The 57,671-nt window shown below is 57.9% G+C and carries 46 protein-coding genes and 1 other RNA gene (1 of these 47 running past the window's edge); 13 read left to right on the top strand and 34 right to left on the bottom strand.

What is annotated here, in order from left to right; translation table 11 throughout:
• The 6 genes from IG627_RS17750 to IG627_RS17725 all read right to left on the bottom strand — a co-directional run.
• Positions 1–185 carry the beginning of a WecB/TagA/CpsF family glycosyltransferase gene (locus tag IG627_RS17750; protein WP_193194118.1) on the bottom strand. 574 nt of this gene lie to the left of the window's left edge, so the window shows 185 of its 759 coding nt (coding positions 1–185); it begins with the start codon at positions 183–185; its stop codon lies beyond the left edge, outside the window.
• Positions 179–1,357: a glycosyltransferase family 4 protein gene (locus tag IG627_RS17745; RefSeq protein ID WP_193194116.1), complete on the bottom strand. Its 1,179-nt coding sequence runs from the start codon at positions 1,355–1,357 to the stop codon at positions 179–181. The genes IG627_RS17750 and IG627_RS17745 overlap by 7 nt, the downstream gene beginning before the upstream one ends.
• 104 nt (positions 1,358–1,461) lie before the next feature.
• Positions 1,462–2,238, bottom strand: a complete 777-nt coding sequence (locus IG627_RS17740; protein WP_226865388.1) for a glycosyltransferase family 2 protein — start codon at positions 2,236–2,238, stop codon at positions 1,462–1,464.
• Positions 2,239–2,448: 210 nt separating this feature from the next.
• Entirely contained in the window at positions 2,449–3,690 is a 1,242-nt protein-coding gene (locus IG627_RS17735) for a glycosyltransferase family 4 protein (protein WP_193194114.1), read from the bottom strand.
• A complete protein-coding gene (locus IG627_RS17730; protein WP_193194112.1) occupies positions 3,687–5,201 on the bottom strand; it encodes a hypothetical protein in 1,515 nt (504 codons plus the stop codon). Before IG627_RS17730 ends, IG627_RS17735 begins: the two co-directional genes overlap by 4 nt.
• Positions 5,198–6,556 (bottom strand): flippase, encoded by a 1,359-nt coding sequence (locus IG627_RS17725; protein ID WP_193194110.1) that lies wholly within the window; start codon positions 6,554–6,556, stop codon positions 5,198–5,200. The genes IG627_RS17730 and IG627_RS17725 overlap by 4 nt, the downstream gene beginning before the upstream one ends.
• Before the next feature lie 827 nt (positions 6,557–7,383).
• Here IG627_RS17725 and IG627_RS17720 point away from each other — a divergent pair.
• A complete protein-coding gene (locus IG627_RS17720) occupies positions 7,384–8,805 on the top strand; it encodes an undecaprenyl-phosphate glucose phosphotransferase (RefSeq protein WP_193194108.1) in 1,422 nt (473 codons plus the stop codon).
• Between the two features lie 102 nt (positions 8,806–8,907).
• Here IG627_RS17720 and IG627_RS17715 read toward each other — a convergent pair whose 3' ends face one another.
• Both IG627_RS17715 and IG627_RS17710 read right to left on the bottom strand, forming a co-directional pair.
• Positions 8,908–10,302 carry an O-antigen ligase family protein gene (locus IG627_RS17715; RefSeq protein ID WP_193194105.1) on the bottom strand — a complete coding sequence of 465 codons (1,395 nt, stop codon included), beginning with the start codon at positions 10,300–10,302 and terminating at the stop codon, positions 8,908–8,910.
• Between the two features lie 97 nt (positions 10,303–10,399).
• A complete protein-coding gene (locus tag IG627_RS17710) occupies positions 10,400–10,858 on the bottom strand; it encodes a pilin (protein WP_319024601.1) in 459 nt (152 codons plus the stop codon).
• 426 nt (positions 10,859–11,284) lie between these two features.
• Here IG627_RS17710 and pilB point away from each other — a divergent pair, with 426 nt between their 5' ends.
• The 5 genes from pilB to yacG all read left to right on the top strand — a co-directional run bounded on the left by pilB (position 11,285) and on the right by yacG (position 16,494).
• Positions 11,285–12,997, top strand: coding sequence for a type IV-A pilus assembly ATPase PilB (gene pilB, locus IG627_RS17705; RefSeq protein ID WP_193194101.1), 1,713 nt, complete (start codon positions 11,285–11,287; stop codon positions 12,995–12,997).
• 162 nt (positions 12,998–13,159) lie between these two features.
• Positions 13,160–14,371 (top strand): type II secretion system F family protein, encoded by a 1,212-nt coding sequence (locus IG627_RS17700; RefSeq protein ID WP_193194099.1) that lies wholly within the window; start codon positions 13,160–13,162, stop codon positions 14,369–14,371.
• A gap of 3 nt (positions 14,372–14,374) precedes the next feature.
• On the top strand, positions 14,375–15,259 hold the full coding sequence (locus IG627_RS17695; RefSeq protein ID WP_193194098.1) for a prepilin peptidase: 885 nt from the start codon (positions 14,375–14,377) through the stop codon (positions 15,257–15,259).
• A 336-nt stretch (positions 15,260–15,595) separates the two neighbouring features.
• Positions 15,596–16,195: a dephospho-CoA kinase gene (gene coaE / locus IG627_RS17690; RefSeq protein ID WP_319024600.1), complete on the top strand. Its 600-nt coding sequence runs from the start codon at positions 15,596–15,598 to the stop codon at positions 16,193–16,195.
• Positions 16,196–16,272: 77 nt separating this feature from the next.
• Positions 16,273–16,494 carry a DNA gyrase inhibitor YacG gene (gene yacG, locus IG627_RS17685; protein WP_455429757.1) on the top strand — a complete coding sequence of 74 codons (222 nt, stop codon included), beginning with the start codon at positions 16,273–16,275 and terminating at the stop codon, positions 16,492–16,494.
• A gap of 265 nt (positions 16,495–16,759) precedes the next feature.
• On the opposite strand, the gene mutT is transcribed toward yacG, so the two are convergent.
• The 20 genes from mutT to rnpB all read right to left on the bottom strand — a co-directional run bounded on the left by mutT (position 16,760) and on the right by rnpB (position 41,047).
• Positions 16,760–17,194, bottom strand: coding sequence for an 8-oxo-dGTP diphosphatase MutT (gene mutT, locus IG627_RS17680; RefSeq protein WP_226865387.1), 435 nt, complete (start codon positions 17,192–17,194; stop codon positions 16,760–16,762).
• Complete coding sequence (gene argJ / locus IG627_RS17675) at positions 17,175–18,377, bottom strand: bifunctional glutamate N-acetyltransferase/amino-acid acetyltransferase ArgJ (protein ID WP_193194085.1); 1,203 nt, start codon at positions 18,375–18,377, stop codon at positions 17,175–17,177. Before argJ ends, mutT begins: the two co-directional genes overlap by 20 nt.
• A gap of 165 nt (positions 18,378–18,542) precedes the next feature.
• Entirely contained in the window at positions 18,543–21,296 is a 2,754-nt protein-coding gene (gene secA / locus IG627_RS17670) for a preprotein translocase subunit SecA (protein ID WP_193194083.1), read from the bottom strand.
• A 182-nt stretch (positions 21,297–21,478) separates the two neighbouring features.
• A complete protein-coding gene (locus IG627_RS17665; protein ID WP_193194081.1) occupies positions 21,479–22,414 on the bottom strand; it encodes a M23 family metallopeptidase in 936 nt (311 codons plus the stop codon).
• A gap of 257 nt (positions 22,415–22,671) precedes the next feature.
• Positions 22,672–23,583, bottom strand: a complete 912-nt coding sequence (lpxC, locus tag IG627_RS17660) for a UDP-3-O-acyl-N-acetylglucosamine deacetylase (protein ID WP_193194078.1) — start codon at positions 23,581–23,583, stop codon at positions 22,672–22,674.
• A gap of 380 nt (positions 23,584–23,963) precedes the next feature.
• Positions 23,964–25,181 (bottom strand): cell division protein FtsZ, encoded by a 1,218-nt coding sequence (ftsZ, locus tag IG627_RS17655; RefSeq protein ID WP_193194076.1) that lies wholly within the window; start codon positions 25,179–25,181, stop codon positions 23,964–23,966.
• 149 nt (positions 25,182–25,330) lie between these two features.
• Positions 25,331–26,566 (bottom strand): cell division protein FtsA, encoded by a 1,236-nt coding sequence (gene ftsA, locus IG627_RS17650; RefSeq protein WP_193194074.1) that lies wholly within the window; start codon positions 26,564–26,566, stop codon positions 25,331–25,333.
• 109 nt (positions 26,567–26,675) lie between these two features.
• Positions 26,676–27,482, bottom strand: a complete 807-nt coding sequence (locus IG627_RS17645; RefSeq protein ID WP_193194072.1) for a cell division protein FtsQ/DivIB — start codon at positions 27,480–27,482, stop codon at positions 26,676–26,678.
• 33 nt (positions 27,483–27,515) lie between these two features.
• Positions 27,516–28,961, bottom strand: coding sequence for a UDP-N-acetylmuramate--L-alanine ligase (murC, locus tag IG627_RS17640; protein ID WP_193194070.1), 1,446 nt, complete (start codon positions 28,959–28,961; stop codon positions 27,516–27,518).
• Between the two features lie 24 nt (positions 28,962–28,985).
• Positions 28,986–30,083, bottom strand: coding sequence for an undecaprenyldiphospho-muramoylpentapeptide beta-N-acetylglucosaminyltransferase (gene murG, locus IG627_RS17635; protein ID WP_193194069.1), 1,098 nt, complete (start codon positions 30,081–30,083; stop codon positions 28,986–28,988).
• Positions 30,083–31,300: a putative lipid II flippase FtsW gene (gene ftsW, locus IG627_RS17630; protein WP_193194068.1), complete on the bottom strand. Its 1,218-nt coding sequence runs from the start codon at positions 31,298–31,300 to the stop codon at positions 30,083–30,085. The genes murG and ftsW overlap by 1 nt, the downstream gene beginning before the upstream one ends.
• Entirely contained in the window at positions 31,297–32,679 is a 1,383-nt protein-coding gene (gene murD, locus IG627_RS17625; RefSeq protein ID WP_193194067.1) for a UDP-N-acetylmuramoyl-L-alanine--D-glutamate ligase, read from the bottom strand. The genes ftsW and murD overlap by 4 nt, the downstream gene beginning before the upstream one ends.
• Before the next feature lie 7 nt (positions 32,680–32,686).
• Positions 32,687–33,772: a phospho-N-acetylmuramoyl-pentapeptide-transferase gene (mraY, locus tag IG627_RS17620; RefSeq protein WP_193194066.1), complete on the bottom strand. Its 1,086-nt coding sequence runs from the start codon at positions 33,770–33,772 to the stop codon at positions 32,687–32,689.
• The gene (locus IG627_RS17615) at positions 33,772–35,169 is read right to left on the bottom strand and encodes a UDP-N-acetylmuramoyl-tripeptide--D-alanyl-D-alanine ligase (protein ID WP_193194065.1); all 1,398 of its coding nucleotides are present in this window, start codon (positions 35,167–35,169) and stop codon (positions 33,772–33,774) included. The genes mraY and IG627_RS17615 overlap by 1 nt, the downstream gene beginning before the upstream one ends.
• Complete coding sequence (locus IG627_RS17610) at positions 35,166–36,689, bottom strand: UDP-N-acetylmuramoyl-L-alanyl-D-glutamate--2,6-diaminopimelate ligase (protein ID WP_193194063.1); 1,524 nt, start codon at positions 36,687–36,689, stop codon at positions 35,166–35,168. The genes IG627_RS17615 and IG627_RS17610 overlap by 4 nt, the downstream gene beginning before the upstream one ends.
• Complete coding sequence (locus IG627_RS17605) at positions 36,686–38,443, bottom strand: peptidoglycan D,D-transpeptidase FtsI family protein (protein ID WP_193194061.1); 1,758 nt, start codon at positions 38,441–38,443, stop codon at positions 36,686–36,688. The genes IG627_RS17610 and IG627_RS17605 overlap by 4 nt, the downstream gene beginning before the upstream one ends.
• A gap of 36 nt (positions 38,444–38,479) precedes the next feature.
• A complete protein-coding gene (gene ftsL, locus IG627_RS17600; protein ID WP_319024599.1) occupies positions 38,480–38,755 on the bottom strand; it encodes a cell division protein FtsL in 276 nt (91 codons plus the stop codon).
• Entirely contained in the window at positions 38,752–39,678 is a 927-nt protein-coding gene (gene rsmH, locus IG627_RS17595) for a 16S rRNA (cytosine(1402)-N(4))-methyltransferase RsmH (protein WP_193194059.1), read from the bottom strand. The genes ftsL and rsmH overlap by 4 nt, the downstream gene beginning before the upstream one ends.
• 12 nt (positions 39,679–39,690) lie before the next feature.
• A complete protein-coding gene (mraZ, locus tag IG627_RS17590; protein WP_193194058.1) occupies positions 39,691–40,134 on the bottom strand; it encodes a division/cell wall cluster transcriptional repressor MraZ in 444 nt (147 codons plus the stop codon).
• A gap of 556 nt (positions 40,135–40,690) precedes the next feature.
• Positions 40,691–41,047, bottom strand: an RNA gene (gene rnpB / locus IG627_RS17585) — RNase P RNA component class A.
• A gap of 641 nt (positions 41,048–41,688) precedes the next feature.
• Here rnpB and IG627_RS17580 point away from each other — a divergent pair.
• A complete protein-coding gene (locus IG627_RS17580; protein WP_193194056.1) occupies positions 41,689–42,528 on the top strand; it encodes a helix-turn-helix transcriptional regulator in 840 nt (279 codons plus the stop codon).
• 122 nt (positions 42,529–42,650) lie between these two features.
• Here IG627_RS17580 and IG627_RS17575 read toward each other — a convergent pair whose 3' ends face one another.
• The 5 genes from IG627_RS17575 to IG627_RS17555 all read right to left on the bottom strand — a co-directional run bounded on the left by IG627_RS17575 (position 42,651) and on the right by IG627_RS17555 (position 50,641).
• A complete protein-coding gene (locus IG627_RS17575) occupies positions 42,651–44,066 on the bottom strand; it encodes an NAD(P)/FAD-dependent oxidoreductase (protein WP_193194054.1) in 1,416 nt (471 codons plus the stop codon).
• A 38-nt stretch (positions 44,067–44,104) separates the two neighbouring features.
• The gene (locus IG627_RS17570; protein ID WP_193194051.1) at positions 44,105–46,414 is read right to left on the bottom strand and encodes a TonB-dependent receptor; all 2,310 of its coding nucleotides are present in this window, start codon (positions 46,412–46,414) and stop codon (positions 44,105–44,107) included.
• Between the two features lie 222 nt (positions 46,415–46,636).
• Positions 46,637–48,028: an APC family permease gene (locus tag IG627_RS17565; protein WP_319024598.1), complete on the bottom strand. Its 1,392-nt coding sequence runs from the start codon at positions 48,026–48,028 to the stop codon at positions 46,637–46,639.
• Positions 48,029–48,093: 65 nt separating this feature from the next.
• Positions 48,094–49,521 (bottom strand): aldehyde dehydrogenase family protein, encoded by a 1,428-nt coding sequence (locus IG627_RS17560; RefSeq protein ID WP_193194047.1) that lies wholly within the window; start codon positions 49,519–49,521, stop codon positions 48,094–48,096.
• A 151-nt stretch (positions 49,522–49,672) separates the two neighbouring features.
• Positions 49,673–50,641 (bottom strand): LysR substrate-binding domain-containing protein, encoded by a 969-nt coding sequence (locus IG627_RS17555; RefSeq protein ID WP_193194045.1) that lies wholly within the window; start codon positions 50,639–50,641, stop codon positions 49,673–49,675.
• A 118-nt stretch (positions 50,642–50,759) separates the two neighbouring features.
• Between IG627_RS17555 and IG627_RS17550 the strand changes: the two genes are divergently transcribed.
• Both IG627_RS17550 and IG627_RS17545 read left to right on the top strand, forming a co-directional pair.
• Entirely contained in the window at positions 50,760–52,004 is a 1,245-nt protein-coding gene (locus IG627_RS17550) for a Zn-dependent hydrolase (RefSeq protein WP_193194043.1), read from the top strand.
• A 217-nt stretch (positions 52,005–52,221) separates the two neighbouring features.
• Positions 52,222–53,133 carry a dimethylarginine dimethylaminohydrolase family protein gene (locus IG627_RS17545; protein ID WP_193194041.1) on the top strand — a complete coding sequence of 304 codons (912 nt, stop codon included), beginning with the start codon at positions 52,222–52,224 and terminating at the stop codon, positions 53,131–53,133.
• A 34-nt stretch (positions 53,134–53,167) separates the two neighbouring features.
• On the opposite strand, the gene rsmI is transcribed toward IG627_RS17545, so the two are convergent.
• Positions 53,168–54,010, bottom strand: a complete 843-nt coding sequence (gene rsmI, locus IG627_RS17540) for a 16S rRNA (cytidine(1402)-2'-O)-methyltransferase (RefSeq protein WP_193194039.1) — start codon at positions 54,008–54,010, stop codon at positions 53,168–53,170.
• Positions 54,011–54,044: 34 nt separating this feature from the next.
• On the opposite strand from rsmI, the gene IG627_RS17535 reads away from it, so the two are divergent.
• Genes IG627_RS17535 through IG627_RS17520 form a run of 4 tightly spaced genes read left to right on the top strand, consistent with a single transcriptional unit; the run spans position 54,045 to position 57,579 of the window.
• Complete coding sequence (locus IG627_RS17535; protein ID WP_193194037.1) at positions 54,045–55,967, top strand: penicillin-binding protein activator; 1,923 nt, start codon at positions 54,045–54,047, stop codon at positions 55,965–55,967.
• Positions 55,954–56,328, top strand: coding sequence for a YraN family protein (locus tag IG627_RS17530; protein ID WP_319024597.1), 375 nt, complete (start codon positions 55,954–55,956; stop codon positions 56,326–56,328). Before IG627_RS17535 ends, IG627_RS17530 begins: the two co-directional genes overlap by 14 nt.
• A 55-nt stretch (positions 56,329–56,383) precedes the next feature.
• Positions 56,384–56,974 (top strand): SIS domain-containing protein, encoded by a 591-nt coding sequence (locus IG627_RS17525; RefSeq protein ID WP_193194035.1) that lies wholly within the window; start codon positions 56,384–56,386, stop codon positions 56,972–56,974.
• A gap of 17 nt (positions 56,975–56,991) precedes the next feature.
• The gene (locus IG627_RS17520) at positions 56,992–57,579 is read left to right on the top strand and encodes a BON domain-containing protein (RefSeq protein WP_193194033.1); all 588 of its coding nucleotides are present in this window, start codon (positions 56,992–56,994) and stop codon (positions 57,577–57,579) included.
• Positions 57,580–57,671: the final 92 nt, after the last annotated feature.

Genomic DNA, 57,671 nt, shown 5'->3' with positions numbered 1-57,671 from the left:
ATATCGGCTCCATTAACCATCGAGCGAAAATTCAACGAATCCAATACTTCCATGCACATATGGACGTTGGAGAGACAAATGTAGCTGCCCTGTCTAGATACCGCCAAACTTTGCACTATACTGACTGTTGCATCTAAATCCGTGACATCAGTATTCATAGCAATAATTCGGCTATAATTTACCATTGTCTACCTTTAGCCTCTTCAATTGCCTGCTCATATACCCCCATTGTAATTTTATAGTTATTTTCTGGTGTATACTTCTCTAGGTATTCATGGCGAGCTCTCAATCCCATTTCAAATACAAGATTTCTGTTATGCATCATCCACTGGACTTTCTCGATTAAACTTTCGGAACTTCCTGGCTCAAAAAGGAGGCCGGTTACACCGTCCTCTATCATCGTCTCAAAGCTGCCTAATCTCGAAGCAATCACAGGCGTTCCACAAGCAAACGACTCTATTATGACAACTCCAAATGTTTCGTAGCAGAGCGAAGGAACAATTATGAAATCAGCATTTCGCATAAAATCCAAAGTACTCCGCCTATCTTGTCTTCCCAAAAATTCAAGGCTGTCAGCGCTCTTATTAGACACTATGCTTTCAAGGGGACCCTCACCGATAATTTTCAGTGGGAAATTAATATTTTTCCATGCATCAATCAATACATTGACACCCTTCTCTTCACTCAAACGTCCAACAAAAACTCCATAAGCATCGGTCTTCCTGAATACTTTTCTATCTGTAAATGGATCCTCAATAAAGTTTGGTTTTATCGAAATCTTACTCTCCGGCCACCCAGCATCAATATACTTCTTTCGAGAAAAGTCAGTCAACGCTATAAAACGATCTACTTTATTCTGCCAAGTCCCAAGATATTTATGAGCCTCAACCATAGTAGCAACAATAAAACTACCAATATAAGACTCTCTATATACTTTTTTTGAAGCTGTCCACCATGACGATTCTTTCAAAGATCGCTCTTCTATCCGACCTTTATGAAAAAATGTAGCAGTAGGACAAATCGCCCTATAATTATGAAGGGTATGAACTACCGGAACTCCAAGATATTTACACACATAAAAAACGGCTGGAGAAATTAATGGAAAATAGTTATGCACATGCACCAAATCTGGAGAAAACCTTCTAATTTCAGATTCTATAGCTTGGCTTGACTTTCTAGAATATACAACCCCTACAGCTGCTTTGATTTTATTTACAATTCCATCTATCTCTTGATTATAAAAGCATAGAATCTGTACTTCATGCCCCCCCCTTTGCAACATTTCGGCTTCTGATTCCATTACAGAATCTTCACCTCCACGGTTTTGGTAACTATTGTGGACAATTAATATTTTCATAAAATTTGCCTTTTTAAAACTTGCAGTTGTCACCAAAACTCGCAAAGTCAATGGCACATTGAGCTGCTGCTGACAAACAGAGCACCCGAAGAAATAAACTCTTCCTATGAATTACTTAATAACCCTTTAGACCGTGAATATAAAGCTCCCAAAGCCCTTACAAATAATGACATTATCGATTCCGGACGCCCGAGGCCTGCCGTTCTTCTTGCTATATAACCTTCTTTCATAGAGTCAAAAAAGGAGAGTTTAGAACTGATGCCACCCAGCCTAAAGTTAACAATAGCCTTATGAACATAATGAATTTTTTTCTTATCGCTTAAATAAGACTCAAGAATAAATTTATAGTCAGAAAAGACCTTCAAATTGACATCATACACATGCTTTGAATATTCATGTTTAGAAACAAACATCGACGGATGTATATACGTCATGGAGTAGTATTTTAACTTTAATTCAGATGGATGAAAATTTCGCAACTTTCTTACTCCATCACAAGAAACATCGTAGCAGTCTGCGTGGAAAATTGTTTTATCTAAATTATTCTCGTACGCATCGACCATTAATTCAACTGCATTTGGCTCATACCAATCATCACTGTTGATCATTCCGATCAAATCGCCACTCGCAATTCTAATACCTTTATTCATTGCATCGTACAAACCATTATCCGGCTCACTAATAAAATAGGATATATAATCCAAATATCGACTAACTATATCAAGCGTATTGTCCGTGGATCCGCCATCAATAATGATGTACTCAATATTTTCATACGTTTGATTGATTACGCTTTGTATCGTTTGCTCCAAGTACCTTTCGCCGTTGTAAACAACGGTGATAACACTTACTTTTTTACTACTAAATCTCATGCCTAGCATTAAAGCCCATATTATAAACTACCCTTTGTGTTTAGAACCAATAACCTAGGCAATATGCAACCAAGTATTTATCAATCAAAATTCGCCCAAGATATACATAAAGGATGCATTTTAATTTTAAACGTAAAGGAAAACGACGATGAAATTCACTCTACTATAAAAGACTTCACAAACTCAACTATTACACAACCGGCAGTCTTTAAACATTAATTATTTGTTCTTCAAAACACTTTCATACAACTGCATATACTTTCTAATCACTATTCTTGAATCAAAATAACTTTCTACTTTTATCCTAGAATTAATAGATAACTTACTGTTTTCATTATTTTCAAGAACCCACTCAATTCCTCGTGCCAAATCTTTAGCTTCTTCTCTCTTCGCCAAATAGCCATTTGTTTTATGGTCTATTAAATCTGAATTACCCCCAATGTCAAACGCGACAACCGGCAAAGAGCAGCTCATTGCCTCCATAATCACATTAGATAAGTTTTCCTCGAGGCTCGGCACAACCAAGACATCCGCAGCGCTATAAAGCGTGGCTAAATCACCATCATTGTAGATTTCTCCTAGATAATGGCTTTTAAGGTTTTCCCATTTTTCACGCAAAGGCGCCTTGCCACCAAATATTACTAACTCAATTTTAGAGCTGGTAATACATCGCAACGATTCTTTAAGTTGCTTGTAGCCTTTGCGCGGATCTCCAGTCGCATTCATAGCTCCAAATAAAACTAGCCGCTTATTAACTGGCAAATTCCATAAATACCGAGCTGTATTTTTTTCAACTGACTGAAAGCGATTGACATCAATAGGGTTAGGAAGATTAACAATATTGCGTCCATCAAATAATGGGCTTCTACTTGCTCTTCCCTGGAGCCACTTACTCAATCCGATTATGGTTAGCTCTTTAATCTCATTGTAAGTATTAAGCTTCCTCTTAAACACTCTATAACTTACATCTCTCTCTTTTTCGCTATTCAGTATTGGGCATTTCCCACAAGTCGCAGTATATTGCGAGCAGCCTTGAGTATAATGACAACCTCCCGTAAATGGCCACTCATCATGCAAACTCCAAACAATTGGTGCTTTAATTCTTTTTAAATCTTCGATACGAATCATGGCACCGCAAATCCAGTGTAAATGGACAATATCTGGATTAATCTCATTTATTGCATCAGAAATTCCATTAAAGGGTAAGCTTGCTAAACTAAAAGGGTCAACTCCTCTCCTTCGATAAACTCTCAGTGGTAGAGATTCTATTCTTGGTCTGACGCGGCTTAAAAATCTTCTAAATGAAGTTCCTGGAACAATTACACGAGTACCGACATCACGCTTAATGTTAACAAGCATTGTACTATCAAGGCCTTCAGCTAGTAAGCCTTCATGCAGCCGAAATGCAGCTCTCGCAGCACCACCTATAGAATCTGTCGAATTTACGATAAGAATTTTCATTTCAGTAAAAACATTACATGGTGGTAAGCTTTTCTTACAGCTGAATAAAGCTTTAACTTTTTTAGTATTTCAACTATAAATATGACTATAAAATTATGTAGCTTTAGCCTTTTGTAGAGAATTTTTTGATTAACTTTCGCCAGCAATTTCATATATTTTTTATTTTCGCAAAGAGATTCCATCAGCTTGCAATCGTTTTCATCTTTCTTTTCATTTCTATACTTTTTCATTCTATATAGCTGATCAAATGAAATAAATTTAAATCCAAAATAAATGAAATGATTTTCAGGGGAATAAATCAATTCAAGTTTATTTCTTTTATGAAATATAATCTGATCATCATGAGGTTCGAAACCCGCCTCCCTGAATTCTGCCGGCACCTTCCCATCTAGTAGAAAGTCAATATCAGAATTCTTTCTAATACCATAAACTGATAATGCAGCCCCTCCATCAATTATCAGCTTCGATCTCTTAATTCCTGCCTCATTTACAAGAATGTCAAATCTCTTCAAGTCATCATCCAAGCTGACATACTGATGTGGTGTAGAATTATTCAAGAAGTGAAGCCCATTGTCATTAAACAGAAGGTTAGATATTTTTAATGCCTCTCTTATATTGTCAGTGATGTGTACTGAGCTATATCCAATATTATTAATCAAGCGTATATTTTTCTTAATCTCTCTGACTTTACCTATATTTTCCGCCTGAAACGCAATGACTTTAACAGGGTCAAATGTAGGAAAGCATTCTATAAGCTTGTTATTTATCCCTGGATAGCCATCGTTTTTGCTACCAACCCAATCCATATCTTCGTACAAACAGGCTAAAAGATTAAAAGCACCCTTTTTACTCAATCCAACTTCTTTTTTGTACAAAATGTTTGAAAACAAAATTTCCGACTCTGAAATTCTTTTCTTGCCTGATGGCCAAAGAAAGGCAATGTAGACATCAGAGGAGTACTCAATAAATTTATTCACTGCCATTTCAATAAAGTTAACGGGTACATTTCTGTCATAAAAATACTTGTAATCACAAATCATTGGAGGAAGATCAATCTGGATAGCCGTCACTCTTCGGTTTAAATAAATGGAACAAGCAATTCTATGTGCACCATTATAAATAGTGCCATTCCGGCCCAGTGGAACTATCGATTTATCACCTAAAAACCCATCATTTTCTATACTTGTAAATATTTTTTCGAAGCACTCTACGTATGCTTCAAATGAATTCTTGTCAGCATTTCCAAACTCTGAAAACTGCCCTAAAGTTTGAGCCTTGATATCCTCCAAATAAATAGATTTGGCTAGCTCAGGAAGAGTTTTTCTAAGTTCCAAATAAACTAATTTGAAAGCCAAGTCTAGTCTATTCCAAGTCAATAATCTTCTGGATGATAATGTAAGTATTTCTCCTCCATCTTCGGGAATTTTTTCATATATGAACGATTCAATGCAGTTTTTCAGTTCTAATTTACTTCTATGCTGTACCATTTTCCTTTGGTTTAATTTCTTCATCTTGCTTTCTGCCAAGAAGGAATATTGAAAAGTAAAATTGATTTTGTTTTCATAATAAACTGACAACGTAAATCAGTATCCAAGATGTCATATAGATAGTTACTCACCATAAAGCTCAGACATGTGGAAATTGCCGCACCTTCACAGCCGAATCTAGGTATTAAAAGTAGATTTAAGGGTACGTTCACGGCAACTCCTACAGCGGCCCTGTAAAAATTTTTTCTTTGCAGCCCTTCATTTATCAAATAAGCGCCTGAGGCAACCCCCAAATAAACAAATACAGAAGACCAGACGTGTATTCTTAAAATATCTGCGGCCTCCGAATACGCATCACCAAACAAGTAGAAAACGATAGAGTTAGCAAGAAGTGATAAAGTCAAAGCAAGCACCAAAGCCAGTGCAGCCATAAATCTGTACAACTTTTGCAACTTCTTGAGATACATTTTTTCATCTAAGTTCTTCCACTTCACAATAGCAGGCCACAGTGATGACATTATTATCATTGGTAAAAAATAACTTGCTTCACTTATTTTGACTGCTGCTGCATAGAGACCAACATCGCTAACTCCTAATATCAGCCTAAGCATTACTTGGTCTATTTTCATTTGAAAGATGACAAAGGAGCTTGTCAGAATGAGTGGCCAACCTTGTTGAAGTAAGCGCATCATTATCCGGGCATTAAACTTCCACTTTATAATTGATCCAACTTTAGCTTCGTAGATCAATACCAATAAAAATCCCAGAGCAATCGAATTAAACAGCAGAAGATAAACAAAATATTCCAATGGCTGATTTGTGACTATCATTGTTATGGTTATGGATATAGAGGCGAACAAACACACCAAATTTGAAATCACTACATAACGACTTGCAACCAAGCTCTGAAACAGAAAGTCTATGACATTTAGCGCCCCTGCCAATTGGCAAGCGCCTACAATTAGTATCAAATACCTATCGCGAGTTGTGTTTTCTATAATGCCAACTAAAACACATAATAAAATCACTGTTATTATAGCTGCGCATAGCTTCATCAAGAACGCGGTTCCCAGAACTTCATTGCGATCTAAATTTTTATCCAAAAGCTCTTTTACTACTATCCTGTCAAGACCCAATGTCGCCAGAATACCAACCATTCCGGCAAAATTCTGAACATAATTGTATGTGCCGAACTGGTTTGGTCCCAGATATCTAGCCAGCCAAACTCCAAGAAAAATGCCAGACGCCATTCTGGCAATTCTGTCAATAAAAAGCCACGATATATTTTGATAGTATTTACCCATCGCTTCAAAACCAAGTATTCCACCCAGTTTATTTCTGATGGAAATCACCCTGTTCATACTTTTCAAATTAATCAAATGTTTTTCTTGGCCTCTATGTCATCGCAATATTAGGTGCGATGAAAGACCACCTCTAATTCTATCTTAATAAAATGTAGGTGAAGTAGACTTCAGAATTGGTAGAACTTCTATCACAATGCTGCTTATAGTAATTTTTTAACAAAAACGCCACTTTGAATTATCGGCTCTAGGAATTTGATGCCCGGCCCATACACGTCGCTTTTGTCCACCTGTCCTTTCATGAAATCAGTATCTCTTTACTAAAATTCTTAGAATTACTACCCAGTGTGCTTTTACCTGTTGCTCTTAGTCATTGTTAGACACTCATCAGGGGGACCTGTTCATCCAGGTACAGCAGGTAGCAGGAGGTAGTGATTCTCTCTATACTCCCATGATGGAAAAATAATATGACCAAGTGAGATTTCGCAGGCAGATGACGAACCTGGAAGCACAGGAGTCTCGGCCGCAGGGCAAGTAGCCACTTTAGGTTGGACGGCTGTGATTGTCATGACGCTTTACCTTTGATCAAAATAGGTTATTGCTGTGGAGCAAATATGTAGGAAAGTGCGCTTAATACCGTTACTTCAAGCACAAAGTTGAAAGCAACCAAAACCGATCAATATTTAACCAACTTTTCCAGCTTTCGCTGACACATGAAATGATCAAATACTGACACACATCGATGGAGTCAGGCCACCCCACTAGTGTTCATTCTCGCCCTGGTTTCCACGTCACAAAATGAGCGAAAAGCCTTATCATTACACTGGGGCTAGGGCCAAACTTGTGGGTACCAAACTCCTCGTGGCGTTCGGGCTCGGGATTACCTATTGCAGAGAGGTCGGGTGATGAACAAATATACAAAAGCAGGTTGGGGGCACCGCCATCAGAGTGGTCTAGCAGCAATTTACCGGCTTATTGACGGAGGTGTTATTTTCACATCTCTACTCTTCTGGTGTCGTTTTTTTGACCACCAATTGACAAATGTCTGGTTAATTATTGGTCTGCTCGCCACTACTCTGTTTGTCTTTTGTGCAGAATCGGTAGAGCTCTACCGCTCATGGCGTATTGATTCCTATGCCCATATGCTGGGCTTAACCCTGTTTGCCTGGGTATCTGTCTGCGCCACGCTGCTACTGATTGCCTACTTCAGCAAAACCGGACAAATCTATTCCCGGCTAATAGTCGGCAATTGGTTCCTGTCCACGCTGGTGCTCTTGGCACTTTGGCGGTATGGGTTTCGTCAAGCCCTGTTCTACGTCCGATCCCGCGATCATAACACCCGCTCCGCAGCTATCATCGGCATTACCCCCTCAGGGCTGCAACTGGCCGAGGACTTTGCGGCCGAACCGCACTTAGGTATACGCATCCATGGCTTCTACCGGGTCCCGGAGTCGGCTAGCTGCCAGCAACAGCTGCCGAACTCCGCGCCCTATCAGATGTTGGGGGAAGTGGCAGAGGCGCTAGCGGCCGCCAAAGCCGGCTCGCTGGAGCAAGTCTATATTACCCTACCCATGCGTGAAGAACTGCAAATTGAGTCAGTCTTGGGCGCCTTTGCCGACACCACGGCTACCGTACATATACTGCCGGACCTGTTTTTTCACAACCTCCTGCATTCCCGTTGGTACCAAGTGGGGAGCAGTAGCGTACTAAGCGTTTACGATACGCCCATTGAGGGTATTAACAGCTGGATGAAGCGTCTTGAAGATCTGCTGCTGGGCACTCTGCTACTAGTGTTGACTGCACCTCTGCTATCGCTGATTGCCATTAGCATCAAGCTCACGACACCGGGTCCAGCGATATTCAAGCAGCTCCGCTACGGGCTGGATGGGCGCCCTATCGAGGTGTGGAAATTTCGAACCATGACAACGCTGGAAAACGGTGAAACCATAGTGCAGGCATGTCGAAATGACCCCCGCATCACCCGACTCGGCCGCCTCCTGCGGCGTACCTCATTGGATGAACTGCCGCAATTGGTCAACGTACTGCGGGGCCAGATGTCCATCGTGGGCCCGCGCCCCCACGCGATTGCACACAACGAGGAGTACCGCAAACTGGTCAGTGGCTATATGTTGCGGCACAAGGTAAAGCCGGGCATTACGGGCTGGGCTCAGGTGAACGGCTGGCGGGGTGAAACCGATACATTGGAAAAAATGTGCAGACGCGTGGAGTTCGACCTGCACTATATCCGTCACTGGTCAATATGGCTGGACTTGCGGATTCTCTTCATTACTATATTCAAAGGACTCGCAGGGAGGAATGCTTATTAGCAACTGCCATATTTAAGCAGTTAGAAAACTATAATTGCAAATTTAATATACTTATAGGGGAGGCATATGTTTCCGCCTCTATCCTCTCCTTTAACACAAGCGCTATTCATACTCTAAGAATTGAGCCCCCTCTACCCAAAATCTAGGCCCCCGAATTTCCTTGGGAAACTCTGCTTGCTGCATAAAATATTTTCCGCAAAAATCAGCGTAAGTGATGAGAGCAGTGAAAATTAATGCGCCCCCAGCCAACTTCAAAATTGAACGTTTTTTCAAATAACCACTTGATACGAGACGACACCCATCCCCCTTTACAACACCTCCCCAAAGCAACCCCAACCCTAAAAACAGTAATGTTTGTGGAACAGGCATTACAACAATTCCACTAAACAAAGAGTAGACACAAGCAGAAACAACTGCCAAAAGCAATCCAGCCTGTATACTACTGTTTTTCGGTGCAACCGAACTTTGAACAAGCTCCACCCAAGCACGACGCATTATCCAGACAACGGAAGCAATACCTGCAAACGTTGCAACCCCCCCCCATTCATAAAGAAACTGCAAGATACTATTATGCGGATGACCCTCAATTCGATGAAAGTCATGAAACGAGTAAGCACCCACCCCCTCGCCGAGAAAAATATGGGAATAATTCAGCGAAAATATAACTTCTTGCCAGATCGTGAAGCGCCCGGACGAATGAAAGCGGAGCACGTCCGAGTTTGTAGCGACACTATCCAAAAACAGGTGCTGGAACTCATAACACAAATAGGCAGCTAGAAACACACATGCGCCACGACGCAAATCATATCGCCAAGACGAAAGCAACCAGTACGCCAAAATACCAGTCGCCAGGATAGAGACGAGCAATCCGCGGGCACCACCGGAAAAGGCCAACAAAAAATTACCAAACAAAAGCAGATACGAAATTTTCTTATAACTTGTATTTGCCGCAAAAATTACCAGCAGTGGGATAATGAACACTTGCACTTGATTAAAAAAACGTATCTGGCTGACTGAGGGATATACCAAATCCGGCCGCAGCGAAGAACTCAAAAAGACTTCAAACCCTAAATAAATGAGCGCCTTGAATACCAAAAATGCATGGCATACCAAAAAAAAGGCAACTAAATACGCAGACAACCCAAGGCGCGCAATATAAAATCCCGCGACAAATACACCCAGCAACAACAACCAGTGTAAACTTTCCAGTAAAGCATGGCCAATATTGTCGGATAAGACGGCACCAATCCCAATAAAAAATAGAGATCCCCCCCACAACAGCACCGGCCGCCCATCACATAAACAATCCCCGCATACCCTCCTATATTCCCCGCTATATAAAAGCAAGGGAAGCAAGCTCAGGAGCACTATTTGTACGATGCGTTTGTGATTGTAGTAGCCCAAAGGCAAAGAAATATCAAGCGGATCTATGCTTAGAAAGAACCATGTAGACAAGAGACCAACACAGACCCAGCCTAGCAACTCTCGCCCAGACATCTCACCCCTCTACACTGAAATAGAAAAAGGACCACAAATGTGGCCCTTTTTATGGGAAGGCAGAACACCTTCAAAACGTAACAATTACAACAAAAAATTAGGACGCTTTGCGACAGGCGTTCGGCAATTTATTGTAGTAATCAGAAGTCACATCAGTAGAGCAGCTCAGATCCAAACCATTATTGGAAGGAGTCAGTTTAAAAGTCAGCTTCTTGGCATCAACCTGGCCGTCCCCAGTGTTGGCCAGGGTCAGCTCAACAGTGGAAGCAGAGGCAGTATCGCCACCTGCTGTATAGTCGGCAGCACTCACGACATTAGACATAGTCTGAATCTTGTCCACGATAGCTTCACCATCGGCGTCACTCGGCCATGCGCCATCGGAAACCATGCGCTCGTAGAGGTCCAGTTTGGCAGCGGACATCAGGCTGACCGGCTCGGACAGCTTGGCGCGCACTGTGTAGTCCTGGTAAGCCGGCAGCGCTACCGCGGCCAAAATACCGATGATCGCAACTACGATCATCAATTCAATAAGAGTAAAACCCTGTTGCTTTTTCATTGTAACCGTCTCCATACAGACTTTTGGTTTTGGTGAATCCCGTGAGGGAGAACATCCCGTGAGGAAGTCGCCGAACAAGATACAAGGTTTGTGCCAATTCCTGCAAGCGCCAAATCCATCCAAGCAGATACAATTGGGAGGTTAGTCACATGCATCTATCTGCGAGTATCGCTAGCCAAAAATCAGTACTGACAAACAGATTCAATAGATGACACAAATTGTCAGATACTTACGTGGCTATAGACCACCCAAGGCTAAGTGTCCCAAACTGGACAATTGGCTCAAGCAGGTTATTTCGCTATATTTGAGTGCTTGGAGGCCAGAGGTCGGTCGTCAACGTAGCGGGCCACCCCAGTTAGGGGCTTCTCAAGTGCGAATAACACCGTACAAATAACAAGCAGTAACAATGATGAAGCGGTTCCATCCATGAGCACTACCTCATTGAGCGGCCTGGCCAAACGGCTGGTCGCTGACCAGATTATCGACGAGCACACAGCCGTTTCGGCGTCCAAGGCAGCCCAACGGGAAAACCAGACATTTGCTCAGCACGCCGTCGAGGCCAAGCTAGTAAAGAGCCGCGAGCTGGCAGGCATAGCTTCCCAGGCTTTCGGTTCACCGCTTTTTGATCTCGGCAGCTACAACTTCGACCTGATACCCAAGGGTATCATTGATGAAAAGTTGATCAGCAAGCATTTCACCCTCCCCCTATACAAACGCGGCAACCGACTGTTCGTGGCAGTGGCAGACCCTACCAATCTCGCGGGTCTGGATGAAATCAACTTCAATACTGGGCTGAATACCGATGCAGTGCTGGTGGAAGCTGACAAACTGGCCAAGGCTATCGAAAGCTATCTATCCGATAGCGGCGATATGGGCGCAGGCCTAGAAAGTATGGACGACGAGGAGCTGGACAGCCTCGATGTCGAAGGTGGTGAAGCGGAGCACAATAACGACAATGATCCGGGTGGCGATGAAGCCCCTGTTGTCCGTTTTGTCAACAAAGTACTACTGGATGCAATCCGTACCGGAGCCTCGGATATCCATTTTGAGCCCTACGAAAAGAGCTACCGCGTTCGCCTGCGTACCGATGGGGTATTGCACGAAGTCGCCAAGCCACCTATTCAGCTGGCAGCCCGTATCTCCGCACGCCTGAAAGTCATGTCCAAAATGGATATCTCCGAACGGCGTGTCCCCCAGGACGGCCGCATCAAGATGAAGCTGTCCAAAACCAAGGCCATCGACTTCCGGGTCAACAGCCTGCCAACTCTCTGGGGTGAAAAGATAGTTTTGCGGATACTCGACCCCTCTTCCGCGAAGCTGGGTATCGACGCACTGGGCTACGAAGACGAGCAAAAAAAGATCTATATGGATGCCCTAGCCCAACCGCAAGGCATGATCCTGGTTACCGGCCCCACCGGTTCCGGCAAGACTGTTTCCCTGTATACAGGCCTGAATATTCTCAACACCCCCGAACGCAATATCTCTACCGCGGAGGACCCAGTGGAGATAAACCTCGAGGGCATAAACCAAGTCAACGTATCGCCCAAGGTGGGACTGAATTTTGCCGAGGCCCTGCGGTCCTTCCTGCGCCAGGACCCCGATATCGTAATGGTGGGTGAGATCCGGGACCTGGAAACGGCGGAGATCGCCATCAAGGCCGCACAGACCGGCCACTTGGTGCTCTCTACCCTGCATACCAACTCGGCTCCTGAAACCCTGACCCGCTTGATGAACATGGGGGTTCCCACATTTAATATCGCCACCTCTGTAAGCGTGATCATTGCCCAGCGCCTGGCCCGACGCCTGTGCAATGAATGCAAGAAGCCGGCACCCCTCCCGGAAGAAGTGCTCAAGGAGGAGGGCTTCGACACAGTGACTATTGACCGCAAGGAATGGAAAATCTACCAGCCGGTGGGTTGTGAACACTGCTCCAAGGGCTACAAGGGCCGAGTAGGCGTCTATGAAGTGGTTCGCATCACCGATGGAATTTCTAGGATTATAATGGAGGGCGGCAATTCGATTCAGATAGCCGACCAGGCACGTAAGGAGGGCTTCAACAATTTGCGTATTTCGGCGCTGCGAAAGGTGGTGATGGGTATTACCAGCCTGGAAGAGGCTAACCGGGTTACCAAAGACTAGGCCCCTGATATCGCGCCCTCCTCGAAGAGACAGAACCTGGGGGGCTGGATTCCGGCCTGCGCCGGAATGACGGATTACTGGATTCCGGCCCGAGCTGGAATGACAATAGATAGACAAGCATGGCTTGGTCCATGCCAATAACAAGAAACAGGAAAAACAACCATGGCCAATGCCGCAGCAGTTGCTTACGTCTACAAGGGTGTGGACAGTAAAGGCGCCAAGGTCGAAGGGGAACTAAGCGGCTCCAGTCCAGCGCTGATCAAAGCCCAGTTGCGCCGGCAGGGTATTATCGCCAACAAAGTACAAAAAAAACCAAAGCCCCTGTTCAGTGCCAAGAAAAAAGTTACACCTGCAGACATCGCCCTCTTCACCCGCCAGATGGCCACTATGATGAAAGCGGGTGTACCTCTGGTACAGAGTTTCGAGATCGTTGCCGACGGCCTTGATAACGCCGGAGTAAAGGAGCTGATTTTTAAAATTCGCGATGACGTGGCTTCTGGTACCGCCTTTGCTGACGCGCTTCGCAAACACCCGTTACAGTTCGATGACCTGTTCTGCAACCTTGTGGCCTCTGGCGAGCAATCCGGCGCACTGGAAACCATGCTTGACCGCATTGCCACCTATAAGGAAAAGACCGAGTCGCTGAAAGCCAAAATCAAGAAAGCCATGACTTACCCCATAGCGGTGGTTGTGGTGGCAATTGTTGTTACTGCGGTACTATTGATTAAAGTAGTTCCGCAATTTGCCGAAACATTTTCCAGCTTCGGGGCAGACTTACCTGCATTTACTCTTTTTGTAGTCAGCATATCGGAATGGATGCAAGCCAACTGGTTGATTGCACTTATATCAATAGTGTTGGTTGTTGGTGGTACACTGGAAATCAAGAAACGCAACAAGAATGTGGCCGCCTTTTTTGATCGCTTGGTATTGCGCCTGCCTATTCTGGGCCTGATTACCTACAACTCCATCGCCGCTCGTTACGCACGCACCTTGTCTACTACTTTTGCTGCAGGCGTCCCCTTAATCGATGCATTGAAATCGGTGTCGGGGGCCACGGGTAACAGTGTTTATACAGCGGCAACTCTGAAGATTCGCGACTCGGTTGCCACCGGCATTCCATTGAATGTGGCAATGCGCCAGTCCGGCCTCTACCCAACTATGCTTGTTCAGATGGCCGCCATCGGTGAGGAGTCCGGGGCCTTGGACGAGATGCTTGCAAAAGCTGCCGATTTCTATGAGGAGGCAGTAGACAATCTCGTAGACAACCTTACTACCTTGATGGAGCCCATGATTATGGCGGTATTGGGCGTTCTGGTCGGCGGTCTGATGATTGCCATGTACCTACCAATATTCCAGCTGGGCAATGTAGTATAAAAGATGTTAGACATTTTAATTTCACAGCAAGCGCTGCTCTTAGGCAGCGCTTTGGTTTTAGGGTTGCTGATCGGCAGCTTCCTCAACGTCGTCATCTACCGCCTGCCCATCATGATGGAGCGGGAATACAAGCGCGATTTCTACAGCTATTTCGACACCAAGCCAGATCCTGCTGAGCAGAAAGAGCTGGACGAAACTTTCAACCTGGTCCTGCCCCATTCCCACTGCCCCAACTGCGATGCCGAGGTCAAACCCCGGCACAATGTGCCACTGCTCAGCTATCTGTTGCTGGGCGGCAAGTGCGGTTACTGCGGCACGACCATTTCCAAGCGCTACCCACTGGTGGAGCTGGTGACCGGGCTGCTGACCGCCATCGTTGTCTGGCAACTGGGCTTTACCTGGCAGGCGCTTGCGGGCTGCGTGTTTACCTGGGCGCTGGTGGCGCTGACCGGTATCGACTTCGACAAGCAGTTACTGCCGGACAACATTACCCTACCGCTGTTGTGGGGCGGGCTGTTTATCAATCTGTGGGGCGTTTTCGTTCCAGTGCAGGATGCAGTGATCGGGGCCATCGCCGGTTACCTGGCGCTCTGGTCCGTGTTCCATATCTTCAGGCTGGTGACCGGCAAGGAGGGTATGGGGGCCGGGGACTTCAAGATTCTCGCGGCCATCGGCGCCTGGTTTGGGTGGCAGATGTTGCCGCTGGTGATTCTGCTGTCCGCGGCCGTGGGGGCCGTGGCCGGGTTGAGCTGGAGTGTGATTGCCGGGCGGGACAGGAATCTGCCGATTGCGTTTGGGCCCTATCTGGCCGGAGCCGGCTGGATTGCGATGCTCTGGGGGGATCGGATTGTGGGGTGGTATCTTAACTATTCTGGTCTGGGGTCCTAGGCGGCTGTTCAACGGTAATCATTGCGGACCGGATTCCGGTAGCGGATCGAGTCCGGCACGGGCTCTGCGCCGGAATGACGAAAGATATATTGGAGGGCGGACCTTGGTTCCGCCCTTTTCGTTTCTGGCTCGCCCCGATTAGGGCGAACACAGGGTTCGCTCAGGCTGCTCCATGTATTCCTACAGTTAAAGTGAATCACAAGCTGCAAGCATGGGGGGGTCAGTCGGGATTGATCGCGGCCAACGGCTGCTCCTACAAGGTTCCCATCCAAATTCCGGGTGGGTATTTTGCACTGATCGCGGCCGTGGGCCGCTCCTACAGGAGGGTTGGGGACTGTGTTTACTGTTGGGTTGACGGGCGGCATTGGTAGCGGCAAGTCGGCGGCGGCGGACTGTTTTCGGGCATTCGGGATCCATGTCGTGGATGCGGACTGGGCCGCGCGAGTGGTGGTGCAGCCGGGGCAGCCGGCGTTGGCGAAAATTGCGGAGCACTTCGGTGCCGGGGTGCTGCTGGAGAATGGCGGGCTGGACAGGGCCAGGCTGCGCGGGCTGGTATTTGACCATGCCGGTGAGCGGCAGTGGCTGGAAGCATTGTTGCACCCGCTGATTCGCGAGGAGATAGTGCGGGCGCTGGAGGCCAGTCGCAGCCCCTACACGATTCTGGAGTCGCCGCTGTTGATCGAGTCGGGGCAATATCAACTGGTGAACAGGATCTGCGTGGTGGATCTGCCCGAAGTGCTGCAGGCCGAACGCGCCAGTGAGCGGGACCGCAGTACTCCGGAGCAAATCCGCAAGATTATGGCGGCGCAGCTGTCCCAGTCCGGGCGGCTGGCCAAGGCGGACGATGTGTTGGACAATGCCGGCGACCTGGCGAGCCTGGAGGCACAGGTGGAATCGCTGCACCGGAAGTACCTGCAACTGGCAGAAGAGAGATAAGCTCTCGGCCTACCGGCCCCCTCCCCCAACCCCTCCCCCGCAAGCGGGAGAGGAGAGAGTAGTTACGAAGAAAGTAATTGAAGCGTTTTATGGCTAAAGAGACACCTACCCTGAACTGCCCCACCTGTAAGAAGCCCATCGAGTGGAATGACAAGTTTCCGTTTCGGCCGTTTTGCAGTGAGCGCTGCAAGCTGATTGATCTGGGGGAGTGGGCCTCTGAAGGGCACAAGATTCCGGGGGAGCCGGCTTTTGATGATGTTTTGAGTGGGGAGCTGGATGATTCCAAGACTCGGCATTGAGGTTTTCGCTTCCCCCAAAAGAGTTGCCAGTAGGGTGCGCGGCCCGTTGCTGAGCTGAAGCCCTCAGCGCTCGAAAAAGTTCGGCGTTCCCGGGGGATCGCAGCCGTGGGTGGGCGGACGACCGCCCCGCCGCTCCTACAGCTCGCCCTCGTCATTCCGGCGACGGCCGGAATCCAGGTGCCACCAAACTGGATACCGGTATCGGATCGAGTCCGGCACAGGCTCTGCGCCGGCATGACGAACAAATAGACGTTTGATAGGAAAATTAAAGGTGGGAACCGGTAGCCAGGATGGCCTCAATGATCTCCTGGTTGGCGTCGGGGAACTGATAGTCGAAAAGCTCTGCCACTGCCACCCAGGCGGATTGCTGGCCTTCCTGGCCGCTGGCCTCGCCTTTGAATTTTGTCACCCACCAGGTATCCAGCAGTACGGTTTTTTCCGGGTAGTCGTGGCGGATTTCTGTCAGGGGTTTTAAATCCTTTACTTCTATCGCCACTTCTTCGCGCAGCTCTCTTGTCAGCGCCTGCTGGACTGTCTCGCCCTCTTCCACCTTGCCGCCGGGGAATTCCCAGCGACCGCCCATATGCAGGTGATCGGGGCGGCGGGCTATCAGGATTCTGCCGTCGCCCCGCTGCACCACGCCCACGGCGACATGGATCACTTTGCCCACCAGCTGCACCTCAGGTTCTGTATTCGGCATTGATGGTCACGTACTCGTGGGAGAAATCGCAGGTCCAGATATATTCGTCGATGTCACCGCGGCCCAGGTCGACGGTGATGGTGAATTCCGGCCTGGAGAACACCTGCTCGCCGGCCTCTTCGGTGTAGGCCGATGCGCGGCCGCCGGCTTCGACGACCTGCACATCGTCCAGGTAGATATTCACTTTTTCCGTTTCCAGCTGCTCCACGCCGGCATTGCCGATAGCCATGACCAGGCGACCCCAGTTGGGATCCGACGCGTAGAGGGCGGTTTTTACCAGTGGGGATTCGCCCACTTCGAAGGCCACTTTCATTGCCTCCTCGCTGTGGCGGGCACCCCGTACCTGCACAGTGACAAACTTGGTCGCGCCCTCACCGTCCCGCACAATGGCCTGGGCCAGTTCTATATGCACCTCGATAATGGCGTCCCTCAGGCGCAGGTATTCCACACTGTTTACATCGCCTAACTGCGGACCCGTTGCGCCACTGGCGATCAGCACGCAGGCGTCATTGGTGGAGGTGTCGCCATCGACGCTGATGCGGTTGAAGGATGCGTTGACCGCCTCCTTTACCAGCTGGTCCAACAGCGGCTGGGCTATGGCCGCGTCCGTCGCCACATAGGCGAGCATGGTGGCCATATTGGGCTGAATCATGCCGGCGCCCTTGGCGATGCCGGCAATACGGATCTGCTCACCGGCGATTTCGACGGTGCGGCTGGCACTCTTGGGCCTGGTATCCGTGGTCATGATGGCGCGGGCGGCCCTATCCCATCCGTCACCGGCCAGTTCCGTGGCGGCGGCGGGGATGGCGTCGAGCAGTTTCTGCAGCGGCAGGTGCTCGCCGATAACGCCAGTGCTGAACGGCAGCACCTGGCTTGCATTGATATTCAGCGCTTCGGCCACTGCCGCGCAGCAGGCGCGGGCGTCGCTCAGGCCACGCTCGCCCGTGGCGGCGTTGGCGTTGCCGGCGTTGATCAGCAGGGCGCGGATATTGCCGTTGCGGATATGTTCCCTGGCCACTGTCACCGGGGCCGCGCAGAAGGCGTTCCGGGTGAAGGTGGCGGAGACGGATGCGCCTGCATGGATTTCGATCAGCAGCAGGTCGTCGCGCTGCCAGTTTTTGATATTGGCGGGGACGCTGGCGAGGCGGATGCCGGGTACTTGGGGGAGTGTGTTTTGGGGCATTTTTTTCGCGGCCAACGGCCGCTCCTACAATGTTTCCTTGCCATCGTCATTCCGGCGCAGAGCCTGCGCCGGAATGACGAGTTTCAAAAAATACCGGGCGGGCCTGCGGCCCCAACCCTCTCCCCCGGCCCCTCTCCCGCGAGCGGGAGAGAGGGGAAGAGGCTATCAGGTTGAGGAGGTGGAAGAGGCCAGTTTGCCGTGGCACTGCTTGTATTTCTTGCCGGAGCCACAGGGACAGGGGTCGTTGCGACCCACCTTGGGGCCGCGGCGCTCCGGCATCGGTGCCGCCGGCTCGGCCGCTTCGGCTTCGGGCATGGCAGAGGCCTGGGCGTGTTGCAGTTCCAGCTGCTGTTTGCGCTGCTGTTCCAGGCGGCGGCGTTCCATCTCTTCCATCTGCTCGCGGGTCATCGGCTCGACGTGGGCGAGGATGCGCACCACCTCGTGCTTGAGATTGTCGAGCATGCTCTGGAACAGGTGGAAGGACTCGCGCTTGAATTCCTGCTTGGGGTTTTTGTTGGCGTAGGCGCGCAGGCCGATACCGGCGCGCAGGTGGTCCATGCTGGAAAGGTGTTCCTTCCACAGCTGGTCCAGTACCTGCAGCATGATCTGGCGCTCTACGGTCGGCATCAGGGTGGCGTCCCCTGAGGATTCGCCGATGCGCTCGACCTTGGTCTTGTAGGCCTCCTGGGCGGCAGTGGCGATTTTCTCGCGCAGGCTCTCCTCGTGCAGGGTGCGGTCCTCGTCCAGCCACTGCTGTACCGGCAGCTCCAGGCCCAGTTCGCCTGCCAGCTGTTTTTCCAGGCCGGGGATATCCCACTGCTCCTCCACGCTCTGCGGCGGCACGAAACCGGAGATCAGTTCGTTGACCACATCCTCTCGGATGGCGCCAATGGTGTCGCTGATGGTTTCCGCTTCCAGCAGCTCGTTGCGCTGGCCGTAGATCACCTGGCGCTGGTCGTTGGCGACGTCGTCGTATTCCAGCAGCTGTTTGCGGATATCGAAGTTGCGGCCCTCGACGCGGCGCTGCGCCTTTTCGATGGCGTTGGACACCATGCGGTGCTCGATGGCTTCGCCGCGCTCCATGCCCAGCATCTGCATGAAGTTCTTCACCCGGTCTGACGCGAAGATGCGCATCAGGTTGTCTTCCAGGGACAGGTAGAAGCGGGTCACGCCCGGATCCCCCTGGCGGCCGGCGCGACCACGCAGCTGGTTGTCGATACGGCGGGATTCGTGGCGCTCGGTACCGATAATGTGCAGGCCACCGGCCTCGATCACGGTGTCGTGGCGCTTCTGCCACTCTTCCCTGATCCCGGCCCTTTCGTCTTCGCTGGCCTCGCGGCCCTCCTGCTGCTCCAGTTCGGCGACTTCCGCCTCCCAGTTGCCGCCGAGCACGATATCGGTACCGCGGCCGGCCATATTGGTGGCGATGGTGACCGTGCCGGGGCGGCCGGCCTGGGCAATGATCTGCGCCTCGCGCTCGTGGTACTTGGCGTTCAGTACCTGGTGTTCGATACCCGCCTGCTGCAGGCCGCGCGACATCTCTTCCGAGGTCTCAATGGAGGCGGTACCGACGAGGATCGGCGCCTGCTTGTCGCGGCAGTACTTGATGTCTTCGATGATGGCTTCCAGCTTCTCCTCTTTGCTCAGGTAGACCAGGTCGTTCAGGTCGTCCCGCTGGGTCGGCTTGTTGGTGGGGATCACTACCACGTCCAGGCCGTAGATCTGCTGGAATTCGAACGCCTCGGTATCGGCGGTGCCGGTCATACCGGAAAGCTTGGGATAGAAGCGGAACAGGTTCTGGAAAGTGGTGGAGGCCAGGGTCTGGCTCTCGCTCTGGATCTGTACCTTCTCTTTCGCCTCCAGCGCCTGGTGCAGGCCCTCGGACAGGCGGCGGCCGGGCATGGTGCGGCCGGTGTGCTCGTCGATCAGCACCACCTGGCCGTTCTGCACTATGTAGTCCACGTCTTTGTGGAAGAGCACATGGGCGCGCAGGGCGGCGTGCACATGGTGCAGCAGGCCCAGGTTGCCGGGGGCATAGAGGGATTCGTCTTCCTTCATCAGGCCGCTGCGGGACAGCAGCTCCTCGATCAGCTGGTGGCCGTCCTCGGTCAGCTCCACCTGGCGGGTCTTCTCGTCGACACTGTAGTGTCCGCCTTCACCGCCCTCTTCTTCCGAGCGCTGCAACTGCGGTACCAGCTGGTTCATGGCCAGGTAGAGGTGCGAGGAGTCCTCGGCAGCACCGGAGATGATCAGCGGTGTGCGCGCCTCGTCGATCAGGATGGAATCCACCTCGTCGACGATGGCGAAATTCTGCGGGCGCTGGGTGCGGTCTTCCTTGCGCAGCACCATATTGTCGCGCAGGTAGTCGAAGCCGAATTCGTTGTTGGTGCCGTAGGTGATATCCGCCTCATAGGCCGCCTTCTTGTCCTCCGGGTGCTGCTGGGACACGATGACGCCGACCGTCAGGCCGAGGAACTCGTACACCGGGCGCATCCAGTTGGCATCGCGTGATGCCAGGTAGTCGTTCACGGTAACGATATGCACGCCCTTGCCTTCGAGCGCGTTCAGGTAGGCGGGCAGAGTGGCCACCAGGGTCTTGCCCTCACCGGTACGCATCTCGGCGATGCGGCCCTCGTGCAGGGTCATACCGCCGATCAGCTGTACGTCGAAATGGCGCAGGCCCAGGCTGCGTCGGCCGGCCTCGCGCACCGCGGCGAAGGCCTCGGGCAGCAGCTGGTCGAGGGTCTCACCGTCGGCCAGGCGCTGCCTGAACTCATCGGTCTTGGCTTTGAGGGCGGCGTCGTCGAGCTGCCGGTACTCCTCCTCCAGGGCGTTGACCTTCGCCACCACGCGGCGCATGCGTTTGAGCTCGCGGTCATTTTTTGAACCGAAGACCGATCTAATCAGTTTGCCAATCATTATCTAGGAACCACTTATCTTATTTGTGCCGGCGGGGCCGGTAGAGAATCTGGGGGCACCAGCGCTCATTTAAAGAGGGGTGCAAGTAAACAGGAAGGCGCCACGACTGGCAACCGCCACCTTGAGCCGCAGGCGCTCTCGGTAAGTTGCCGGCGGTGGCGCCGATAGGAAGAGGATAGGTGTTATCTGCCGGTGCGGCGGATATAGCTGGCCGGGTCGACCGGGCGGTTGTTCTTGTACACCTCGAAGTGCACGTGGGGGCCGGTGGAGCGGCCGCTGGAGCCCATCAGCGCGATCACCTGGCCCTTCTTGACCACGTCACCCAACTTGACCTTGATCTCACTGTTGTGGCCGTAACGCGTGGAGTAGCCATTGCCGTGGTTGATTTCCACCAACTGGCCGTAGCCGTAGCGATCCTCGGCCCAGGTCACCACGCCGGCGGCGACGGAGACCACATCGGAACCCTTCTTGCCGGCGAAATCCACGCCCTTGTGCCAGGTGCGGCGGCCGGTGAAGGGATCGGTGCGGTAGCCGTAACGGGAGGACATCCAGCCGCGGCTGATCGGGCGCCCGGCGATAAACTGCTCATCCTGCAGCTGGCGCCTGGCCAGCAGCGACTCGAGGGTATTGAGCTGCATCTGGCGGTCGTCGATCTGCTCGGACAGCTCGCCGATCACCTCGAGGAACTCCGGTGGCTGGTAGGGCAACTCGGAGGCGCCGGCGATACCCGGGTCTTCCGGACCGCCGAGGGCGGGGGCGCTGCCGAACTGGAACTCGCCCTCATCGAGTTTGGCCGCGGTGGTGAGTCGTTCGCCGAGGGCATCGAGGCGGGTCAGGCGCGCCTGCATTTCCGCCAGCTTCACCGTCAATGCGGTCAGCTGTTCGCGGGCCTCGCGATCCGCCTCGTCGATCTGTTCCTGCTGCTTGCGCAGGGCCTTGTTCCAGGCCTTGGCGGTGCGGGAGTCGAATACATCGGTTTCGGCGACCGGCAGGTTGGCGCCTATCAGGAAGGCGCCCACGGGCAGGCCGAGCAGGCACAGCCCCAACAGCGCCTTGCTCAAGCCGCCGAAGCTGAGATTGCGCGTACCGCCGCGTTCATTGACCAGGATAATTTTCATAACAGGCGTGTGGCTTTTGACAGATAGCGACAGTTTGTTGTTTTCGTTAGCTCTGTTGCGAAGCGCGGAATACCGCTTCCATGCTTCACCTTCACGCCTTTCCAATGGCAATTCAGCCGACCAACCTGTCCAATGTAACACCGGTCGACTGACAAAAATTGTTACTGGTCCGCAAATTCACCACGCGGAGCCATTACCTGCCGGGCAGGTCACAACGAAAAAGCCGGCAATTTTCATGCCGGCTTCCGGGATCTGGCTCAGACCGCCAGTATTGGCTTGACGTAGGAGATGGGGGCCTCCTGCTCGCCCTCGAAGGTCACCATTTCCCAGGCGTCTTCCTGCGCCATCAGGTTGCGCAGGGACTTGTTGTTCAGTGCGTGACCGGATTTGTGCGCCTTGAACTCACCGATCAGGCTGGTACCCAGCAGATACAGGTCGCCGATGGCGTCCAGGATCTTGTGTTTCACAAATTCGTCTTCGTAGCGCAGCCCGCCCTCGTTCAGGATGCGGTACTGGTCGATCACAATGGCGTTGTCGACGCTGCCGCCCTGCACCAGGCCCTTGGAGCGCAGGTACTCGATCTCGTGCATAAAGCCGAAGGTGCGCGCGCGACTCACTTCCTTGACGAAGGAGGTGCTGGAAAAGTCCACCGAGGAAGTCAGGTTGCGGCCCTGAAACACCGGGTGATCGAAGTCGATGGTGAAAGACACCTTGAAGCCGTTGAACGGCAGGAAGCTGGCCACCTTGTCACCCTCTTCCACGGTTACCGGCTTCTTGATACGCAGGAATTTCTTCGGCGCCGACTGCTCCTGGATACCCGCGGACTGGATCAGGAATACGAAGGGACCGGCACTGCCGTCCATGATCGGCACTTCCTGCGCGGACAGCTCGACAACCGCATTGTCGATACCCAGGCCCGCCATGGCGGACAGCAGGTGCTCGACGGTGGCGATGCGCACGTCGTCTTTGACCAGGGTGGTGGACAGCAGGGTATCGCCCACATTTTCCGCCCGGGCCTCTATCTCGACCACCGGATCCAGATCGGTGCGGCGGAACACGATGCCAGTGTCCACAGGTGCCGGCTTCAGGGTCAGGACGACCTTCTTGCCGGTGTGCAGGCCCACGCCAGTGGCGCGGATAGCATTCTTGAGTGTGCGCTGTTTGATCATGTAGGTATCTTTTCCCAGTCGGTAAACGGCACAGAGGCCGCAGCGAGCCGGCGATCATAGCAGAAATATTACGCCAAAACCACATCTAGCCAGGCAGTCATTTCTGTCTATCGCCCCATTCCTTCAGAGTAGCGCAGCGCGAAGACTGCTGCGCCACAACGACTACTTTGACCGTATTTTAGGGCGGCGTTCGCCTTAATCGCTGTTAAAAATTGTTAACCCGGGACTGGCCCGGGTTAACAACAGATATCGACTGTCAGGTCATGCGACCTGGAGACCGCCGTCGAGGCAGCTCCGGCCCTCTCCGCCAGGAGAGCGCCGGGGTGACATGAGCGGGGTTGCTGCCCCGATACGGCGCTTCCAGCCTGTCGCCGAACGCCTTAATCCGCCTGGCGGCGCAGGAACGCGGGGATATCCAGGTACTCCATATCGGTATCCGCCGGGTTCAGCGCCGGAGCCGGGCGTTTGGGACGCTCGCTCTCGACGCGCGCGCGGTTGTCGCCGCTTTCACGACCCGCCAGTCCGGCCGAACTGCCCTGGCTCTCGCGCGCTTCGCGGCCCTCGTGCATCTGCGGGCGACGGGTGTTGTCCACCACCTTGGTCGGGCGGGCGGTCTGTTGCGCGCCTTCGCCCAGGCCGGCGGCGACCACGGTCACGCGCATCTCGTCGCCGAGCTTGTCGTCCACGGCGGTGCCGATCACGACGGTGGCGTCGTCGGAGGCAATCTCCTGAACGATTTCACCCACTTCGGAGTACTCGCCCAGGGTCAGCTCCTGGCAACCGCCCTCCTCGCTGCCGGTGATGATATTCACCAGTATGCCGCGGGCGCCCTGCAGGTTGACGTTGTCCAGCAGCGGGCTACGCACCGCCTTCTCCGCCGCCTCGCGGGCGCGGTTCTCACCCACGGCGGAGCCGGAGCCCATCATCGCCATGCCCATCTCGGACATGACGGTGCGCACGTCGGCGAAGTCCACATTCATGATGCCCGGGCGGATCATCAGGTCGGCGATACCCTGCACGGCACCCAGCAGCACATTGTCCGCTTCCTTGTAGGCGGCCTTCATGGTGATCTTGTTGCCCAGTACTTCCAGCAGGCGATCGTTGGGAATGGTGATCAGCGAGTCGACCTTGTCGCGCAACTCGAGAATGCCCTCCTCGGCCACCACCGAGCGTTTGCGACCCTCGATCTTGAACGGGCGGGTGACCACTGCGACCGTCAGGATACCGAGATCCTTGGCGATTTCCGCCACGATGGGCGCACCGCCGGTTCCGGTACCGCCGCCCATGCCGGCGGTGATGAACACCATATCCGCACCCTGCAGCACCTCGGAGATGCGCTCGCGATCCTCCATCGCGGACTGGCGGCCCACTTCCGGGTTGGCGCCGGCGCCGAGGCCGCGGGTGATGCTGTTACCCAACTGCAGAATGGTGCGCGCCTCTATGTCTTTCAGCGCCTGGGCATCCGTGTTGGCGCAGATGAAATCCACACCCTCCACTTCGCTGACGATCATATGCTTCACCGCATTGCCGCCACCGCCGCCGACACCGATCACTTTGATGACAGGTTTATCCTGTACGCTATCGACTAATTCGAACATTGCTGTTCCCCTTTTTTGCTCATGTCAAAATTTTTAATTCGGTCCCTAAAAACTTTTGTGCCGGCCAAGGATTCCCCTTTCCGGTCACTGGTGCGCGAGGCGCACCCTACACAATCAATTCTTCATTCCGTTTTCATCACCCTGCATCCTTACAGATTTCCCCTGAACCAGTGCTTTACCTTGTCCCACCACTGGTTCTCATTGCGCACCGGGCGCTGGCGGCTCTCGCCGGTCTCCTCCCGCTGCATGGCATACATCAGCAAACCCACGCCGGTGGAATAAATCGGGTTGCTGACAATATCGGTCAGTCCGGCCACACCCTGGGGTACGGCGAGGCGCACCGGCATATGGAAAATCTCCTCGGCCAGTTCCACCGCGCCCTCCATTTTCGAGGAGCCGCCGGTCAGCACCACGCCGGCCGCGCACAGGTCCTCGAAACCGCTGCGGCGCAGTTCCGCCTGCACCAGGGTAAACAGCTCGTCGTAGCGCGGCTCCACCACTTCCGCCAGTGCCTGCCGGGACAGGTCCCGCGGCGCGCGGTCGCCGACGCTCGGCACCTTGATGGTCTCGCCCTCGCGCGCCAGCTTGGCCAGGGCGCAGGCATATTTGATTTTCAACTCCTCCGCGTGCGGCGTCGGTGTGCGCAAGGCCATGGCGATATCGTTGGTCACCTGGTCGCCGGCAATCGGGATGACACCGGTGTGGCGGATGGAACCGCCGGTAAACACCGCGATATCGGTGGTACCGCCGCCGATATCCACCATGCACACGCCGAGTTCCTTTTCGTCTTCGGTCAGTACCGCGTAGCTGGAGGCCAGCTGCTCGAGGATGATGTCTTCCACTTCCAGGCCGCAGCGGCGGATGCACTTCTCGATATTCTGCGCCGCATTGACCGCGCCGCTGACCAGGTGCACCTTGGCTTCCAGGCGCACTCCGGACATACCCAGGGGTTCCTTGACGCCCTCCTGGTTGTCGATCAGGAATTCCTGCGGCAGCGTGTGCAGGATTTTCTGGTCCGCCGGAATCGCCACGGCGCGCGCCGCATCGATAACCCGGTCGAGATCCTGCTGGGTCACCTCGCGATCCTTGATCGCAACAATGCCGTGGCTGTTCAAACTGCGGATATGGCTGCCGGCAATGCCGGCGTAGACCGAGTGAATTTCACAACCGGCCATCAGTTCCGCTTCCTCCACCGCGCGCTGAATCGACTGCACGGTGGACTCGATATTCACCACTACACCCTTTTTCATACCGGTGGATCTGTGTGAACCGATACCGACAATATTCAGCTCGCCATCGCGGTCGACCTCGCCGACGATCGCGACCACTTTGGAAGTGCCGATATCCAGGCCCACGATCATGCGGTGATCGGATGCTTGTGTCATTTTTGTACCAACCTCGCTGAACTGTGCTCCGAGCCGCATTCCCAATAACGGGTCAGGGCACAGCGTTCGCTTTTAAATTTTGTTTTTCAGCGCAACCTTCTGGCTGCGCTCAGTTTTGCTGTTTGTCTTCTTTCCACTGCACCGCCACTGCGTTGCCGTAGCGGGTATCCACCCTGGACACCTTTTCCAGGTGTGGTGCCAGTACACCGCGACTCAGCTGCAGGAATCGATTGACCCGCTCCAGCAGTTCGTCGTGCCCCAGATGCAGTTGCACACCGGAAACCAGTTCCAGCTGCCACCCTGCCAGGTCGTCGAAAGACAACCGCTTTACTTCCATATCCCGCGTGGTCAGCAACCCCGCGAGGGCCTGGTACTGCGCCACTATGCGCTCCACCAGCTCCTCGTCACCCGCCAGCTCCGGCAGGCGACCGCTATTCATCTGCGCCGGCCGCGGCAGCAACTCGCCGCTCGCCACCAGCAGTTTGTCCTCGCCCCAGGCCGCCAGTGGCTGCGCCTCCTGCACTTCCACCTCGACCCCGCGGGGCCAGCGCCGGCTCACCGAGGCCCCGCTAATCCAGGGATTCTGCAACAGCGCCTCGCGCATACCGCGGATATCCGCGGAGAAAAATCCCTCTCTCAAATAGGGCAGCAGCGTCTCCTCTACCTGCCGCTGGGTCACCGCGTTGAACGGTCCCTTGACCCGCACCTGCTCCAGTGCATCCACCCGGCTCAATTGCTGCACCGGGGTGCGCTGCCAGAGCCACAGACCGCCGTAGCTGAGGCCGGCTAAAGTACCCATCGCCAGCGCGATTATCAGCAGCGGCCGCCAGTTCCGGCTCGCGCGCTCACCACGGTCCGAAATCGGGCGGGCGCCGCGCACTTTCTTTTTTTGATGGGCACGCTGTGCTTTGCCCATCCTACGCAGACTCCATTCCGCATTCCGAATTCATCATTCCGCATTTCCCTCACCCAGGCGCCACTGGGCCAGCTGCTGGGACAGGGCACCGACATTTCCCGCGCCCTGGGTCAGCACTATATCGCCGGGTTCGAGCAGATCCGCCAATACCGGCGGCACCTGTTCGATGGTCTCGACAAAAATCGGGTCCACCTGGCCGCGATTGCGCAGGCTGCGCGCAAGTGTGCGGCCGTCCGCGCCGGGGATAGGCGCCTCACCGGCACTGTACACGTCCAGCAATATCAATTTGTCCACCTGGGACAGTACCTGCACAAAATCCTCGAACAGGTCGCGGGTGCGCGTGTAGCGATGCGGCTGGTAGATCATTACCAGGCGCCGCTCCGGCCAGCCGTCGCGCACCGTCTTGATGGTTGCGGCCACTTCCCGCGGGTGGTGGCCGTAGTCGTCCACCAGCATCACTTTCTCCGCACTGCCGTCGTCGCTGACAGCGTAGTGCCCGTAAATCTGGAAACGCCGGCCGACGCCCTGGAAGCCCTTCAGGCCCGCGCAGATAGCCTCATCCCCAATCCCCTCATCGGTGGCCACGGCAATGGCGGCAGTCGCATTCAGCACATTGTGAATGCCCGGCGTATTGACGCAGACATCCAGCTGCTTGCCATCCGGGCGCTGCACGCTGAAGTGGCTGCGCAGCGGCTCCTGCTGCACGTCAACGATGCGGAAGTCGTTGCCCTCATCGAAACCGTAGGTGATCACCGGGCGCGAGAACTTGGGTATCACTTCGCGGATATGCTCGTCGTCGCCACAGACCACTGCCAGACCGTAGAAAGGCAGGTTGTGCACGAAATCGATAAAGATCTGTTTGACCTTCTCGAAGTCACCGCCGTAGGTCTCCATATGGTCCGCATCGATATTGGTGATGACGGTCACCATCGGTTGCAGATGGATAAAGGACGCATCGCTCTCGTCCGCCTCGGCAATCAGGTAGCGGCTCTCGCCCAGCGCGGCGTTGGCGCCGGCCGCATTGACCAGGCCGCCGATCACGAAGGTCGGATCCTTTTTGTCCGCGGCGAAAATCGACGCGATCAGGCTGGTGGTGGTGGTCTTGCCGTGCGTACCGGCGACAGCGATACCGTAGCGGTAGCGCATCAGTTCGCCGAGCATCTCCGCGCGGCGCACTACCGGGGTGCGCTTCTCGTGTGCCGCCACCAGCTCCGGGTTGTCGCTGTGCACGGCAGTGGAGTTCACCACCACATCCACATCGCGGATATTTTCCGCACTGTGACCGATTTGCACTTTTACACCCAGCTTGCGCAGCCGCTCGGTGACCGAGGACTCGCGCAGGTCGGAACCGGACACTTCGTAGCCCTGGTTCTGCAGCACTTCGGCAATGCCACTCATACCCGCGCCACCGACACCGATAAAGTGAATACGGCTGACGCGGCGCATCCTGGGTACGCCGTAACTTTTCTCTGCTGTCATCGGTTGCTCGGACATATACCTACCTCATTGCCCCAGGGCCAGTTCTTCGCCACAGGCCGCCAGCACCTGCGCCGTCGCATCGGTTTTTGCCACGCGTCGCGCGGCCTCGGCCATCGCCAGCAGCTCTTGCGGGTCGGCAAACATTTCTTTCAGCAGCTCCGCCAGTTTGGCCGCGTCCAGCGCATCCTGCTGTATCACTATGGCGCCGCCGGCCTGTGCCAGCCACTCGCCGTTCTTGGTCTGGTGGTCGTCGATCGCAAACGGAAAAGGCACCATGATGGCACCCACCCCCGCCGCGGCGATTTCCGATACCGTCAGCGCACCGGAGCGGCAGATGATCAGGTCCGCCGCACTGTAAGCCGCCGCCATATCGGCGATAAACGGCACTACGTCCGCTTCCACGTTCGCCTGCCGGTAGGCCTCGCGCGCCACATCCAGGTGGCGCTTGCCGGCCTGGTGCACTATGCGCGGGCGCAGTGCCCCGTCCAGCATGGAGATCGCCTGGGGCACCAGTTCGTTGATGGCCACGGCGCCGAGGCTGCCACCGAGTACCAGCAGGCGCAGCGGTTTCTCGCTGCCAATACGCGCCTGCGGTTCCGGCAGCTGCGCTATCTCGCTGCGCACCGGGTTGCCCACCTGCTGCCCGCCCGGCAGTCCACTGGGGAAGGCCTCCAGAACCCGACTGGCGATACGGGCCAGCAGGCGATTGGTGGTGCCGGCCACCGCATTCTGTTCGTGAATGATCAGCGGTATGCGGCCCAGGCGCGCGGCGACGCCGCCGGGCCCCGTGGCAAAGCCGCCGAACCCCAGCACGGCGTCCGGCTGCACCTTCTTCACCACCGAGCGCGCCTGGGAAATGGCACGCAGTATCTGCAGCGGCGCCTTCAACAGCGCCAGCTTGCCCTTGCCGCGCACGCCCTCGACAGTAATAAAGTGCAGCGGTATATCCGCATCCGGAATCAGCTGCGCCTCTATGCCGCGCTCGGTGCCCAGCCATTCGACCACCGCGCCCTGATCCTGCAGCGCGCGGGCCACAGCCAGTGCCGGGAATACATGACCACCGGTACCGCCGGCCATCACCAGGAATTTTTTACTAGAAAACGGCGCACTACTTTTAACCATCAGGCCGCCTCCCCTTTCAGCGAGCGATCTCCCAATTGCAGCGGATTGAAGATCGGCAGTTGTCTGATTGTGCCCAGGCCGGGCTTTTCGCTGTCACTCTTCTCCTTCAGCTCTGTCTGCAGTCGCAGCGCCAGCGCAAACAACGTGCAGCAGATCACCAGGCTGCTGCCGCCGGAACTGACAAACGGCAGTGTCAGCCCCTTGGTCGGCAGCAGGCCCGAGGCCACGCCCATATTCACAAACGCCTGCCCCGCCAGCAGCACCGCTATGCCGAATGCGAGCAGCGCGGCGAAAAATTTCTGCTGCGCCAGGGCGCCGCGCACCAGGCGCAGCAGCGACCAGGTCAGGGCGACGAAAAGCGCTATCACCACCAGGCCACCGACCATGCCCCACTCCTCGGAGAGGATGGCGAAAATAAAGTCCGTGTGCGCCTCCGGCAGGTAGAACAGCTTTTGCACGCTGTTGCCGAGACCGACACCGAACCACTCACCGCGGCCGAAGGCAATCAGCGATTGGGTCAGCTGGTAACCGCTGGCGAACTGGTCTCCCCAGGGATCCAGGAAGGTCATCAGCCGCTGCAGCCGGTAGGGACTCACCAGCGCCATCAGCGCCAGGCCGGAGGCCGCCGCCGCCACCAGCAGGAAGGTGTGCGGCAGGCGCGCACCGGCGAGGAATACCATCGCCAGAACCGTGCCGGAAATCACCACCACCGAGCCGAAGTCCGGTTGTAACAACAGCAACATCGCCACCAGTCCCAGGATCACCACCGGCACCATAAAACTGCTCCAGTGGCGCAGCTGCTGGTTGCGGCGCGTCAGGAAGCTGGCAAAAAATACCAACAGGCAGAACTTGGCCACTTCCGCCGGCTGCACGGTAATCGAGCCCAGCGCCAGCCAGCGTCGACTGCCGTTCACCTCACGACCTATGCCCGGAACCAGCACCGCCATCAGCAGCAGGCAGGAAAAGAGCAACAGCGGCCAGGACAGGCTCGACCAGATCGACAGCGGCACCTGACTCACCACCAGCGCCGCCAGTGCACCCACACCCAGATACATCAGGTGGCGTTTGAGGAAAAACCAGGGGTCGCCGTACACGTCTGCCGCATAGGCGATGGAGGCGGAGGCCACCATCACAACGCCGATGCTGACCAGTGCCAGTACACAGAATGGCAACAGCCAGTCGAGATTCTTTTCCTGCGCTACCTGTATGTCTGTCACTGGGCGCCTCCCACCGGCAGGCTGCCGAGCGCCGCAACGGCGCGACGGAAATCGTCGCCGCGCGCCTCAAAGTTGCGGTACATATCAAAACTGGCACAGGCCGGCGACAGCAGCACATAGTCGCCGCGGCTGGCCAGTGCACGCGCCTGCGCCACCGCGTCGTCCATGGAAAGGGCGCGGTGAATCTCTGCCTTGCCCTCGAACACCTTTGCAATCTTGTCGCCGTCGACGCCGATGGTGACCAGCGCGCGCAGGGCGCCGGCGGACTCCGCCAGCGGCGAGAAATCCGCGCCCTTCCCGTCGCCGCCGGCGATCAGCACAATTTTTCTGTTCCCGGTAGAGAGGCCGTCCAGCGCCGCGCGGGTGGCACCGACATTGGTGCCCTTGGAATCGTTCACAAAAGTGACGCCGTCCAGGTCCGCAACCCGCTCGCAGCGGTGCGACAGGCCGTTAAAGCTCCGCAGTGCCGATAGCATCGCCGCCATCGGCAGCTCCACCGCATTGCCCAGCGCCAGCGCCGCCAGCGCATTGGCGACATTGTGTCTGCCCACCATCGCCATATCGCCGACCGGCAGCAGCTTTTCCAGGCCCTGCACCAGCCACTCTTTTCCATCGGCTTTCTTCAGGCCGAACTGCTGCAGGTCCGGCTGGTCCAGGCCGAAGCTCCACTCGCGGCTGTCGCGGGACAGCGGGCCGCGGGTCAGCGGATCCGCGCGATTGACCACCAGCTGTTTCGCGTTGCGATAGATACGCTGTTTGGCCCTGTGGTAATCCGCCAGCGTGTCGTAGCGGTCCATATGGTCCGCGCTAAGGTTCAGAATCGTGGCCGCCGCCGGCGCCAGGGAACTGGTGGTCTCCAACTGGAAGCTGGACAGCTCCAGCACGAACAGTTGCGGCAGCGGCTGCTGTAGCAGGTCCAGCACCGGCACACCGATATTGCCGCCCACGCGCGCGTCCACACCGGCCTTTTCGGCCATCATTCCCACCAGGGTGGTCACGGTGCTCTTGCCGTTGGAGCCGGTAATGGCGACCACCCTGGGCGGCATATCCAGTTTCGCCAGCTCGCGCGCGAAGAGTTCGATATCGCCGATCACCGGGATGCCCGCCTTCAGCGCCTGCTGCAGCGCCGGCTCGGCCAGCGCTACGCCCGGGCTGGCGATAATCTCACTGGCGGCGAGCATGGTTTCCGCATTCAGCGGGCCGGTTTCCACCGGCACCTGGGGGAATTCCTCACGGAAGGCATCCAGGCCCGGCGGTTGGCTGCGGCTGTCCACAACTACGGGAGTGATTCCGGCACGCAGCAAAAAGCGCGCTGCCGAAACACCGGTAGCGCCCATGCCGATTACCACTTTTTTCTCCGAAGTCGCGATCAATGTCATTTTTTACTTATCGCAATTTAAGTGTTGCCAAACCTGCCAGCACCAGCACAACGGTGATGATCCAGAAGCGCACGATCACGCGCGGCTCCGGCCAGCCCTTCAGCTCAAAATGGTGATGCAGCGGCGCCATGCGGAAAATGCGCTTGCCGGTCAGTTTGAAAGACGCCACCTGCAGGATGACCGATACCGTCTCCATCACGAAGACGCCGCCCATGATGAACAATACGATTTCGTGGCGGGTGATCACGGCAATAATGCCCAGCGCCGCCCCCAGGGCCAGGGCACCCACATCGCCCATAAATACCTGCGCCGGATAGGTGTTGAACCACAAAAAGCCGAGCCCGGCACCGCCCAGGGCCGCACAGAATACCGCCAGTTCGCCGGCGCCGGGGATCGACGGGATATGCAGGTAGTTGGCGAACTCCATATGGCCCGCCAGGTAGGCGATAAGGCCAAGGGCGCCGCCGACCATCACCGTCGGCATGATCGCCAGGCCGTCGAGACCGTCGGTCAGGTTCACCGCATTGCTCGAGCCCACCACAACGAAATAGGTCAGCAGGATAAAGAACACCGGCCCCATGTTGATGGCCACATCCTTGAAGAAGGGCACAAAAAACTGGGTTTCCGCCGGGCTGGTCGCGCTCATATACAGGTAGATGGCCGCGCCCAGACCGGCGATCGACTGCCAGAAATATTTCCAGCGCGCGATCAGGCCACGCGGATTCTTGTGCACCACTTTTTTGTAGTCGTCGACAAAACCCACGGCACCGAATACAAAAGTCACCAGCAGGGTGACCCACACATAGCGGTTGGAGAGATCCGACCACAGTAGCGCGGAGGAAAAAATCGAGGCCAGGATCAGGGTGCCACCCATGGTGGGCGTGCCGGACTTGCTCAAATGGGTCTGCGGGCCGTCGTCGCGCACCGCCTGCCCCACCTGCAGCTGGTTCAGCCAGGTGATCATGCGCGGGCCCACGATCAGGGAAATACCCAGCGCAGTCAGCGCGCCGAGGATGGCGCGCACCGTCAGGTAATTGAACACCGCGAAAGTGCTCACATGTTGTTGCAGTAATTCTGCCAGCCAGAGCAGCATTATTTATCCTCTTTATCGTTCCCGGTCAGCGCCTGCACCACCAGTTCCATACGGGCACTGCGGGAACCTTTCACCAGCACAGTGGTGTTTTCGTTCAATTCATGCGTGAGCGCCGCCAGCAGCGGCGCCCTTTCGCGGTAGTTGTGCAGGGGCTGATGGCGCCCGGCACTGAAAGCGACGCTGGCGGCAGCACCCAGCGGGCCCAGGGTAAACAGTGTGTCCAGGCCGCGCTCCCGCGCCAGCCGGCCTATCTCCCGGTGCATGGCATCGGCGTCCGGGCCCAGTTCGGCCATATCGCCGAGCACCAGGATTTTCCTGCCGTGGCGCTGCGCCAGCAGTTCTATCGCCGCCGCCACAGAGCCGGGGTTGGCGTTGTAGCTGTCGTCGATAATCGCCGCGCCACTGAGCCCCTTCAACTCCTGCATGCGACCGGCGACGCCACCGAGCCCGCCCAATCCGCTGGCGATTTCCGCCGCCGGCACACCGGCAGCAAAGGCACAGCCGGCGGCGACCAGTGCGTTGTGCACATTGTGCTCGCCGAGCAGCTGTAGCTGCACCAGGTGCGCCAGCCCCTCGACCACCAGATCGAAAGAGGGACAGCCGCTTTCGGTCAATTCAATATTGTCCGCGCTGATTGCGCACTGGTGCCCCAGCCCCACTTCCAGGGTGTGCACACCCTCGGGCATCTGGTCGAGCCAGTAGTTTGCGTAGCCGTCATCGACATTGACCACCGCGGTACCGCCCACTTCGAGGCCGGTATAGATCTGTCCCTTGGCCCTGGCGATAGCGTCAACGGAACCGAAACCCTCGACGTGGGCGGGCATGACATTGTTGACGGCACTCACCTGTGGCTTGCCGATTCCGCACAGGTAGCCGATCTCATCCGGCCCGCTGGCGCCCATCTCCAGGATCAGCACGTCGTGATCCGCGCACAGGCCGAACAGGGTCATCGGCAGGCCGAACTGGTTGTTCAGGTTGCCGCGGGTCACACAGGGGTTGTGGCGCTGGGCGAAAATCGCCGCGAGCATTTCCTTCACCGTGGTCTTACCGCAGGAACCGGTAATCGCGATCACCCGCCCCTTGAACTGGTCGCGGCACAGGCGGCCAATCTGGCCCAGAGCTACAGTGGTGTTCGCCACCCGCCATTGCGGCAGCCTGCAGCCGGGAATTTCCCGATCCACTACCAGGCCCAGAACCTGGCCATCCAGTTCACCGGCGCTTTCCAACTCGAGTACAAAATCGTGGGCGTCGAAGTTCTCTCCCTTAAGGGCGACAAACAGGGCCTGCGAATCGATCTTGCGGGTGTCGGTGCACACGCGCTCGAACTGCACCGAGCCGTTGACCAGCTCGCCGCCGAAGCGCCCCTGTAGTTGTTGCAGAGAGAGTGGGCTGATCACTCGGACTCCCCCTTTATTTCGCCCGCGCGTGCGGCCGCGCGCCTTTTCAGTGCCGCAGCCGCCTGTTCGCGATCGCAGAAGTGAATCTTCTCGCGGCCGATAATCTGGTAGTCCTCGTGGCCCTTGCCGGCAATCAGCACGATGTCGCCGGGCTCGGCCGAAGTTACCGCGCGCGCAATTGCCGCGGCACGGTCTATTTCCACCTCGATATTGCTGGCCGCGCCCTCGAGAATATCGTCGATGATTTTCTGCGGGTCCTCGCTACGCGGATTGTCGCTGGTGACAATCGCATGATCCGCCATCTCCGAAGCTATGCGGCCCATGGGCGCGCGCTTGCCGGTATCGCGATCACCGCCGCAGCCGAAAAGGCACCAGAGTTTGCCGCGGCAGTAGGGGCGCGCCGCGGCCAGGGCCGCGCGCAGTGCATCCGGCGTGTGGGCATAATCCACCAGCACGCTGATTTCATCTTCGCCCCCGACTTTGACCGGTTCCATACGCCCCGGCACCGGCACAATGGTCGGGAAGGCCGCCAGTATCTCCTCGAACGGCATACCCGCCGAGGCCGCCGCGGCCACCACTGCCAGTGCATTGTGAATATTGAAGTCGCCGATCAGCGGCGCCCGCAGCTCGCCGCTGCCCCAGGGAGTTGTCAATTGCACCGAGAAACCGCCCTCGTGGCGGCGCAAATCCGTCGCGTGCAGGTCGCCCGCCTGCAAACCGTAAGTGATGACTTTCAGGTTGCGCAGCTTGCAGCGTTCCGCCAGCTGGGCGCCGAAGGGGTCGTCCAGGTTGATGATGCCGCGCTTCAGTTTCGGCAGACCGAACAGCTTTTCCTTGGCGGCGCCATAAGCGGCCATATTACCGTGGTAATCCAGGTGGTCCCGCGACAGGTTGGTAAAGATGGCGGTATCGAAAATCAGCCCATGCACCCTGCCCTGGGACAGGGAGTGGGAGGAGACCTCCATAGCCGCGGCGCGCACATCCCGATCGCGGAAAGCCGCATAGTCCGCCTGCAAGCGCACCGGATCCGGGGTCGTCAGACCGGTTTCCTGCAGTTCGATAGTGCCGTCAGCCCAGATGCCGTTGCCAATGGTGCCCATCAGCGCGGCGCTGCCAAAATGGCGTGCCAGCAGCTGTGAGGTCAGGTAGGCGCAGGTGGTCTTGCCGTTGGTACCGGTCACTCCCACCAGGTGCATCTGCTCGGTGGGATTGCCGTGGAAGCGCGCGGCTATCTCACCGACGCGCTTGGCCAGACCCGGCACGCTCACAACCTGAATACCTTCGCGTTCCCTTGACTCCAGCTGGTCGCCGTCGGCCAGTACCGCTGCCGCGCCAGAGGCTATGGCTGCATCTATATATTCGCGCCCATCGACGACGGTGCCGCGCAGGGCCATAAACACATCGCCCGGTTGCACCAAGCGGCTATCCAGGGCCACACCGGTTACCGGCACGTCGGGAATACCGGCATATCCCGGTACCAGGTCCTTTAATGAAACTGTTCTCTGTTCACGCTGACTCACGATTTGGTACCTCTCTCGTTCAACTGCGCGGCCAGCTGCCGCTCCGCCGGGGTCAGCTCCGCCGGCGGTACCTGCAGCAGGCGCATGGCACCGGCCATGACCGAGCCGAACACCGGCGCGGCCACTTCGCCACCGTAGTATTTGGCCCGGCTGGGGTCGTCGATCACGACAACCGCAGCCAGGCGCGGTTTGTCGGCGGGAATAAAGCCCGCGAAGACCGAGCGGTAGCGATTGTCGATATAACCTTCACTGCCCACCTTGTGGGCCGTTCCCGTTTTGCCGGCCACCCGATAGCCCTCGACGGCGGCCCGCTTGCCGGTACCTCGGCCAATCACGGTTTCCAGCATCCCTGTAACCTGTTCGGCCAGGGGCCCCTCGACCACCCGCTCCGGTTCCGCCTCTGTTTTGTCGCCGGATAAAACCAGGGAAACCGGGCGCTTGATCCCGGCATTGGCTAGTACGCTGTAGGCCTGGGCCAGCTGCACCGCATTCACCGTTAAACCGTAGCCGAAGGCGAAGTTGGCCCGCTCGATTGGGTGCCAACGACTGCGGCTGGGCAATATCCCCGCCGCCTCACCGGGGAAGCCGCTGCCAACCGCCTCCCCCAGACCCAGTCGGTAAAAGAGTTCCCGCAACGAGTTTGGTTCCAGGTCCAGGGCAATTTTTGTGATACCCACCTGGCTCGACTTAGTAATGATCTTGGTCAGGTCCATCAGGCCGTAATTGCGGTGATCCACCAGTGTCTTGCCCGGCAGGCGGATATAGCCGGGGCTGGTGTCTATCTGGGTGTGCGGCTGGTAGCGACCGCTCTCCAGTGCCGCCAGTACGGTCAGCGGCTTGACCGTGGAGCCCGGCTCAAACTGGTCGATCAGTGCGCGGTTGCGCATCGCCGCCGCTTTGACGCCGTGGCGGTTGTTCGGGTTGAAGGACGGCTGGTTGGCCATCGCCAGCACGTCGCCGCTCTGGGTATCCAGGATCACCATAAAACCGGAGGCGGCGCCATTCTCAGACACCGCCTTCTTCAGTTCACGATAGGCCAGATACTGCAGGCGCATATCGATGGACAGGCGCAGGTCGCGACCGGGTCTCGCCTCGCGCTGGGTCGCCAGGTCCTGCACCCTGCGGCCCTTCAGGTCCTTGACCACCTGCTGCGCACCCGGCTGGCCGGTGAGCCAGTCGTCATAGGCCAGCTCCAGCCCCTCCTGGCCGCGGTCATCAATATTGGTAAAGCCGAGCAGTTGCGCCACCACCTCTCCGGCGGGGTAAAAGCGGCGGTACTCCTTCCGGCTGTAGACACCGGCCAGTTCCAGGCCCAGTGCCTCGCCGGCCCGCTCCGGGGACAGGTGGCGGCGCAGGTACATAAATTCTTTGTTGCGATATTTATCCAGGCGCTTTGCCAGGGATGCCGGCTTCATTTCCAGGGCCGCGGCCAGTTTGCGCAGCTCGTCAGCGCTGGCCTCGCGCAGCAGTTGCGGATTGGCCCAGAGGCTGTGTACCGGCGTACTGACCGCCAGCAGTTCGCCGTTGCGATCGACGATGGAACCGCGATAGGCGGCGATTTCCTCGGTGCGGATGGTGCGCGCGCGGCCCTGGTCTTGCAGGAAGCGGTAACCGCGCTCGGCCTCCGGCAGCACCTGCAGGCGCGCCAGATGCAGCACCAGGGCCAGGGCGAGCAGGCACAGCAGTACCGCCACCAGCGCGAAGCGCCAGCGGGCGATACCCGGCTGAACCTGCTGTCTCTTGACTGCGCCCATGGCGCTCCCATCCCTATCGTTTTATGGTTTCGATTGTTATTTTGCCGGCACCAGCACCCGCTCATCCGGTGCCGGCACGTGCATGTCCAATTCTTCCCGCGCCACCTTTTCGATGCGGCTGTAGGCGGACCAGGCGCCTTTTTCCAGCAGCAGTCGCTCCTGTTCATAACGCAGCTCATCGCGCGCTTTCTGCGCCTGCCCCAGCTGTGCGGTCAGTTCACGACTGCGCTGGGTGCTGTGCACCACCGCCAAGGCCGTGGCGATAGTCGCCAGCCACAGCAGCGCCATTGCCAGTTTCTTCCTGCCGCTCACCCCAATTTCTCCGCAACTCTCATCACCGCACTGCGCGAGCGGACGTTTTCACCCACCTCGCCGGTATCGGCCTTGATCGCCTTGCCGACGGATTTCAGTGTCTTGGCGATCTGGCTGTCCATGACCGGCAACCCCCTGGGCAGCTTCGGACCGCGTTCCTTGTCGCGGATAAAGCGCTTCACCATGCGATCTTCCAGCGAGTGGAAACTGATCACCACCAGGCGTCCGCCGGGGGCGAGCAGCTGCAGGGACTTGTCCAGCGTCTGCTGCAGGTCTTCCAGCTCGCCATTGATATGGATACGGATCGCCTGGAACACGCGCGTGGCCGGGTGCTTGCCCTTCTCCCAGGCCGGATTGGCCTCCTTGACCACTTCCGCCAGGTCCAGGGTGCGCTCGAACGGCTTCTCTACCCGGCGCCGGACTATGGCTCCAGCCATACGGCGGGCGAAACGCTCCTCGCCGTACTCTTTGAATACCCTTGAGAGCTCCGCTTCCGATTCGCTGTTGACCCAGTCCGCCGCACTCATGCCGCGGCTGGTGTCCATACGCATATCCAGCGGGCCGTCCTGCATAAAGCTGAAGCCGCGCTCGGCCTGGTCCAGCTGTGGCGAAGAGACGCCCAGGTCCAGCAGTATTCCGGTCACCTTGCCGGCCCGCTCCGCGGCGGCTCTATCCATATCGGCGAAGGAGCCGTGCCAGATGGCGAAGCGCTCGTCGCCGCCAAAGCGTTCCCCCGCGTAGGCAACTGCCTGTGGATCCTTGTCGATGCCCAGCAGGCGGCCATCTCGATTCAGCCTTTCCAGAATCGCCGCACTGTGGCCGCCGCGACCGAAGGTGCCGTCTATATAAAAGCCGCCCGGGTCGGTGACCAGGGCGTCCACGGCCTCGCGCAGCAACACACTGCGATGCAGTTCTTGAGACACCCTGTGTTCTCCTTATAAAGAGAGGGACGCCATCTCCTCCGGCATCTCGCCCTCGCCCTCGCTGTCGTCGAGCCAGGACATCCAGCGGTCCTCGCTCCACAACTCCAGTTTCTTGCCCTGCCCCACCAGCATCAGCTTCTTCTCCAGGCCGGCATACTCGCGCAGGGTCGGCGGAATCAGCACGCGGCCGTTGCCGTCCACCTGCAGCTCGCAGGCGTATCCGATCAACAGCCGCTGGGCGCGGCGCGCCACCTTGTTAAAGCTGGACAGGGCTTCGATCTTCGGCAGAATTTCCTGCCACTGGGGTTCGGGATAAACCAGCAGGCAGCGCTCCTCGGTGTGAGCAGTCACCACCAGGCGGCCGGCACAGTCTTCCAGCAGCGTGTCGCGAACACGCGCCGGAATGGCCAGACGCCCCTTGGCGTCCATATTGATTGCGTGGCTGCCTAAATACACTTTGTGTCTGTGTGCTTTGTTCGCTTGCGCCGGTTAAGCACCTATCGGTGCGGGTCTTTTATCGAGCTTCTCTACTACCAATTTCATATGGAGAAATTTTGCGCAATTTTCATTCGCGCGGTGTAAATACCCACTCACAGCCACGAATAAACCACCAAACCCCACAAAAAACCACTTTTCCCCACTGACGACACTATAAATCTGGACTGCGCAAAGTCAAGGAAATCAACGGCAAAGCGCCGTGAAATCCCAGTAATTTCGCGGGCTGGAGAGGGGGGAGACGAAAAAATAGACAGCTCGCAGCACTACAATTGCAAAACGAAGCAAGCACTTACTTATTCAACTTGAGAGACTACTTTAACTTCCGGATGGATAATCCTGAAATTGAATTTGTTAGCGAACGCTTATAGCAATTGCCAGGTATGACAGGAAATTCATTGCCGGAGGACGGGCGACCGCGAAAACCAGGTGAACCCAAAATGGAAACGGGACCAATTAACGAAGAAACCGTGGATGGAAAAAAGAAAGCCCCTGCGGATGCCGGGGCTTTCGGAATTTGTCGAGCTGGCCTGTAAGCCGGGTTCTGTCGAGGACAATCATTCATCTGGGATGTATGTCGCCACACACCTCAAGCGACCTACCCGCCCTCGGTGCGGGTCACACCTGTAGAGGGCCTATTTGGTCTTGCTCCGGACGGGGTTTACCGTGCCGCGGACTGTTACCAGCCGCGCGGTGCGCTCTTACCGCACCCTTTCACCCTTACCTGTGCTCCCGAAAGAGCCATCGGCGGTCTACTCTCTGCTGCACTTTCCGTAGGCTCGCGCCCCCCAGGCGTTACCTGGCGTCCCACCCTATGGAGCCCGGACTTTCCTCCATCTCCCCGAAGGGAAACAGCGATTGCCCGGCCAGCTCGCGGCGAAGGGTAATGAGCGGGCGGGGGGAATGCAAGAGGTATCGGTAGCCGGGGCCCGCCGCAAACCAGGCGCGGAGTGCGACTTTCGCCACCTCGGGAGGTGCCGATGACCCTCGGAGCGCCGAGACGCCCGCGCCACGGTCGCGGGAGGCGGTGCCCTAGAACTACAAGCTGCGGGACAGTCACGCATCCATCCCTACCAGGGCCTAAGCCAATCCCGTCGCTTGTGCATATGGACGGGTGCCGCACGGCTGCTAAGTGGATCCAACCATTTTTTGCCGACAGCTCGAGTTCGATTTAGACGGGCGGAGAAACAGCCCCCCACCGATGGAGTCCCCTCCCACAGGAATAAGCTCATCAGAGATACATGTCGATAAATATGCTGCGGCCGCAAACAGTCGCGAAATTAGAACGGAAATATCCTAATCGAGACGATGGAAGTTTTCCTCTATTGCGTGCCAAAGGAGCAACTTTTTCCACCCCATTCAAGAACATATTTTATACCGGCGAAATCGGCGAAAGTTACGGCAAACAGTCATCAACAGAATCGATTTTAAGTACGCCTATACCGGGAGTTTTGATACTATTGTCGGCAACAGACCCGCACCGGAGCAACCATTGCTTGGCCGAATAAAATCCCCATGAATACAGCCATCAATCTGACAAGCTGGCACCAGACCATCGCCAGGATTTTCGAAAGCGCATCCGACTCGGAGAGCATCTACGAGCTGTTGAAAGGGGCGGAGGCGCTGGTGCACGGCAACAGCAGCATGGCCATCCTCTACCCGAAAAAATCCAGCCCCCAGGTCACGCACCACCGCCTGCTCGCCAACGAAAAACCCAGCACCCAGGTCGACCGCTATGTAGACGGTGCCTACTTGCTGGACCCCTTCTTCCGCACTGCTATAGACGAAGGCCGCGAGGGCCTCTTCCTGCTGCGGGAAGTCGCACCCGACGCCTTCGAGCAGACGGAATACTTTCGCGTCTACTACCGCGAGGCACACCTCAGTGACGAGGCCTGTTACCTGGTTCAGGGGGAGGACGGCACCGTCGCCAGCCTGTCGATCGGGCGCTCGGAGGACCTCTGCGGAGGGCGTTTTTCCGGCGAGGAAGTCACACTGTTGCGCTCGCTGTTTCCATTGGTAAAAAGCCTACTGCGCAAGTGGATGCAGGACCGCGATACCGCGGAATCAGAATCCTTCGGCAATCGCCTGGACAGCGCCCTGGAGAATTTCGGCACTTCGGTGCTGACAAGACGCGAGTGCGAGGTTCTGCACATGACCATGCGCGGTCACTCGATAAAATCGATGGCGGAGCGGCTGGATGCGAGTGTCGATACCATCAAGACACACCGCAAGCACATCTACACCAAACTCGATATCACCTCCCAATCAGAGCTTTTCTACCTGTTTATCAGCGCCCTGCGCCACCACGCCGAGTCCGATTCGGATCCTCTGATCAGCCTGGAATCCGGCAGCTAGGCAACTCAAGTCCCAGAAGGGCGTACCCCCCACTGGCTCCCCGATCTGCTCCCCCGAAACTTGAATAGGAAGAATAAAAAACCCCGCCTTAAGGCGGGGAAACATGCACAAAAACAAGCGGGTTACTTTTGCGTTACCGGAAAGCCCATTCTCTCCACCATGCGAACCCAGGGCACCCGCCAGCCGCGCTTTTCATCCAGGGTGTCCAGCGCGTACATGGTGATCTTGGCCCCCAGCCAGCGGAATGGCTCCGGCGGGATATAGCTGGGCTGTGAACTGGCAAACTTCAATTTGCGCTCCGGGACATTGCTGTCGTCGAGTATCGCCAGGGCCACCCGGGCACCAAATCGTGTGGCAGTGACACCGAAACCGGAATAGCCCCCCGCGTACAGCATCCTGCCACCGTGGTAGTGCTGGTAGTGCACCGCCATGCGTGTGGTCAGTGCTATGGGACCGCTCCAGGCGTGCGAGAACTTGATATCGCGCAACATCGGAAAAGTGCGGTAGAAATTTTCCACCAGGCGCACATAGGGCGCCGCCGTCTTGTCCTCTTCCGGATCCGTGTTATTGCCAAAGAAATAGCCCAGCCGACCGCCGAACAGAATGCGGTTGTCCGCGGTCAGGCGCATATAGTTCAGCTGGGTGCGGGTATCGTAGATGCCCTGGCGGTTCTGCCAGCCGACCAGTTCCATCTGCTCCGGCGTCAGTGGCTCGGTCACGATGATGCGGTCGCGGATGGCGGCCACGCGCTTGCGGATTTTTTTGCTGCCCTGGGCGAAAGCGTTGGTCGCCAGCAGCACCCTGTCCGCCTGAATAGTGCCCCCGGGCGTCTCCACCTGGATGCCGCCACCCTTTTTGCGGTTGCGCAGCATGGGCGTGTTCTCGAAGATTTTCACCCCCAGTTCCCTGGCCACGCGTTTCAGGCCCCAGGCGAGCTTGGCCGGGTGCACTGTGCCGCTGCGTTTCTTCGACCAGAGGCCGCCGTTGAACAGCGGCGAGTGAATTTCTTTCTGGACTGCGCCCCTGTCCAACAGGTGGGCATCGTGTCCGTAGCGTCGGTAGAGCTTGTATTCCCGCGCTATGTCCTCGACACCTTCCTCGCCGACGGCGACGGTCAACTCACCGCCCCACTCCAGGTCACAGTCGATGCCGTAGCGCTCGATGGTTTCGCGGAAGCCGTCCAGGTTTTCCTTGCCCAACTGTTCCAGACTTTCCATATCCTCCGGGAAGAGGCGCTGCGCATTGGCCAGGCCGTGCATGACCGATGTGGACAGAATGGCCGCTGGGCGCCCGGAGGCGCCGATGGCAATGCTGTTGGCCTCGATCAGAATCACCTGCCGCTGCGGATCTGCCTCCTTTGCCTGCACCGCCGCCCAGAGCCCGGTAAAGCCACCGCCGACGATCAGCAGGCTGCAGTGCGCCTCGCCGCGCAGGGACGGCTCCTCCGCCGGCCGCTGTGGCGAGTCGAGCCAGTAGGGGAAAAAGGTGGTATCCCTCAGCGCCTCGAGTGCCTGCGCCTGGGTCTGTTGGTCACACATGCTTACCTCTTATCAGCATTCTTTTTGTTTCGGTGCAATCAGTAGAAGTTGTACCTGACCGAAATTCCGAAGGTGGTTGGCGCCTGGCGGTAGAAGGAACGGCCGGCAAAGCTGGAAAAGGCATAGGTCTCCCCGTCTTCATCGCCGATATTCTTTATCCAGGCGCTGAGACGCCACTGCTCCGCGGTATCGCTCAGCGCCGCCTCGGCATCCCAGGAGCGCACCGGCCCGGACAGCGCATTGGCGTCCGCCAGCTGTCCGGTCATCTCATCGCTGTGGCTATAGCTGGTCTGCAGGCGCAGGTTCAGGTCGTCGCCGATGGGCAGGTCGTAGGCGGCGAGGCCGTTGTAGCTCCACTCCGGCGACTGGGACAGGGTGGCACCGGCGGGCAGGGGTGCGGCGAGTGCATCCACGAACAACTGGTTCACGCCGTCGGCCCCGTCGTTGACACCGGGGTCGGCCTGGATGCCGCGCATTTCTGCGCTGCCGGGTGCGCGGGTCACTTCGCTGTCGAGATAGGCGAGACCGGCCATCAATGTCAGGTTATCGGTGGGCAGCCACTGCATATCCAGCTCGAAACCCCGGGTTTGGGACTCGGGCACATTGACCAGGGTGGTGTCCGCCACCGGGAACTGCAGGCTGTTGCTGAAGTCATCGACGACAATGGTCACCAGCGACTGGCGGTCGGTGTAATCGAGACTGAAGACGGCGCCGTTCAGCTGCAGGGATGCATCGAACAGGGTCGCCTTGAAACCAGCCTCGTAGGAGAGCACCTTTTCCGGCTCTACATAGGCCCAACTGATATCGTCGAGAATCGCCGCGCCGTAGTAGGCGCCGCCCTTGTAGCTGTTGGCCACATTGGCGTAGAGCAGCAGGTCGTCGTACACCATCCAGTCCAGGCCCAGCTTGCCGGTTACGGCACTTTCGCTGCTGCTGTCGTGAAGTTCGGCGATGGTATCGTTGAAGGAGTAGATATCGTCGTGGTTGCTGGAGACGCCGTCGAAGCTGCGCTTGTCGTTGCTGTAGCGCACACCGGCAATCAGGTTTACGGATTCATTCAGCGCGGTTTCCGTGTGCAGGTAGGCGCCGTAGGATCTGGTCACCTGTTCGTAGTCCGCACTGAGCAGGTCCCAGCCGCGGGCGGACAGGTCCACCGGGTCCAGTACAAAGTTGCTGGCGACAGAGTCGGTGACGAAGAAGGAATCGTCGAAGCGATCGGTCACATCGACCGTGTCTTCGGAAATATTGACACCCGCAATCCAGGTCAATGGGCCATCGCCGGCGCCGACCAGGCGGAACTCCTGTGACCACTGGTCGATGTCGTTGTCCTGGTACAGATCGAGAATGGCGGCGGCGGAACCGCCGTAGTTATCCACGACCTGGCGCCGGTAACTGTCCACGGCGCTGATGGCAATAAAATCGAAATTCTCGAAGCCGTAACTCAGGTTCAGCGATGCCCCGTAGCCGGACTCATCGCGGCCGACATCCAGGTCGCCGACGTTGACCTCGCTGGCATCACTGGCGGAATTGAGCGCGCCGAAGGACGGGTCGCCGAAGGCTTCGCCCAGGCCGCTCACCTGGGGTGATACCGGAGTGGACTTGTCGGAAGTGAAGTAGACTTTGGCGATCGCCTCGCCGTTGCCGGCGAAGGGAAACAGCAGCTGGCCGCGAGCGGCAGTGCGATCGACAGCGCCGAATTCGCGCCCCGTCTCCGCATCCTCCTGCCAGCCGTCCGCCCGGGTGCTTTTCAGGCTCAGGCGGCCGAGCACTTCGCCGGCGATCTCGCCGTTGATCACACCGGTCAACTCACGGCTGTTGTAGTTGCCGATACCGGCATCGACGTAGGCCTCGAATTCGCTGGTGGGTTTGCGGCTGATAAAATTGATCGCACCGCCGGTGGTGTTCTTGCCGTAGAGAGTTCCCTGGGGCCCCTTCAGGACTTCCACCCGCTCTATATCGAACAACTGGCCGCCGAGGAACGCCGGGTTGCTGGCGAAGACCTCGTCGGTGTAGATACCCACACCACTGCTGTTGTTGGGGCTGAAATCATCGAGGCCGATACCGCGGATGGCGAAGATGGGCGTACCGCCGGACGTGGAGTTGACGGTGACCAGGCCGGGCGTGTGCGCGCCGATGTCCACGGCACTGTCGATACCCAGGTTTTCCATCTGCTCGCCGCCAAAGGCGCTGGCGGATACACCGATATCGTTGACAGACTGCTCGCGCTTCTGCGCGGTAACGCTGACCTCCTCGATTTCCGCGGCACCGACGGCACCGGAAAACAGCGCACCGGCAATGGCGGCGGACAGGGATTTTCTATCAAAACAGAGTTGGCGTTTCTCACTCACTGGGCACATGGCTCTTCCCCTAGATGACTTCGTTATTAAATTTATCGTTGAGGGGAATATAAAAACTGAGCCGGAATTCAGCTATCACCTGATAGGGTGAGAAAGTCGAAACTAAATTCGATTTTCTATTTTTGTTTCTACTTTGTTTTGAGAACGCAAAAAATCCCCGCAGCCGACAACGGCTGCGGGACAATCACTTCGACTGATTGGCAATAAATCGAATCAGCAGACTGCGGGAGAAACCGCCCCGTCTTTCTGCCTTTCCGCCCAGGCGATCGCCATTTCGCCCAGCAGCAGGGTCACCACAGAACCGATCAGCACCGGCCACTGGAATCCTTCACCGGGCGTATAGACGAACAGGAAGATACAGGTCGCCAGCACCGCCACACAGAAGAGCGTCAGCGCCAGGGCCACGCCATAGCCTCCGGGCACGGCGAAGGGGCGCGGGCGGGCGCCGTCGACACGGCGCATTTTCAGGAATGCCAGGAACATGCCGATATAGGGCAGCAGGAAGATAACGCCGCTGAAGGCGAACAGGGACCAGAAGAGATCTTCGTTGGCATTTACCAGGAAACCGTACAGCAGCAGGATCAGCGTGCTCGCCAGCCCCATTAAAACGGCGGCGCCCACCGGGGTATTGCGGCTTCGGCTCTTCAGGGCAAAGGCCCGCGGCAGTTCGCCCTCTTCCGCCGCCTCGGCCGCGGCGCGGTTGCCGCCGATGGCCCAGGTCACGCCGTTGGAGAAAAAGGTATAGAGCGCCGCCAGCCCGAGCGCGATGACAAAGGCCTCACCCAGGGTGGAACCGCCGAAAAACAGCTGCAGGGTATCCACCAGACCCTCCACCAGGTCGATATCGCCGGAGGGGATGGCCGCCAGTATCGCGGCGGTGCCAAGGGTGTAGAGGGCGAGAATCACTATGCCGGATACCAGTATCGACAGCGGCACGTCGCGCTGCGGATTGCGCATTTCCTCGCTGCTGGCGCTGATCAGTTCGAAACCGAGCATGCCGTAGATGATCGCCGGAATATACTGCAGGCTGTCGCCCCAGTCGGGCCGGATGCTGTCGAGCGTGATGGGATTGGCGAGGCCATTGTCGGCCGCGTAGAAAAAGGCCCCGACAATGATCGATACAAAGATAACGATCTTGAAGACGGCGCCGATATTCGGCACCCACTTGCCGATATTCAGGGTCACCACATTGGCGGCTACTGCAATCCAGGTCAGCGCTATGCCGATGGCGATCTGCTCGGCGACGCTCATCTGCGGGAAAAACAGCTGCTTGGCTACGCCGGCAAACAGGATAAATATCGCCGGCATCCAGATGGCCACGTTGACCCAGTAGCTCCAGCTGATGCGCGAGGCCCAGCGGCCGCCGAAGGCATCTCGCACCCAGGCGTAGATGCCACCCTGTTGCGGGTAGGTACAACCCAGTTCCGCCGAGACCAGCGCGAAGGGCACGAAGAAAAAGACTCCGAGGAACAACCACCAGAAAATGCTGGAGGTTCCTATGGCGGCGGTGGCGGCCAGTGTGTCCACCAGCAGGATGGCGGAGACAGTAAACAGGATCATGTCCCGCTTGCCGAGGTTTTTGTTGATTGCTGCAAGCTCTGTCACGGTTACCTCCCGCATTGACTATTTTTATAATTCGCTCGTCGCCGATATTTACTGCCGTCGAATCGTCACTGCGCCGGCGCCGCCAGCTGCACCGACTTGATCTCGGTAAATTCCTCCACCCCCTGCTGGGAGAATTCGCGCCCGTTGCCACTCTGCTTGTAGCCGCCGAAGGGCGCGCGGTAATTGAACTCGCCGCCGTTAACGAAACAGAGCCCGGCGCGGATGCGCCGCGCTATGGCCAGCGCGTCCTGTTCGTTGGCGGCGTAGACGCCGGAGGAGAGGCCATAGGGAGAGTCGTTGGCGATGGCCACTGCCTCGTCGATATCGCCATAGGCAATCACGCACAGCACTGGCCCGAAAATTTCCTCGCGGGCGATGCGCATTTCGTTGTGCACACCGGTAAAAACCGTGGGCCTGGCGAAATAACCGGTAGAGAGCCCCTCCGGATTGCCCGGGCCGCCGCACAGCAGGGTCGCGCCCTCTTCGATACCGATGCGGATATAGTCCTGCACCTGCTGCCACTGGCCCTGGGAGGACATGGGACCCATAAAGGCGCCGCCGTCGGTGCCGAGTGTGATCTCCGCCACCCGGTCGAGAATCAGCTCTTCGATTTCTTCGCGCTGTTGCGCCGGTACCAGCATGCGCGTCAGCGCCGTGCAGGTCTGGCCGCTGTTGATCATCACGTCATCGACGCCATAGCGCACCGCCGCAGCCAGATCCGCATTGGCGGTGATGATAAAGGGGGACTTGCCGCCCAGTTCCTGGGTCACCCGCTTGACCATGGGTGCGGCGGCTTTGGCGATTTCCACCCCGGCGCGAGTGGAACCGGTAAAGGACACCATATCCACCAGCGGGTGTTCGCACAGCGCCCTGCCCACCTCTGCGCCGCGACCGGGCACCAGGTTGAAGACCCCTGCGGGCAGGCCAGACTCATGCATGATCTCCGCCATCAGCAGATCCTGCAGGGGCGTCTGTTCTGAGGGCTTGGCCACCATGGTGCAGCCGGCGGCGAGCGCGGCACCCACCTTGCCGACAAACTGGTGCAGGGGATAATTCCAGGGATTGATAAAGGCGCAGACACCCACGGCCTCGCGCCACACCAGGGAGTGGCCCGCCTCGGTGATTTCCTCGGTGATGGCTGTGTGTTCGGCAAACAGGCGCATGGCCTCGATGGGTCCCTCCACCTGCAGCCATTCGGCGATATGTTCCGGGCAGCCCATGCTGGCGGAGATGGCGGCGGTCAGCTCGGCCTTGCGCGCCTCCATGCCGTCGGCGATGCGCAGCAGTAGTGCCCTGCGCTCTTCGCCGGGCGTGCTGGCCCAGCCATCGAAGGCACCTCTGGCCGCGCGCACCGCGCTATCCACATCTTCCGCGGAGCCCCTCGGCACCCGGGCGATACAGGCCTCGGTGGCGGGGTTGATGACTTCGAGCAGCTCGCCACCAGCGGCTGGCTGCCAGCGGCCGTCAATGTAAATCCTGTTATAGTTTTCCATCCTGACTCCGGACCCCATGCCCTCAGACTTCGTGTTCAAGATTTCTCGCTCAAGACCAAACAGTCAAACATTGAACAGGAAGATCAAATTTTAATCAAACCCGAATTTTTATTCAGTATGCTCGATTGGGCAGCGGGTCACTATCACCTCTTCAGGTGATGCCCTGTCGCCCCTCCCCGGCGGAGGCGGCAAATTCGAGCTGCAATTGTCTGGCTGCCGCTTCCAGCGGCGCGCCGCGGCTGCGCAGCCACTCGAGAACCAGGCCGATCACCAGCCGACTGCGCGCGTTGAGTTGTGGACCGCGGGCGCAGGCCAGGTAGAGCGACTGGCCGATGGTGAAGGGCCGCTCGATCACAGTCACCAGGCGCCCCTCCGCCAGGTCCTCGTTCACCTCCAGCCGGTCCGCCAGCGCCAGCCCCATCCCCAGCCGCGCCGCCTCTATGGCCTGGTAGGCGTAGTCGAACCGCATCTCCCCGGCGCCCGGGGCGTACTCCACCCCCTGGCCGGCAAACCAGCTGGGCCACTGCTGCTGGCGGTCGTGCAGCAGCGGCAGCTGCAGCAGGTCCCGCGGCCGACCGACCCGGCGCGACTGCAGCAGCTGCGGGCTGCATACCGGCAGGTAGTGCTCCTCATAGAGCGCCGTGACCCGCAGCTCCGGCGCCTCCGGCTCCCCGAGGCAGATGGCGATATCGATATCGCTGTGCAGGCGCCGCGCCCGCGGCTCTATGGTGGTCAGGCGCAGGCGTATCTCCGGATACCTGGCCTGCAGCTCCCGCAGCAGCCTCAGCATCCAGCTCATGGAAATGGTGGCGGTGGTGGCAATGACCACCTCGCCGCTGAGGCTCTGCGGATCCAGGTATAAAAGCCCCTTCTCCAACTGCGCGAAGGCGCTGCTCACCACCCGGTGCAGGCGGCGGCCGGCGGCGGTCAGCGCCAGGCGGTTGCCACTGCGCTCAAACAGGGGTGTGCCCAGGCGCCCCTCCAGCTCGCGGATCTGGCGGCTCAGCGCCGGGTGCGACACATGCAGCTCCTCCGCCGCGCGGCGCAGGTGGCAGTGGCGCCCCACCGCATAGAAGCTGCGCAGGGAGGTCAGGGACAGGTTTCGGAGTTGTGCGGCCATGGAGCAATCACCATTTGGTATCTAAAAGGCACCAGATCGGCAATTAAAAGTTAATTGTCTATATGAAATCAAACCATAGACTGATCCCAAATCCCCAATAACAAACGGAGCCAGACTGATGACCGCCAGCAGCAACTTAAGTGTGAATGGCCAGCGACTCTGGGACTCGCTGATGGAGATGGCCACCATTGGCGCCACCGACAGGGGCGGCTGCAACCGCCAGGCGCTGACCGACCTGGACAGGGATGGCCGCGATCTCTTTGTGCGCTGGTGCCGCGAGGCCGGCTGCAGCATTGACGTGGACGCCATGGGCAATATCTTCGCCCGTCGCCCGGGCCGCAACCCGGACCTGCCGCCGGTACTGACCGGCTCCCACCTGGACACCCAGCCCACCGGCGGCAAGTTCGATGGTGTCTACGGCGTACTGGCCGGCCTGGAAGTGCTGCGCAGCCTCAACGACGCCGGCGTAGAGACCGAAGCCCCCCTGGAAGTCGCGGTGTGGACCAACGAGGAGGGCGCGCGCTTCTCCCCGGCCATGATCGGCTCCGGCGTCTGGAGCGGCGAATTCGAACTGGACTACGCCTACAGCCGCGAGGACAAGGACGGGCGTAAATTCGGCGACGAACTGGCGCGCATCGGCTACCGCGGCGAGACGCCGGCCAGGGCGCGGCCGCTGACTGCCGCCTTCGAGGTGCATATCGAGCAGGGCCCCATCCTGGAGCAGGAGCAGAAGCAGATAGGCGTGCTCAATGGTGTACAGGGCATGCACTGGTACGACCTGACCCTGACCGGCCAACCCTGCCACGCCGGCCCCAGCCCGATGACCGGCCGCCGCGATCCCTTTATGGGACTGCACCGCATTCTCGAGCAGCTCTACCGCCTGGCGGAAAGCCACGGTCCCTGGGCGCGGGTCACCTTCGGCGATATCCGCGTCGAGCCGGGCAGCCGCAACACCGTGCCCGAGTCCCTGACCCTGGCGGTGGACCTGCGTCACCCGGAGCAGCCGGTGCTGGACGCCATGGACCGCAGCTTCCGCGAAATCGCCGCGGCCGCCGCCGACGAGGCGCGGCTGGAACACTCAATCCGCGACGAGTGGCGCTCGCCGGCGGTGGCCTTCGCGCCCCAGTGCGTGGCCGCGGTGCGCGAATCGGTGGCGGAGCTCGGCTACAGCAATATGGAGATGTTCTCCGGCGCCGGCCACGACTCCGTGTATATCTCCCGCGTGGCCCCGACCAGCATGATCTTCGTGCCCTGCGAGAAGGGCCTGTCCCACAACGAGGCGGAGAACGCCGAGCCGGCGGACCTGGAGGCCGGGGCCAATGTGCTGTTGCACGCGATGCTGAAGATGGCCGCAAGCACCTGATTACAGAGGTTGTTGTTTAGATAGAACTGAGACGCGAAGCCCCTGATGTGGGGATCTGGTTGCGGGACTGTTGGCGAGAGGGACCTCGCCGACAAGCCTACAGGGATGTATTCACGGCGTGTCCCGCAACCAGATCCCCACAGCAGGGGCGCCCGGGACCCGACTCGGAGCCCGGATCACCCAACTCAATTTCCAGAATTAAAATTCGAGAAGCACCATGAGCAAATTCACTTTCAAACACCGCAAAGACGGCGGCAACACCCCGGCCCTGCAGCGCTGGGGTATCGATTCCGAGTACGGCGTGCTCACCGACCTGCTGGTGGGTCCCATCGATCACTACACCTGGCAGACAGGCAACGCCGCCGCGCGCCGCTCCCTGCGCCTGGGGCGCCAGTTCGACTTCGATGTGGCCCGCCGCCAGCACAGCGAGATGCTCGACGCCTATCGCGAGGCCGGCGTCACCACCCACCTGCTGCCGGCAGACGAGAATCTGCCCTACCAGCTCTACGCCCGCGACTCCAGCGTGATGACCCCCTGGGGACCGATAGTGACCCAAATGTACAGCCCCTGGCGCCGCGGCGAATGGCTCGACGTGCTGAAAACCTACCGCGCACTGGATATCCCCATCTACGACGTCATCACCGCCGGCAGCCTCGAAGGCGGCGACTTTATGGTGCTGGAGCCGGGCGTGATCCTGTGCGGCTACTCCGGCGAACGCACCTCACCCCAGGGCTTCGCGCAGATGAAGCAGTGGATAGAGGCCGAGGGCTGGGAGGTGAAGGGCTACCAGTTCGACCCTTATTTCCTGCACCTGGACGTACTGGTGGCGGCACTGGCAGAAAAGCTGGTGGCGGTGTGCGTGGACGCGGTCGAACCGGAACTGATGCAGTGGTTCAAATCCCGCAACTTCGAGATTATCGATATCTCCTACCCGCAGGTGATGGAACTGGGAGTCAATGTGGTTGCACTGGGCGACGAGCGGGTGATGCTGCCCTCGGACAACACCGAACTGAAACAGAAGTGCCTGGCGCAGGGCCTCAAGGTGATAGATCCGGACATCTCCATGATCACCGCCGGCGGCGGCGGCGTGCACTGCATGTGCCAGCCGCTGGCCAGACAGGCGGTTTAACGGCTGCCGGCCGGGCGGCAGTGCGCCCGGCCTGTCACTTCTGTTCCAGGCTCCAGTTATACAGCGCCTTCTTGTTTACGCCGGTGATCTCCGCCGCCAGCGCCGCCGCCCTCTTCGGCGGCAGCTCCGCCAGCAACAGTTTCATGATCCGCTCGGCCTCTGGATTCAGCTCCGAGTCGCGCCGGCGCTCGGCGCCGCGCACCAGCAGCACTATCTCGCCGCGCTGCTGATTGCTGTCCGCCCGCACCCATTCCGCCAGCTCCTTCAACGGTGCCAGGTGAAAGGTCTCGAAGGCCTTGGAAACCTCTCGGGCGATCACCGCCTCGCGCTCGCCGCCAAACACCAACCCCATCGCATCCAGGGTGTCCGCCACCCGGTGCGGGGCCTCGTAGAACACCAGGGTGCGGGTATCGCCCGCCAGTTCTCGCAGGGCCCTCTCTCTCTGGCCCGGCTTGGCCGGCAGGAAACCCTCGAAGCTGAAACGGTCGCTGGGCAGGCCGGCGGCACTCAGCGCGGCGACAAAGGCGCAGGGGCCGGGAATCGGCACCACACGGAAGCCGCGCTCGCGCGCCTCGCGCACCAGCCGGTAGCCGGGATCGGAAATCAGCGGCGTGCCCGCATCCGAGATGAGCGCGACCGTCTGCCCCTGCTCCAGCCGCTGCAGTATCTGCCCGGTGCGCTTGTCATCCGAGTGATCGTGGTACGCCATCAGCGGCGTATCGATATTGAAATGGGAGAAAAGCCTCTGACTGTGACGTGTGTCCTCTGCCGCAACCAGATCGGCGCATTGTAGAACTTCGACGGCTCGCGGTACCATATCCGCCAGATTACCAATCGGCGTGGCGACGATATAAAGCAGCGCCTGATCCGGCCCCATAATTCACTCCAGATAAGTATTGCGTGAGAAGAATATGACCGCCCCCGGCGCATCCCATCCAGTCTCCAAGATTACCGCCAGGATCGCCGCCAGCGCGCTGGCCCTGGCCCTGGCCGCCTGCCAGACGCAGGCCCCCAGGCCGGGCGCGCAGCTGCCGGTGGACTCAGGCGCTTCCGCCAACCGCAGCGCCGCCGTACAGCTGCTGCACAGCGCCGAGACACTGCCGGCGCCGGAGCGGGACAGGCAGCGCCTGCAGGCGGCGGCCATTCTATACGAGCTGGGAGACAAAGAGACCGCAAAAGAGGCCGTGGTCAATATTGCCCCGGAACAGCTGGACGATCCCCTCTACGCCCAGTACGCCCGGGTATACGGTGGCCTGCTGGCCGCCGAGGACGAGTTCTTCCGCGCCCTGGACCTGGTTGCGGCCCCGCGCCTCGACCAGGTGTGGACGCAACTGCCACAGGCTACCGCTCTGCCCCTGCGCGACCTGCGCGCCGACCTCTGGGGCCTGCTGGGCGACCTGGACAGCGCCATCGCCGAGCGCCGCCAGATCGCCGCGCTGGCGCGCAGCGACGAGGCCATTGCCGACAACAACGACGGCTTCTGGCAGCTGCTGACCCAGCTGCCCTCCAGCGAACTGCAGCTGCGCGCAGACGAGAGCAGCGACCCGCAGATGCGCGGATGGTACCAGCTGGCCCTGCTCGGCCGCGACACCCAGACAGATATCAGCTCCCAACTCACCGCCCTGAGCCGCTGGCGCCAGCAGTGGCCGGGCCACAGCGCCAGCAGCCACCCGCCGCAGGCGCTGCGGCTGCTGGAACAACTCGCCTCCCAGCGCGCCGATCGCATAGCGCTGCTGCTGCCGCTGTCCGGCCCACTGGGCAGCGCCGGCCGCGCCATCCGCGACGGCTTTATGGCCGCCCACTACACGGCCCTGACAGCTGGCGCCCCCACCCCGCAGATAGAGATCTTCGACACCGGCACCGAACAGCCGTTTGAAGAAATCTACCAGGCGGCGGTCGACGCCGGTGCCCAGGCCATCGTCGGCCCGCTGGACAAGCGCAAGGTGGCCAACCTGCTGGCCACCGAAAAGCTGCCGGTGCCGACCCTGGCCCTGAACTATGGCGACGAGGGACGCCTGACCGATGACCTGGTGCAATTCGGTCTCGCGATTGAAGACGAGGCCCGCCAGGTGGCTCAACACGCCTATCGCCAGGGCCACCGCCAGGCGATGATCCTCGCCGCCGAGGCCAGCTGGGGACAACGCGGCGCCGAGGCATTCCAGGAGGAGTGGCAGCGCCTGGGTGGCACCGTCAGTATCAGCAGGAATTACCGCAACGGCAGCAACTTCTCCCAGCTGGTCAGCGACGCGCTGCTGATCCCGGACAGCAAAGCGCGCGAGGCTGCGCTGCGCCGCAGGCTGGCGGCACCGCTGGAATTCACCCCGCGCCGCCGCGGCGACGTGGACATGATCTTCCTGACGGCACAGCCGCAGCAGGCGCGCCAGATCAACCCGATGCTGACCTTCTTCTACGCCGGCGACCTGCCCGTCTACGCCACCTCGCAGGTGTTCGACGGCAATATCAATCCGCAGCGCGACCGGGATATCAATGGTATCCGCTTTACTGCGCTGCCCTGGCTGTTCGAGCGCGACAACCAGACCAAGCGCAGCATCGAGAAGCAGGCCTCCCCGGCGCCGGCCTTTGCGCGCCTCTACGCCCTGGGCGCTGACGCCTTCCGCCTCTATCCGCGCATCCCGATGCTGCGCCAGTTTCCGGGGCAGCGGGTGCACGGCCTGACTGGCGCCCTGAGCCTGACCGCCGACGGCCGCATAGTGCGCGAGCAGATGTGGGCGCGCATCGACAAGGGCGCGCCGGTGCCGGTCACCACTGTCGTCGAGCCAGTCCTGCCCCAGGCAGGGGGCGTGGAACTGACCGGGAACAGTGAAACCTTTTAAGCCGCCCGCCGACAGTGTCGGCGCGCAGATGGAGGAGGTCGCGGCGCGTCACCTGCGGGACGCCGGACTGACACTGTTAACGCGCAATTACCGCAGCCGCCGCGGCGAGATAGACCTGATAGCGCGCGACGGCGACACCCTGGTATTCGTCGAGGTGCGCTACCGCCGCAGCAGCCGCTTCGGCTCCGCCGGCGCCAGTGTCGATGCGCGCAAACAACAGAAACTGCTGGCCACCGCGCAGAGTTATTTGCAGCAATACAGGCTGGACTGCCCCTGTCGTTTCGATGTCTTTGCAATAGACGGGGCGGCCGAGGGCGATACACAGAATATCCAGTGGCTCAAAGACGCCTTCGGGACCTGATCCCGAATTCGAAATATTTGCAGGGTGAACTCCGAGTGCGCCCGATAAGGAAAAAATGGAACAGCGAGTCGTAACCCTATTCCACCACAGCCTGGAAGCCACCATGAACGCCGGCGAAGTGCTGGCGCCGCTGATTGCAGAAGCCAGCGAGATGATCGTGCATACGCTGCTGGCGGAAAACAAACTGCTGCTGTGCGGCAACGGCGTCAGCGGCGCCCTGGCGCAAAGCTTCAGTGCCAAGCTGATGGGCGGTTTCCAGCGCGAGCGCCCGGGCCTGCCCGCCATTGCGCTGAACAGCGATGGCATCTCCATCGGCACTGTGGCGCGCAACCACGGCCGCGCCGAATCCTTTGCGCGGCCAGTGCGCGCACTCGGCCAGCCCGGCGACCTGCTGGTGATCGTCAGCAACGACGGCCGCGACTCCAACCTGGTACAGGCCATGCGCGCCGCGCGCGACCGCGACATGGGCATACTGGCACTGACCGGTGGCGACGGCGGTGACTGCGCCGCGCTGCTGGATACCCACGATATTGAACTGCGCGTGCCCTCTGAGGTCGCAGCTGAGGTACACCAGGTACACCTGCTCACTATTTTCTGCCTATGCGACCTGATCGACAGCAGCCTGTTCGGCGGATATGAGGATTGAGTTACGAGGACTGAACCATGAAAAATAATCCAACTCTCAAGAAACGCTTTTTTATCGCCCTGGCCATGTCAACGGCACTGGCCGGCTGCAGCACCGTGCTGGAGGCGACCCACGACGGCCCCATACAACAGGACCCGGGCAAGCGCTCCCTGGGCACCTATATGGATGACCAGAAAATCGAGACCATCACCACCGTCAATATCAACAAGGCACACCCGGACCTGAAAGCGTCCAACCTCAACGTCAACGCCTTCAACGGCGTGGTATTGCTGACCGGCCAGGTAGGGGACAACGACCTGCGCCTGCTCGCCGGGCGCACCGCGCAGCAGGTACAGAATGTGCGCCAGGTCTACAACGAAGTACAGGTGCGCGGCAATGTGTCCTTTCTGGCCAGCAGCAGCGACACCTGGTTGACCACCAAGGTGAAAAGCAATCTACTGGCCAACAAGGAAATCGACAGCGGCCGTATCAAGGTGGTGACTGAGAATGGTGTTGTCTACCTGATGGGACTGCTGACCCGCGCCGAGGCGGAGCGAGCCGCGGATGTGACCCGCGGTATCGGCGGGGTACAGAAGGTGGTCAAGGCGGTTGAATATATCAACTGACCGGAATGCGGAATGCGGAATGCGGAATGCGGAATGCGGAATGCGGAATGCGGAATGCGGAATGCGGAATGCGGAATGCGGAATGCGGAATG

Source organism: Microbulbifer taiwanensis, assembly GCF_014904815.1.
GTDB lineage: Bacteria > Pseudomonadota > Gammaproteobacteria > Pseudomonadales > Cellvibrionaceae > Microbulbifer > Microbulbifer taiwanensis.
This window is presented reverse-complemented; position numbering and strand designations above follow the sequence as displayed.

Coding starts and splice junctions, on each gene's coding strand:
- IG627_RS17555 (WP_193194045.1), bottom strand. CDS start 50,641: ATGGCCGCACAACTCCGAAACCTGTCCCTGACCTCCCTGCGCAGCTTC.
- IG627_RS17550 (WP_193194043.1), top strand. CDS start 50,760: ATGACCGCCAGCAGCAACTTAAGTGTGAATGGCCAGCGACTCTGGGAC.
- murG (WP_193194069.1), bottom strand. CDS start 30,083: ATGGTTAAAAGTAGTGCGCCGTTTTCTAGTAAAAAATTCCTGGTGATG.
- IG627_RS17735 (WP_193194114.1), bottom strand. CDS start 3,690: ATGAAAATTCTTATCGTAAATTCGACAGATTCTATAGGTGGTGCTGCG.
- IG627_RS17740 (WP_226865388.1), bottom strand. CDS start 2,238: ATGCTAGGCATGAGATTTAGTAGTAAAAAAGTAAGTGTTATCACCGTT.
- IG627_RS17645 (WP_193194072.1), bottom strand. CDS start 27,482: ATGGGCAAAGCACAGCGTGCCCATCAAAAAAAGAAAGTGCGCGGCGCC.
- murD (WP_193194067.1), bottom strand. CDS start 32,679: ATGACATTGATCGCGACTTCGGAGAAAAAAGTGGTAATCGGCATGGGC.
- IG627_RS17560 (WP_193194047.1), bottom strand. CDS start 49,521: ATGGAAAACTATAACAGGATTTACATTGACGGCCGCTGGCAGCCAGCC.
- mraY (WP_193194066.1), bottom strand. CDS start 33,772: ATGCTGCTCTGGCTGGCAGAATTACTGCAACAACATGTGAGCACTTTC.
- IG627_RS17545 (WP_193194041.1), top strand. CDS start 52,222: ATGAGCAAATTCACTTTCAAACACCGCAAAGACGGCGGCAACACCCCG.
- IG627_RS17525 (WP_193194035.1), top strand. CDS start 56,384: ATGGAACAGCGAGTCGTAACCCTATTCCACCACAGCCTGGAAGCCACC.
- IG627_RS17535 (WP_193194037.1), top strand. CDS start 54,045: ATGACCGCCCCCGGCGCATCCCATCCAGTCTCCAAGATTACCGCCAGG.
- IG627_RS17520 (WP_193194033.1), top strand. CDS start 56,992: ATGAAAAATAATCCAACTCTCAAGAAACGCTTTTTTATCGCCCTGGCC.
- IG627_RS17580 (WP_193194056.1), top strand. CDS start 41,689: ATGAATACAGCCATCAATCTGACAAGCTGGCACCAGACCATCGCCAGG.
- pilB (WP_193194101.1), top strand. CDS start 11,285: ATGAGCACTACCTCATTGAGCGGCCTGGCCAAACGGCTGGTCGCTGAC.
- mutT (WP_226865387.1), bottom strand. CDS start 17,194: ATGCCGAATACAGAACCTGAGGTGCAGCTGGTGGGCAAAGTGATCCAT.
- ftsZ (WP_193194076.1), bottom strand. CDS start 25,181: ATGTTCGAATTAGTCGATAGCGTACAGGATAAACCTGTCATCAAAGTG.
- lpxC (WP_193194078.1), bottom strand. CDS start 23,583: ATGATCAAACAGCGCACACTCAAGAATGCTATCCGCGCCACTGGCGTG.
- IG627_RS17665 (WP_193194081.1), bottom strand. CDS start 22,414: ATGAAAATTATCCTGGTCAATGAACGCGGCGGTACGCGCAATCTCAGC.
- IG627_RS17730 (WP_193194112.1), bottom strand. CDS start 5,201: ATGAAGAAATTAAACCAAAGGAAAATGGTACAGCATAGAAGTAAATTA.
- murC (WP_193194070.1), bottom strand. CDS start 28,961: ATGACAGCAGAGAAAAGTTACGGCGTACCCAGGATGCGCCGCGTCAGC.
- IG627_RS17745 (WP_193194116.1), bottom strand. CDS start 1,357: ATGAAAATATTAATTGTCCACAATAGTTACCAAAACCGTGGAGGTGAA.
- IG627_RS17710 (WP_319024601.1), bottom strand. CDS start 10,858: ATGAAAAAGCAACAGGGTTTTACTCTTATTGAATTGATGATCGTAGTT.
- IG627_RS17715 (WP_193194105.1), bottom strand. CDS start 10,302: ATGTCTGGGCGAGAGTTGCTAGGCTGGGTCTGTGTTGGTCTCTTGTCT.
- ftsA (WP_193194074.1), bottom strand. CDS start 26,566: ATGACACAAGCATCCGATCACCGCATGATCGTGGGCCTGGATATCGGC.
- IG627_RS17695 (WP_193194098.1), top strand. CDS start 14,375: ATGTTAGACATTTTAATTTCACAGCAAGCGCTGCTCTTAGGCAGCGCT.
- secA (WP_193194083.1), bottom strand. CDS start 21,296: ATGATTGGCAAACTGATTAGATCGGTCTTCGGTTCAAAAAATGACCGC.
- rsmI (WP_193194039.1), bottom strand. CDS start 54,010: ATGGGGCCGGATCAGGCGCTGCTTTATATCGTCGCCACGCCGATTGGT.
- IG627_RS17575 (WP_193194054.1), bottom strand. CDS start 44,066: ATGTGTGACCAACAGACCCAGGCGCAGGCACTCGAGGCGCTGAGGGAT.
- IG627_RS17700 (WP_193194099.1), top strand. CDS start 13,160: ATGGCCAATGCCGCAGCAGTTGCTTACGTCTACAAGGGTGTGGACAGT.
- argJ (WP_193194085.1), bottom strand. CDS start 18,377: ATGCCCCAAAACACACTCCCCCAAGTACCCGGCATCCGCCTCGCCAGC.
- IG627_RS17720 (WP_193194108.1), top strand. CDS start 7,384: ATGAACAAATATACAAAAGCAGGTTGGGGGCACCGCCATCAGAGTGGT.
- IG627_RS17605 (WP_193194061.1), bottom strand. CDS start 38,443: ATGGGCGCAGTCAAGAGACAGCAGGTTCAGCCGGGTATCGCCCGCTGG.